At 41.9% G+C, this 57,671-nt stretch carries 53 protein-coding genes, 2 pseudogenes and 1 riboswitch (1 of these 56 running past the window's edge); of the genes and pseudogenes, 15 read left to right on the top strand and 40 right to left on the bottom strand.

Annotated features, from left to right (window positions below):
* Positions 1-537 precede the first annotated feature (537 nt).
* Both L2D08_RS18665 and L2D08_RS18670 read right to left on the bottom strand, forming a co-directional pair.
* The gene (locus L2D08_RS18665; protein ID WP_242236087.1) at positions 538-1,929 is read right to left on the bottom strand and encodes an amino acid permease; all 1,392 of its coding nucleotides are present in this window, start codon (positions 1,927-1,929) and stop codon (positions 538-540) included.
* 443 nt (positions 1,930-2,372) lie between these two features.
* A complete protein-coding gene (locus L2D08_RS18670; protein WP_255822038.1) occupies positions 2,373-3,527 on the bottom strand; it encodes a glucose-1-phosphate adenylyltransferase in 1,155 nt (384 codons plus the stop codon).
* Positions 3,528-4,024: 497 nt separating this feature from the next.
* Here L2D08_RS18670 and L2D08_RS18675 point away from each other — a divergent pair, with 497 nt between their 5' ends.
* Complete coding sequence (locus tag L2D08_RS18675) at positions 4,025-4,807, top strand: arylamine N-acetyltransferase family protein (RefSeq protein WP_242236089.1); 783 nt, start codon at positions 4,025-4,027, stop codon at positions 4,805-4,807.
* A gap of 279 nt (positions 4,808-5,086) precedes the next feature.
* A riboswitch (cyclic di-GMP riboswitch) is annotated at positions 5,087-5,180 on the top strand.
* Positions 5,181-5,197: 17 nt separating this feature from the next.
* Positions 5,198-5,350 (top strand): anti-repressor SinI family protein, encoded by a 153-nt coding sequence (locus tag L2D08_RS18680; protein ID WP_242236091.1) that lies wholly within the window; start codon positions 5,198-5,200, stop codon positions 5,348-5,350.
* 131 nt (positions 5,351-5,481) lie between these two features.
* Here the strand turns inward: L2D08_RS18680 and L2D08_RS18685 are convergent, their stop codons facing one another.
* A complete protein-coding gene (locus L2D08_RS18685; protein WP_242236092.1) occupies positions 5,482-6,069 on the bottom strand; it encodes a TetR/AcrR family transcriptional regulator in 588 nt (195 codons plus the stop codon).
* Between the two features lie 270 nt (positions 6,070-6,339).
* Here L2D08_RS18685 and L2D08_RS18690 point away from each other — a divergent pair, with 270 nt between their 5' ends.
* Positions 6,340-7,569: an MFS transporter gene (locus L2D08_RS18690; protein ID WP_242236094.1), complete on the top strand. Its 1,230-nt coding sequence runs from the start codon at positions 6,340-6,342 to the stop codon at positions 7,567-7,569.
* An 81-nt stretch (positions 7,570-7,650) separates the two neighbouring features.
* Here the strand turns inward: L2D08_RS18690 and L2D08_RS18695 are convergent, their stop codons facing one another.
* The 10 genes from L2D08_RS18695 to L2D08_RS18735 all read right to left on the bottom strand — a co-directional run bounded on the left by L2D08_RS18695 (position 7,651) and on the right by L2D08_RS18735 (position 17,300).
* Positions 7,651-9,021, bottom strand: coding sequence for an MFS transporter (locus L2D08_RS18695; RefSeq protein ID WP_242236096.1), 1,371 nt, complete (start codon positions 9,019-9,021; stop codon positions 7,651-7,653).
* A gap of 77 nt (positions 9,022-9,098) precedes the next feature.
* Positions 9,099-10,121: a quercetin 2,3-dioxygenase gene (locus L2D08_RS18700; protein ID WP_242236098.1), complete on the bottom strand. Its 1,023-nt coding sequence runs from the start codon at positions 10,119-10,121 to the stop codon at positions 9,099-9,101.
* A 94-nt stretch (positions 10,122-10,215) separates the two neighbouring features.
* Positions 10,216-10,791: a TetR/AcrR family transcriptional regulator gene (locus L2D08_RS18705; protein WP_242236100.1), complete on the bottom strand. Its 576-nt coding sequence runs from the start codon at positions 10,789-10,791 to the stop codon at positions 10,216-10,218.
* 298 nt (positions 10,792-11,089) lie between these two features.
* Entirely contained in the window at positions 11,090-11,461 is a 372-nt protein-coding gene (locus L2D08_RS18710) for a DUF192 domain-containing protein (RefSeq protein WP_242236101.1), read from the bottom strand.
* A gap of 370 nt (positions 11,462-11,831) precedes the next feature.
* Positions 11,832-12,269 (bottom strand): cell wall hydrolase, encoded by a 438-nt coding sequence (locus L2D08_RS18715; RefSeq protein WP_242236104.1) that lies wholly within the window; start codon positions 12,267-12,269, stop codon positions 11,832-11,834.
* A gap of 338 nt (positions 12,270-12,607) precedes the next feature.
* Positions 12,608-12,736 (bottom strand): hypothetical protein, encoded by a 129-nt coding sequence (locus L2D08_RS24095; RefSeq protein ID WP_255822039.1) that lies wholly within the window; start codon positions 12,734-12,736, stop codon positions 12,608-12,610.
* The gene (locus tag L2D08_RS18720) at positions 12,723-12,986 is read right to left on the bottom strand and encodes a heavy-metal-associated domain-containing protein (protein WP_242236106.1); all 264 of its coding nucleotides are present in this window, start codon (positions 12,984-12,986) and stop codon (positions 12,723-12,725) included. Before L2D08_RS18720 ends, L2D08_RS24095 begins: the two co-directional genes overlap by 14 nt.
* A 5-nt stretch (positions 12,987-12,991) precedes the next feature.
* Positions 12,992-13,501: a helical membrane plugin domain-containing protein gene (locus tag L2D08_RS18725; protein ID WP_242236108.1), complete on the bottom strand. Its 510-nt coding sequence runs from the start codon at positions 13,499-13,501 to the stop codon at positions 12,992-12,994.
* Positions 13,461-16,454, bottom strand: a complete 2,994-nt coding sequence (fdhF, locus tag L2D08_RS18730; RefSeq protein WP_242236110.1) for a formate dehydrogenase subunit alpha — start codon at positions 16,452-16,454, stop codon at positions 13,461-13,463. Before fdhF ends, L2D08_RS18725 begins: the two co-directional genes overlap by 41 nt.
* A gap of 36 nt (positions 16,455-16,490) precedes the next feature.
* Positions 16,491-17,300, bottom strand: a complete 810-nt coding sequence (locus L2D08_RS18735; protein ID WP_242236112.1) for a formate/nitrite transporter family protein — start codon at positions 17,298-17,300, stop codon at positions 16,491-16,493.
* Between the two features lie 55 nt (positions 17,301-17,355).
* On the opposite strand from L2D08_RS18735, the gene L2D08_RS18740 reads away from it, so the two are divergent.
* Positions 17,356-17,613: a helix-turn-helix domain-containing protein gene (locus L2D08_RS18740; RefSeq protein ID WP_242236114.1), complete on the top strand. Its 258-nt coding sequence runs from the start codon at positions 17,356-17,358 to the stop codon at positions 17,611-17,613.
* A gap of 185 nt (positions 17,614-17,798) precedes the next feature.
* Here L2D08_RS18740 and L2D08_RS18745 read toward each other — a convergent pair whose 3' ends face one another.
* Positions 17,799-19,220: an aminotransferase-like domain-containing protein gene (locus L2D08_RS18745; protein WP_242236116.1), complete on the bottom strand. Its 1,422-nt coding sequence runs from the start codon at positions 19,218-19,220 to the stop codon at positions 17,799-17,801.
* Between the two features lie 113 nt (positions 19,221-19,333).
* On the opposite strand from L2D08_RS18745, the gene L2D08_RS18750 reads away from it, so the two are divergent.
* Entirely contained in the window at positions 19,334-20,245 is a 912-nt protein-coding gene (locus tag L2D08_RS18750; protein ID WP_242236118.1) for a DMT family transporter, read from the top strand.
* A 10-nt stretch (positions 20,246-20,255) separates the two neighbouring features.
* Here the strand turns inward: L2D08_RS18750 and L2D08_RS18755 are convergent, their stop codons facing one another.
* Positions 20,256-21,845 (bottom strand): sensor domain-containing diguanylate cyclase, encoded by a 1,590-nt coding sequence (locus tag L2D08_RS18755; RefSeq protein WP_242236120.1) that lies wholly within the window; start codon positions 21,843-21,845, stop codon positions 20,256-20,258.
* 245 nt (positions 21,846-22,090) lie between these two features.
* On the opposite strand from L2D08_RS18755, the gene L2D08_RS18760 reads away from it, so the two are divergent.
* A complete protein-coding gene (locus tag L2D08_RS18760) occupies positions 22,091-22,975 on the top strand; it encodes a DMT family transporter (protein WP_242236122.1) in 885 nt (294 codons plus the stop codon).
* Positions 22,976-23,118: 143 nt separating this feature from the next.
* On the opposite strand, the gene L2D08_RS18765 is transcribed toward L2D08_RS18760, so the two are convergent.
* The 3 genes from L2D08_RS18765 to L2D08_RS18775 form a co-directional block, all read right to left on the bottom strand.
* Positions 23,119-23,451 carry a GNAT family N-acetyltransferase gene (locus L2D08_RS18765; RefSeq protein WP_242236124.1) on the bottom strand — a complete coding sequence of 111 codons (333 nt, stop codon included), beginning with the start codon at positions 23,449-23,451 and terminating at the stop codon, positions 23,119-23,121.
* Positions 23,452-23,528: 77 nt separating this feature from the next.
* Positions 23,529-23,705: a hypothetical protein gene (locus L2D08_RS18770; RefSeq protein ID WP_242236125.1), complete on the bottom strand. Its 177-nt coding sequence runs from the start codon at positions 23,703-23,705 to the stop codon at positions 23,529-23,531.
* Between the two features lie 456 nt (positions 23,706-24,161).
* Positions 24,162-24,722, bottom strand: coding sequence for a DUF2238 domain-containing protein (locus L2D08_RS18775; RefSeq protein WP_242236127.1), 561 nt, complete (start codon positions 24,720-24,722; stop codon positions 24,162-24,164).
* A 223-nt stretch (positions 24,723-24,945) separates the two neighbouring features.
* Between L2D08_RS18775 and L2D08_RS18780 the strand changes: the two genes are divergently transcribed.
* Positions 24,946-25,473 (top strand): spore coat protein, encoded by a 528-nt coding sequence (locus L2D08_RS18780; protein ID WP_242236129.1) that lies wholly within the window; start codon positions 24,946-24,948, stop codon positions 25,471-25,473.
* A gap of 280 nt (positions 25,474-25,753) precedes the next feature.
* Here L2D08_RS18780 and L2D08_RS18785 read toward each other — a convergent pair.
* Together L2D08_RS18785 and L2D08_RS18790 are read right to left on the bottom strand one after the other, a co-directional pair.
* Positions 25,754-26,390, bottom strand: a pseudogene (locus L2D08_RS18785) (DUF3885 domain-containing protein).
* Positions 26,391-26,460: 70 nt separating this feature from the next.
* A complete protein-coding gene (locus tag L2D08_RS18790; protein ID WP_242236131.1) occupies positions 26,461-26,931 on the bottom strand; it encodes a hypothetical protein in 471 nt (156 codons plus the stop codon).
* A gap of 480 nt (positions 26,932-27,411) precedes the next feature.
* On the opposite strand from L2D08_RS18790, the gene L2D08_RS18795 reads away from it, so the two are divergent.
* Positions 27,412-27,828, top strand: a complete 417-nt coding sequence (locus L2D08_RS18795) for a DUF1284 domain-containing protein (protein WP_242236133.1) — start codon at positions 27,412-27,414, stop codon at positions 27,826-27,828.
* Positions 27,829-28,131: 303 nt separating this feature from the next.
* On the opposite strand, the gene L2D08_RS18800 is transcribed toward L2D08_RS18795, so the two are convergent.
* Genes L2D08_RS18800 through L2D08_RS18810 form a run of 3 tightly spaced genes read right to left on the bottom strand, consistent with a single transcriptional unit; the run spans position 28,132 to position 29,566 of the window.
* Positions 28,132-28,836: a DUF4386 domain-containing protein gene (locus L2D08_RS18800; RefSeq protein ID WP_242236134.1), complete on the bottom strand. Its 705-nt coding sequence runs from the start codon at positions 28,834-28,836 to the stop codon at positions 28,132-28,134.
* Between the two features lie 57 nt (positions 28,837-28,893).
* A complete protein-coding gene (locus L2D08_RS18805; RefSeq protein ID WP_242236137.1) occupies positions 28,894-29,118 on the bottom strand; it encodes a helix-turn-helix transcriptional regulator in 225 nt (74 codons plus the stop codon).
* A 1-nt stretch (position 29,119) separates the two neighbouring features.
* Positions 29,120-29,566 carry a hypothetical protein gene (locus tag L2D08_RS18810; RefSeq protein ID WP_242236138.1) on the bottom strand — a complete coding sequence of 149 codons (447 nt, stop codon included), beginning with the start codon at positions 29,564-29,566 and terminating at the stop codon, positions 29,120-29,122.
* A 1,529-nt stretch (positions 29,567-31,095) separates the two neighbouring features.
* On the opposite strand from L2D08_RS18810, the gene L2D08_RS18815 reads away from it, so the two are divergent.
* The gene (locus L2D08_RS18815) at positions 31,096-31,257 is read left to right on the top strand and encodes a hypothetical protein (protein ID WP_242236140.1); all 162 of its coding nucleotides are present in this window, start codon (positions 31,096-31,098) and stop codon (positions 31,255-31,257) included.
* Between the two features lie 116 nt (positions 31,258-31,373).
* On the opposite strand, the gene L2D08_RS18820 is transcribed toward L2D08_RS18815, so the two are convergent.
* Together L2D08_RS18820 and L2D08_RS18825 are read right to left on the bottom strand one after the other, a co-directional pair.
* Positions 31,374-31,643 (bottom strand): hypothetical protein, encoded by a 270-nt coding sequence (locus tag L2D08_RS18820; RefSeq protein ID WP_242236142.1) that lies wholly within the window; start codon positions 31,641-31,643, stop codon positions 31,374-31,376.
* Positions 31,631-32,011, bottom strand: a complete 381-nt coding sequence (locus L2D08_RS18825) for an enolase-like domain-containing protein (RefSeq protein ID WP_242236144.1) — start codon at positions 32,009-32,011, stop codon at positions 31,631-31,633. Before L2D08_RS18825 ends, L2D08_RS18820 begins: the two co-directional genes overlap by 13 nt.
* 457 nt (positions 32,012-32,468) lie before the next feature.
* On the opposite strand from L2D08_RS18825, the gene L2D08_RS18830 reads away from it, so the two are divergent.
* Positions 32,469-34,472: a YjhG/YagF family D-xylonate dehydratase gene (locus tag L2D08_RS18830; protein WP_242236146.1), complete on the top strand. Its 2,004-nt coding sequence runs from the start codon at positions 32,469-32,471 to the stop codon at positions 34,470-34,472.
* Positions 34,473-35,431: 959 nt separating this feature from the next.
* On the opposite strand, the gene L2D08_RS18835 is transcribed toward L2D08_RS18830, so the two are convergent.
* Positions 35,432-36,112, bottom strand: a complete 681-nt coding sequence (locus tag L2D08_RS18835; RefSeq protein ID WP_242236148.1) for a PspA/IM30 family protein — start codon at positions 36,110-36,112, stop codon at positions 35,432-35,434.
* Between the two features lies 1 nt (position 36,113).
* Positions 36,114-36,527, bottom strand: a complete 414-nt coding sequence (locus L2D08_RS18840) for a hypothetical protein (protein ID WP_242236150.1) — start codon at positions 36,525-36,527, stop codon at positions 36,114-36,116.
* Between the two features lie 518 nt (positions 36,528-37,045).
* On the opposite strand from L2D08_RS18840, the gene L2D08_RS18845 reads away from it, so the two are divergent.
* Positions 37,046-37,147 carry a YjcZ family sporulation protein gene (locus L2D08_RS18845; protein ID WP_242236151.1) on the top strand — a complete coding sequence of 34 codons (102 nt, stop codon included), beginning with the start codon at positions 37,046-37,048 and terminating at the stop codon, positions 37,145-37,147.
* 730 nt (positions 37,148-37,877) lie between these two features.
* Here the strand turns inward: L2D08_RS18845 and L2D08_RS18850 are convergent.
* From L2D08_RS18850 to L2D08_RS18860, 3 genes are all read right to left on the bottom strand, one after another.
* Positions 37,878-38,216, bottom strand: coding sequence for a hypothetical protein (locus tag L2D08_RS18850; RefSeq protein WP_242236152.1), 339 nt, complete (start codon positions 38,214-38,216; stop codon positions 37,878-37,880).
* 596 nt (positions 38,217-38,812) lie between these two features.
* A complete protein-coding gene (locus tag L2D08_RS18855) occupies positions 38,813-40,852 on the bottom strand; it encodes a molybdopterin-containing oxidoreductase family protein (RefSeq protein WP_242236153.1) in 2,040 nt (679 codons plus the stop codon).
* A gap of 108 nt (positions 40,853-40,960) precedes the next feature.
* On the bottom strand, positions 40,961-41,212 hold the full coding sequence (locus L2D08_RS18860) for a GNAT family N-acetyltransferase (protein WP_375337615.1): 252 nt from the start codon (positions 41,210-41,212) through the stop codon (positions 40,961-40,963).
* A gap of 158 nt (positions 41,213-41,370) precedes the next feature.
* Here L2D08_RS18860 and L2D08_RS18865 point away from each other — a divergent pair.
* Positions 41,371-41,577, top strand: a pseudogene (locus L2D08_RS18865) (KGG domain-containing protein); the annotation flags it as partial.
* A gap of 113 nt (positions 41,578-41,690) precedes the next feature.
* Here L2D08_RS18865 and L2D08_RS18870 read toward each other — a convergent pair.
* The 9 genes from L2D08_RS18870 to L2D08_RS18910 all read right to left on the bottom strand — a co-directional run bounded on the left by L2D08_RS18870 (position 41,691) and on the right by L2D08_RS18910 (position 53,939).
* The gene (locus L2D08_RS18870) at positions 41,691-43,376 is read right to left on the bottom strand and encodes a methyl-accepting chemotaxis protein (RefSeq protein WP_242236157.1); all 1,686 of its coding nucleotides are present in this window, start codon (positions 43,374-43,376) and stop codon (positions 41,691-41,693) included.
* A 528-nt stretch (positions 43,377-43,904) separates the two neighbouring features.
* A complete protein-coding gene (locus tag L2D08_RS18875) occupies positions 43,905-45,377 on the bottom strand; it encodes an alanine/glycine:cation symporter family protein (RefSeq protein ID WP_242236159.1) in 1,473 nt (490 codons plus the stop codon).
* Between the two features lie 85 nt (positions 45,378-45,462).
* A complete protein-coding gene (gene hutH, locus L2D08_RS18880; RefSeq protein WP_242236160.1) occupies positions 45,463-46,989 on the bottom strand; it encodes a histidine ammonia-lyase in 1,527 nt (508 codons plus the stop codon).
* A 236-nt stretch (positions 46,990-47,225) separates the two neighbouring features.
* Positions 47,226-47,684, bottom strand: a complete 459-nt coding sequence (gene hutP, locus L2D08_RS18885) for a histidine utilization transcription antiterminator HutP (protein WP_242236162.1) — start codon at positions 47,682-47,684, stop codon at positions 47,226-47,228.
* A 188-nt stretch (positions 47,685-47,872) separates the two neighbouring features.
* On the bottom strand, positions 47,873-48,853 hold the full coding sequence (locus L2D08_RS18890; RefSeq protein ID WP_242236164.1) for an agmatinase family protein: 981 nt from the start codon (positions 48,851-48,853) through the stop codon (positions 47,873-47,875).
* Positions 48,850-50,106 (bottom strand): imidazolonepropionase, encoded by a 1,257-nt coding sequence (gene hutI, locus L2D08_RS18895; protein ID WP_242236166.1) that lies wholly within the window; start codon positions 50,104-50,106, stop codon positions 48,850-48,852. Before hutI ends, L2D08_RS18890 begins: the two co-directional genes overlap by 4 nt.
* The gene (gene hutU / locus L2D08_RS18900) at positions 50,103-51,782 is read right to left on the bottom strand and encodes a urocanate hydratase (protein ID WP_242236168.1); all 1,680 of its coding nucleotides are present in this window, start codon (positions 51,780-51,782) and stop codon (positions 50,103-50,105) included. Before hutU ends, hutI begins: the two co-directional genes overlap by 4 nt.
* Positions 51,783-51,935: 153 nt before the next feature.
* On the bottom strand, positions 51,936-53,384 hold the full coding sequence (locus tag L2D08_RS18905; protein WP_242236170.1) for a helix-turn-helix transcriptional regulator: 1,449 nt from the start codon (positions 53,382-53,384) through the stop codon (positions 51,936-51,938).
* Positions 53,385-53,630: 246 nt separating this feature from the next.
* Positions 53,631-53,939: a hypothetical protein gene (locus tag L2D08_RS18910; protein WP_242236171.1), complete on the bottom strand. Its 309-nt coding sequence runs from the start codon at positions 53,937-53,939 to the stop codon at positions 53,631-53,633.
* A gap of 871 nt (positions 53,940-54,810) precedes the next feature.
* On the opposite strand from L2D08_RS18910, the gene L2D08_RS18915 reads away from it, so the two are divergent.
* The 3 genes from L2D08_RS18915 to L2D08_RS18925 all read left to right on the top strand — a co-directional run bounded on the left by L2D08_RS18915 (position 54,811) and on the right by L2D08_RS18925 (position 57,315).
* Positions 54,811-55,758 (top strand): magnesium transporter CorA family protein, encoded by a 948-nt coding sequence (locus tag L2D08_RS18915; protein WP_242236207.1) that lies wholly within the window; start codon positions 54,811-54,813, stop codon positions 55,756-55,758.
* Between the two features lie 123 nt (positions 55,759-55,881).
* On the top strand, positions 55,882-56,862 hold the full coding sequence (locus tag L2D08_RS18920) for a cation diffusion facilitator family transporter (protein ID WP_242236173.1): 981 nt from the start codon (positions 55,882-55,884) through the stop codon (positions 56,860-56,862).
* A 285-nt stretch (positions 56,863-57,147) separates the two neighbouring features.
* Complete coding sequence (locus tag L2D08_RS18925) at positions 57,148-57,315, top strand: aspartyl-phosphate phosphatase Spo0E family protein (RefSeq protein WP_242236175.1); 168 nt, start codon at positions 57,148-57,150, stop codon at positions 57,313-57,315.
* A 242-nt stretch (positions 57,316-57,557) separates the two neighbouring features.
* Here the strand turns inward: L2D08_RS18925 and L2D08_RS18930 are convergent, their stop codons facing one another.
* Positions 57,558-57,671 carry the 3' end of a hypothetical protein gene (locus L2D08_RS18930; protein ID WP_242236177.1) on the bottom strand. 243 nt of this gene lie beyond the right edge of the window, so the window shows 114 of its 357 coding nt (coding positions 244-357); the start codon falls outside the window, past its right edge; its stop codon occupies positions 57,558-57,560.

Genomic DNA, 57,671 nt, shown 5'->3' on the forward strand with positions numbered 1-57,671 from the left:
CGGGGTGTTTTTAATGGAAGATAAAAATTTAAAACGTTGACGTTTTTATTGATTTTGTTCAGTTTTCAATGTTCAATGTTTATTACTGTCTTTCGTGACAGCTAAATTAATATATCATTTACCCGAATGAGAGTCAACACTTTCTCAAAAGTTTTTTAAAAAATGCTTAACAAGTGTAATCCCAAGTATATTCTCAATTTCAGAATGTCAGCTCTCAATTTAATAACACAGTTTATTACTATTTCAACCGTTAGGTAAGTGAGCGGTAGTTCAAGAATCATTCTGTCTTCCCTTCAAAAAAGGCCTGCTTGCACCGGCAATCTCTGGCATTCATCCTGCCGCTTCGCCCTGGTAAAGGATGAAAGCAAAAGTACCCAATCCGCAAAAACCTGACAGGAAGAGGCTTTTCTCTATTTATGACAGCCTCCTTGTACGCTAAGTATTTATAATAAGAAATAAAAAAACGCATATTCTGTTCGAATATGCGTCAATCTCATTATAGATTCTATCTTTTATATGGGCCTGCTCAAAACCGGCTTACTTGCTGATTATATTGTCTTTTTCTTGAACATCCAGTGGTGCACGCTTACCAATACCAAAAGCGAAAAAGCTGACCACAACTAGTACAAGGAATACGATTCCGGCTACAAGCGACATACGCGTGTCATCATTAAACCACATACCAACCAATACAGTCAGTAAGAAAGCGATCGTTACATAATTCGTTACAGGTGCAAACGGCATTTTAAAAGGATGATTTGCCATTTGGGCCTCGTTTCTTTTCCGGAATTGAATCTGGCTGATTAAAATTACAAACCATGGCACCATTCCGGGAAGAACGCTGGCACTGTATACATAAACGAATAAGTTTTCTGGTGCGATGTAGCTTAATACAACTCCGACAGCCAATCCGATCATAACACCTAATGTACTGAAGATAGGCACTCCGTTACGGGAAAGTTTTGCAAAGAACTTTGGTGCTTGCCCGTTCATCGCCAGTGTATAAAGCATACGGCCGGCGCTGTAAATCCCACTATTGCAGCCGGACATCGCCGCAGTGATTACAACAAAGTTAATCAGTCCGGCAGCCGCTGTAATTCCTACTTTTGCAAATGTCGCCACGAATGGACTGCCCATAGAGCTTAGCTGATCCCATGGATAAACAGTCACAATAACAAAAATAGCCCCTATATAGAAAATTAAAATACGCCAAATAATGCTTTGGATCGCTTTTGTTAAGGTATTTTTCGGATCCTTCGCTTCTCCAGCCGTAATCCCGATCAGCTCCACTCCTTGATATGCCCCAATGACAAGGGACAGCGCAAAGAAAAACCCGGACCAGCCGCCCGTAAAGAAGCCGCCATGGCTCCAAAGATTTGAAATTCCAATGGCATCTCCTCCGTTGCCAAGCCCAAAGAAAATCAAGCCAAACCCAGCAATAATCATTAAAATAATAGTCACAATTTTGATGAGTGCAAACCAAAATTCAAACTCGCCAAATGATTTAACCGAAACTAAATTTGCAGCACCAAGAATTGCCATTGCTACAATGCCGGGAACCCAGGCAGGCAGATCCGGGAACCAGTACTGCATGTAAGCTCCCACTGCGATAATTTCCGACATTCCCACAATCACCCACTGGAACCAGTTGCTCCAGGCAGTCATGTATCCCGCTAATGGATGAATGTATTTGTGGCCAAAAGTCGCAAATGACCCTGTGCTTGGCTCTAAATAAAGCATTTCTCCCATTGCACGCATAATAAAAAAGATAAAAACGCCAGTGATTGCATAAGCAAGCATAACAGAAGGACCTGTCCATTGAATCGTGCTGGCAGAGCCCATGAACAGTCCGACACCAATAGTGCCGCCTAAAGCAATCATTTGAATATGACGGGACTCAAGGCCTCTATTCAATTCTTTGTTTGCCACTTTCTTTTTCCTCCTTTGACACGATAAATAGCAGAACGCCGGGAAAGTCCACCCTGTCTTCTTTTATTCACCAGTGAAATAGTGAAGGAGGCATTGTGCTTCTCATTTTTCACCTGCAAGCATGATGCAGCTAGAAAGGTTCGTTATTTATCGTAATTGAATTACCTATTCTATAATAATAAACTTCTTTTAAAAATACAATTGTATCTCCTGGAAAAACACTAATAACCCTACTTGTACTAACATTTAGAATAGTTTAATTTTTCGTAATGGTCCAACGATTAATTATCCTAAAATAGAAAATCTCGTTCCCCTAGTGTAAATATAGTTTCCGCTTGAAAAAGGAGGCTTTATACCTCTTTCCTTCACTTAGCCTTTTTCTCCACAAAAAGACCCTTTAAAGCAATGATCATATTGCTTTAAAGGGTCTTATAAAGAAGTATTTACGCTTTTACGCCTTCTTGACTGTGGGCAGCAAGAAACGCTTCTGTAATCAGTAAGATCTCATCAGAATTATTATAAATCACCGTATTTTCGGGAATTTCAATATCCTCCATGACAATAGCCCGTTCAATGTATGCACCACGACCAATTCGCGCATTCGGCATAATAACGCAGTCTTTTACAAATGCATCACTTTCGATCTGTACACCTTGGGAAATGACTGAATGTTCCAGCTCGCCATTGATGACAGACCCTTCATTTAAAAGAGAATGTTTAACAGAGGCATTACGCCCCATTACCTGCGGCGGATGATTAGCATTAATGGAGTAAATGCGCCATTCCGGATCGTACAAATCCAACTCTTTGCCCTGGTCGAGCAAGTCCATATTGGCTTCCCACAAGCTTTTTACTGTACCAACGTCTTTCCAATATCCTTTAAATGGATAAGCCGTTAATTTTAAATTGTCTGCAAGCATAGCCGGTATCACATCTTTACCAAAATCGTTGGATGAATCCGGATTTCGCTCATCAAGCTCCAGATATTCTTTTAAAACAGACCATTTAAAAATGTAGATGCCCATTGAAGCAAGGTTGCTTTCAGGGTGTTCCGGCTTTTCATCAAAACGGGTAACATTATAAGATTCATCTGTATTCATAATACCGAAGCGGCTTGCTTCTTCCCATGGAACTTCAATAACAGAAATGGTCGCATCTGCACCCTGCTCTACGTGATAATCGAGCATTGCTTCGTAGTCCATTTTATAAATATGATCACCCGATAAAATCAGCACATGCTCTGGATTATGCTGCTGAATATAATGGAAGTTTTGGTAAATGGCACTTGCTGTACCGGAATACCAATTTACTTTTGATGACTCTGCGTACGGCGGAAGAACAGTTACTCCGCCATCCCGGCGGTCTAAGTCCCATGCACTTCCAATCCCAATGTATGAATTTAAAGCCAGCGGCTGATACTGTGTTAAAACACCTACAGTATGGATACCGGAGTTTGCACAGTTAGAAAGCGGAAAATCGATGATACGGTACTTTCCGCCAAATGGTACAGCAGGCTTGGCTAGCGTTTCGGTTAATTCCTTTAAACGGCTTCCTTTTCCTCCAGCAAGAATCATTGCAATACATTTTTGTCTTTTCATGATGTCATTCTCCTTTTCTTTCTCCTGTATGTTTTTTATCTATTAAATGAAGCATTAAGTATGTGAATTTACGCGGACGAAAAGTGCCACAACCTTTGTATACCCCGTTCGCCGGGTATTAATCCTCCATTCTAAAATTTTTTAAATTCTTGTTTTTTGAAAAATAACCTTAAATCGGGAAAATGAGATGATATTTACTGAAAAAGAGGAGAAAACTGAAGAAATTTAAGTGAACAATAAAAAAACAACAGGGAAAGCTACATACGACAAAAAGCTTTTTTATTGCAAATGATCGAGAGCCTAATTAGTATAAAGAACTAGAAAAACTTTATACACGAAGAGAAAAGATTTTTCCCGGCCCTTTCTTTAAGAGGAAAGAAATAACAAATGTAAAGTGTAACCATATTTCTGATTCTGCAGAAAGTCTGGGGAAGCCGACAAGTATTTCCGCAATATTATTTAATGCCCTGGCCAAACCTAAGAAAGGAGACGGATGAATGGGAGAATTAAATATAGCTTTCCGTAAAAGGATTGGCTTTTTTGAACACGAACCGATTACATTTGCGAATTTAGAAATGGTTTTGAGCCGAACAGCCCAAGCCCTTCCTTTTGAGAACCTTTCTATTCTTTCTGGGAAAACAAAAGAGATAAGCGAGAAAAATCTGATTCGAAAAATAATCCTACATAATGAAGGCGGTCTTTGCTATGAGCTGAACGGCCTTCTTTACCTTTTCTTAATTGAGAATGGCTTTAAGGCCGTTTTGGTACGGGGCGTTGTATATAGCGAGCCGGACCAGGATTGGAGCCGTACAGGCCAGACACATGCAGCTGTGCTTCTTTTTCACCAAGGGGAAAAGTACTTGCTTGATACAGGATTTGGCGGCAATCTGCCTTTAGTTCCTGTTCCGTTAACAGGAGAAGCGGTTTCTTCTCCTAACGGCACATTCCGTATTAAACGCGAAAAGACTCCCTATGGTGATTACCTGCTTGAAATGAAAATAAAACACAAGCATACATACTGGAAAAAAGGGTACACATTTGATTCAAAGTTGGAAATAACGAATGTGTCTGAATTAAATCCTATGCAGGAAACGATTGTTCAACATCCCGACTCTGCTTTCAACAAAAAACCATTGGTTACCCGCTTAACGGAGCAAGGAAACATTACTTTAACAAGCACCTCATTGACTGAATGGATAGACGGGAAAGAAAACAAACAAAAAATATCAAAAGAAACATTCGGCCAATCGTTAAAAAAGTATTTTAATTTAGAAATATAAAACTAAGGCTGCATATGCACCGAGAAGTTTAGGAACTGTAGTTCACCAAGTCCCCCTTCAATTATGAAGGTTTTTTAAAAACTGTATAAAATCAAAGCCGGAACCAAAGAATATATGCTTTGGTTCCGGCTTTATTCAATGTTCTTGATTTTCAACTGGCATCTTATAGGCTTTTGAAAAAACTTTTTTGCCGGTTCAGGGTTCGACAAAATATTTTCCAACCTTTTGTTACAATGTGGAAGTAAGGACAAAAAATTCATATTATACAAAAAACAAAAAAGGAACAAAAGGTAAACTAGCCGAAAGGCTGGGACACAAAGCTACAGATCTAAGGTTCTTTTTATAAGAAGACTATGATGGCTGAGCTGCTTCGTCACAGGAGGGTATTCAATGCTGGATCAATATCTTGATCAGGAGATTGTAGAAGAAGTATTGGACACTGAATGGATAGCACTAATGAAAGCTGCAAAAAGCCTCGGTCTGTCAATTGAAGAAATTAGAGAATTTTTAGCTGACAACAAAGTACAAAACTCTGCTTCATAATAGTGAAAGCAGAGCAGCTTACCTTTTCCGTTTGAGCCAACTTTGATCTCAGCTCTTGTCCTGACTGTTTGTAAGACAGGAGCTTTTCCCCTCTTTGTTCTTAAATCACCCGAGTGCTCTTATGTCTATGCTTATTTTGATCGAATTCCCCTTAAAAGACCTTCTACTAAATGTGTAATATATGCTTGATCAATCTCCTGCTTGTAAATCGCTGCTTTTAAATACACAGCGCCAAACAGCATATCGAGGGAAGCGTCTATATCACTTTCTTCGCAAATGTGGCCGTTTTGAATTCCCTGCTTTAAAATGTTTTTTGTTGTATTTCTTCTTGGATATAAAAAGGAAGAAGAAAATTGTTCGGAAATCTCATGATTTTCAATCACCACAGAAAGCAATGCTTTGCCTAAAGAGCTTTTCAGCACTTTCGAAAGCTCCTCTAATTGCTTTTTTAAATTTTCTTCCAGCTTTAGTGAAGGAATATAACCGAATTTGGCTTCTGTCATTTCTAAGAATGCACTTATTAAAAGCGTCTCTTTGTTTTTCCACCAGCGGTAAATCGTTGCTTTGCTGACGTTTGCTTCTACCGCTACCCGTTCAATTGAAAGAGCTGAAAACCCTTTTTGTTCAACCATTTCTATAACGGTGCAAATAATGGCTTTTCTGGCTTCTTCACTTCGCGGCCGTCCGGCTGTCCTGCTTTGACCTTTGTCCGTTTTCATTTTAAAAAGCACCTGTCTTTCAAAAAATCCCTGCTTTCTTATCTACGTTTTCATTTATATATACTTTCTTCATTTAAAGAATTCCTTTTTATTTTAACAGGTGTAACTCCCGCTGCGCTACTCTCTCAGAGATCGATAAAAGAAAGAGACTGCTTCTCCTCTCCTTGCCAAATAAAAGACAAGATAGTATATTATAGTTTGCACAAAAACGAAACGGTTCGTATCGTTTTTAAATGGACTACACTTAGAAAGAAAGGAGATTCTTTATTGTTGAATCCATTATCAAATTCTGCGCCTCGCAGTGAGAACCATTCTTTTATCACCCTTTTATTGTTTTGGTGCGGGCTGGTTCTGTTAAGCAGTATGTATGTTACCCTCCCCTTGACCACCTTGTTTATGGACTCGTTTGGAATTACCAGTGCTCAGACAGCTTGGATTGGAAGTTCTTTTTCACTTTGTTATGCGCTGGGCTGTCTGCTGTATGGCCCGTTTTCCGATAAATATGGCCGAAAGGTCTTTTTAGCTGGCAGCATTTCTCTTTTATCCGTTATCACAATCAGTATTGGTTTTGTCGAAAGCTTTCATGTCCTTCTTGTTCTGCGGGGCTTGCAGGGATTGGTTGCAGCAGCATTCGCGCCTATTTCCCTTGTATATGCAGGAGAATTATTTCCTCCTCATAAACGCTTAACGGCCATTGGATTTATCAGCTCTGGATTTCTCATGGCTAGTATTATCGGGCAGGTGTTCAGCGGTATGGTTAGTGAAGCGTTCGGCTGGCAGGCTATCTTTTCTATTCTGGGTGCTGTCTATCTTATTACGGCCATAGCTGTTATATTTCGCCTCCCTAAAGAACAAACGCCTAATTCAGCGGAAAGCATTCTTCGTAAATTCGGCAATATGACCGGGCTTTTAAGAAATAGACAGCTTTTGCTCGCTTTTTCGATTACCTTTGTCCTGCTTCTTTCACTCGTTGGCATGTATACGGTATTAGGCAGTTACCTGAGTTCCGCCCGGTTCGGCCTCCAATCTGGAGAAATATTGGCCGTCCGCGGAGCCGGCATACTGGGCATGCTTTTTTCTCCATTCGCCGGTCAAATTGCCCAAAAAATCGGACGGGGTGCTGTCTTAAAAGGCGGCTTAGCTATAGCAGCAGCCGGGCTTTTAGCTATTGGATTAAGCCCCATGCTTCCAATCCTTGTTATATCAACGGTTGTATTTGTAGCCGGTATTGCCCTGGTCACGCCTGTTGTGATTTCACTGGTCAGCCAGCTGGCCGGAAATGCCCGTGGAAGTGCCGTATCGTTTAACGCCTTTATTCTTTTCCTCGGTGCAAGCGCAGGTCCAGGGCTCGTAATGGGTTTTTCAAAATCCGGGCAATATGTGCTGGCGCTCGACTTGTTAAGTGCCGTTATGGTCATCGCCCTGCTCGTTTCCCTGTTTATTAAAACTGAAGCGAAAGCGTCTATTGAGGCAGCAGCGAAGCAGCAAATCAGCCGATAATCCCTGTTAACTCAAACAAGCGAAACGCATTTTTAGCGTTTCGCTTGTTTTGTTTAATAGACTTTTAAAAAGCAATGCTTTTTAAACAGATTGTTTTTTAAAGATACTTGAGTAGATAACAGCCACTGCAGCAATTAAAAGAGCCAAGACCGCATAAATATTGCTGTAATTAATGCTTTCCTGGTTGTGAAGAAGCGGATTCAGCTGAATCGCCGTATGGTGAATCTCTAACGCTTTACTGATGAATGTAATAGATGTAGCACCGGCAATGAAGTTTGTCATCATAAAAACGCCCATCCCTACTCCTGCATGCTCTTTTGGAAGAGATTGTGATACGGTGTTGCCGAGGGCAATTTGAATAAATGTCTGCCCAATGCAGGCAAGAAGCAAAACGGCCATGACGATCAAAGGAGACAATCCGGCAATCAGGGCCAGAAAGCCATAACCAAGGAAAAAGCTTAAGAGGGCCGTATAAGCCAGAAAGTGGTTTCCTTTTTGGTCTGCTAATAATCCCGCTTTTTTCCCTAGAACTGCCGCTACCAGCGCACCTGGAAACATAATAAGCCCGCTCATTAGAGGGGATAATCCATTGACGGTTTGCAGCAGAAGCGGAGTCAAATAAGGAATACCAAACCCGATGCCGGAACTTAAGGCAGAAACAAGGATACCAATAGAGTAATGCTTATTACTAAAAAGAGAAAGGCGGATAAACGGATCATTCGCCTTATTCATTCTCCACAAAAAGAAAACAAACAAAACTGCTCCGGCTGCAGCAAGAAGCGGCTCAGACTTCGTAACTGCCAGCAGAAGCAGTGCCAGTGTGCCAGCGAGAAAAGCAGCCCCTGCCAGGTCAATAGTTGTTTTTTGCTTTTCCGCTTCATCATTCAAATACTTTCGGAAAAATGGCAGTGTTACCAACACTAGGAGGGATACGATAAAAAGATAGTGCCAGCTGATAAAACTGGTCACAAATCCAGCGACGATCGGTCCGATCGCTGTTCCCAGCGCCATCCCTGCAGAAGTAATGCCGAGCGCCCTTCCCCTTGTTTCAGGAGTAAAATAACGGGAGGGAATGATCATGGATGTAGCAGGCATAACGGAAGCCCCAGCCGCCTGAAGAAGCCGGCCGGCTACAATCATCCAAAAGTTAGCTGCGGTAAAGCCAATCATCGATCCAATAGCAAAAATCAAAAGACCTGCAGTCAATAGTGTTTTCAGTTTGTATTGGTCTGCCAGCTTTCCGTACATCACAGAGCCGATCGCATACACAATAATGTAACCGGTGACAATCCAGCCGGCTTGGGAAGGCTTCAGCCCAAATTCATCCGTAATAGCCGGAATGGCTATGTTAAACATGGTTGAATTCATGACGGAAATCACAAGAGCAAAAGCCAGAATAAAGATTAGTCTTTCCCTTCGCTTTTCCTCTAGTTGTGAAATAGATTCACTCATTCTTTTTCCTTCTTTCTTTGTGTAAATAGAAAGGGAGCTTTTCTCCCTTTCTGTTTACACACCTATATAGACTCTTTTTAAGCGTTCACTTTATGGGCTATTTTTAAATCGAGTTTCTCTATGTTTTGAATAACCCGGTCAAAACGAAGTGCCTGCGGATGAGCTGGAAAAATATGATGTTCATATGGATCGCCCAGCGTACGGAAGAACGGCTCAAATATACCGGAAACGAGCAGCCCTGCGATTTTTGTATAAGGTGAATCCAAACGGTAAGAATGCACTGTATGGGCTGGAACGTGCAGGAAATCTCCCGGATTTAAATGAATTTCTTCTCCGTTTGCCCACATTGTCATCTGTCCTTCGAGGCAGAAAAAGGTTTCCGTATGCTGTTCATGGTAATGGTCTACAATTCGGTCTCCTTTTGGACCTTCAGATGAAACGATAATAAACTGGCCATCCGTCGTATCCTGAGTCGCTATAATTCTGTGGAGCTGGTCACCTGTTAAAAGCCGGTCTCCCTCTCCTGATTCAAGTACATACGGGACCATCTTATCCGGCAAAACAGTATTTTTAACCAGCTTCGCTTCTCCAATCCGGTCACCATCCTTATAAAAGATCACATCAGCACAAGCGGCTGCTTTTGAGAACCGATAACGGCTTACTTCTTCAACAGCATAAGGTGGATGCTCGATCTTGTTATACGATTCTCCCAGAATGGAATAGAGTTGAGCTGTATTTCCGCCCATTGTATAGGATACGAATCTCGTTCGATGACTTCCCATTTTGTATCCATGAAGCGTTCCAGCCGGGATATGAGCATAATCTCCAGGGAGCAGCAAGTGCTTCTCCCCATTAAGCGTAAGTTCTAGTTTTCCGTCTAAGATTAGAATTCCTTCCTGGCTTTTTTCATGAAGGTGTAACGGAAAAGAATCACCTTTCCCTCCTGATAGCAGCACCATTTCAAAAAGATCGCCTGTGCTTTTGGCATCCGCCATTACCGTTGCTACCTGCCGGCCAAAAAGGTAACGCTCTCCTTCTCCACTGCGAAGCAAGTAAGGTATTTTTTCTTTTGGTAAAGTATTTGTCGATAGCTGAGTCATGGTCATCCCCCTTAAATATAGACCGGTCATTATAATCATATTTAAAAATAAATAGACCGTTCTATATAAAAATAACATAAAGGATGCAGAAGTGCTATCCTTTTCTCGGTATTAAACTTGGTATGATGTCAGACAGCAGTAAAAGCGGGGTTTTGTCTTTGTCTGTCAATGAGCGCATTACACTTCCCCCAACCATAGAACTGATGAGCACTCCTAATTTCTCTGCTTCTTCTTGCTCCATCCCGCTTTGTACAAGTTTTTGAGCAAAAAGAGATTCCCATTTTGTAAATGCTTCAACACAAGCTATCCGCAAAGGCTCACTGATCAAAGCCGTTTCTGCTGCCAGCAAACCGACAGGCACACCCTGTATGCTTTCCGGATGATCAAACTGGCTTGCCGTTTGGGCAATAAATAACTGAACCGCCTTTACAGGATCATCTGTTTTTTCCATATTCTCCTGTATAATTCCCCCGATATATTGGCTTGTATAACGAACAGCCTCAACAGCTAACTCTTCTTTCCCATTTGGGAAATAGTAATAAAGAGAGCCTTTCGGTGCTCCACTTTCTTTTAAGATCTGATTTAACCCCGTTGCATGGTACCCTTGAAGCTGAAAAAGACGTGAAGCGGTTTGAAGAATTTTTTCGCGTGAGTCTGGTTTGTTTTTCATAAAGAACGTACCCCCTGTTAGTAGAAAACGCCTTATACCAATATAAAAAACATTATGCTTCATGTCAAAAAGCGCTAAAACCCTTTAAATCTGCGATAAACCATGCTCTTCATGAATATACCATGGTTTTCTTTTGTGATTTATCTCTTTTAATTAAAGAGCTATTTAAAAAGCAAAAAAGCTAAATAACACTATTAAATTAAAGTTTCTTAGGGATTTGATTTAATTTGTGCTTTTGAATTTCTTCTACTCTCCCTATTGTTTTTAAAGAACTTGCAGGGAAAATTTGAACAAAAGCCTAATCTGAGAATACATAATCCCCTTCTTTGATTTGATTTCTCTCAAACCATCCAAGATTTACTTCAAGTGCATAACGATAAGGAAGTTCGGGATCATACATACGGCATTCTTCCTCTTTACATGGCTCCATATCCATTATTTTAAGAATTTTTCCATCTGAATCAAGAAAAGCAATAGATAAAGGAATTAAGGTGTTTTTCATCCAAAAACCACCATATATTTTTCCCCCGTACATAAATAACATTCCCTCGTTCTCGGGTAATTTTTCAACGAACATTAAGCCCTTTTCTATTTTTTCTTGAGTATTTGCAATTTGGACGGTTAATTTCGTTTCCCTTCCTCCACTGATTATTTTTATCTTTCTTTTCACTGGATTCCCTCACCTTCGAGAATGATTGTAAATAGATTTCAAAAGAAGTTTATGACCTTTGAATTTCCATTTTTCAAAAGATTGCCTTTTCCCCTTAACGCTGCTCAACGAACCCGCGCCGTTCGTTCAATCAGAAATCGACACCAGTCTTTATATACATATGATCGTTCTTGCTTTATGAGCCAAAACAGTCATCTGATAATAGTTTATATGTAAATAAGCAGAGCCTGTAAATATCGATGTGTGAGATAACCTAAATAAGTACTACCAAAGCTGTTAAACTTTAATTATTAATTTTTAGCCAAAGAAAAAAGACCGAAAAAATTCGGCCTTTTTTAGATTTTATTAAATTGACGCACCCGTCCATTCATTAAGTATAAACAGGATCACACGTTCCAGGTCTTGGTTCATAAAAACAGTGATTTTTATATTGACCAGCGAAAGGCTGACCATACCATGTTGGAGGGCATGGAGCATATGGATTAAAATACCAAAGGGCATATTTCCCTGGGTGTTGTCTCCAGTAATTCAAAGCCTGTCTGGCTAATCTTCTTTCAGCTTCTCTTGGCTTTTGATAAAATAAAGTACCTTTTTGAACAGCTTCAAAGGCATAATTGTTTCCTTGTATTTGGTAAATAACATGGGGAACGGTTCTTAAATTTTGAAAGTCTAAACAATTTGCTTTAAGACGGTTAACAATTACATTTCCAACATACAACATCCCCTGATTTCCTTCGGCTTCGGCTTCTGCTCTCATCATCCTTGCCATTAAGTCAACATCCGAACTTCGGTAACTTACTCTTGGCATTTTTTCACCCCCAACATATAGTATAAAAAAAAGCCTGCATTGGTGTAGGCTATTAGAATGCAGACAAATCCCCTTTTTAAAAAAACTTTTGCAAATGGTGTTTTTGCCTCTTTATTTTGGCTTATTTAATGGCTTTCTGATGGAAGCAAGCATTATTAATTTAGCACTAAAGATGGCTCTCCACTTTGCCGACAACCTGCAAGCCTGCATTGACGCCGGCTTTTTTGAATAAAATCACCTTTCATTCTGCATCCAAATGTATTTAGGTTAACTATAAAAAAAGGATAATTAGCCATTAAAATGGACTAGTTACCCTCTAAATGAATATCTACATTCAATTATTCAAATACCGTTTTTCTCTCTTCTCTGCACTGTTCACAAATATGCAGTACTCTAGAAGGATTGTTTTCTGTGTCTGCTTCTTGATTGGGTTCTTCAACCGCACCACAGATTTCACAAATTTTCATGTGACTCATTTATCTCCTTCACATTTAGTTTATTCTCATCATCTGAGTAAATCGTAAAACCAGAATCAATAATCGCCTGCTCAAAGTCATGTGAAGACGCCATTTGTTCATCATACGTAAAGACGGCTTCATTCTTTTCCAAATTAATTTCCGCCTGCCCGATGCCCCAAACCGAAAGAAGGGCATCTAAAACCGTATCTGCATCTTTCATGCTGTGCATATCTTTCACCATAATTGAACCTGACTGCATTTGTTTCACCCTTTCTTGTTCTGTTCATGGTGGGAAGGCTGAACAAAAGCCGTCCCCATCCCTTCCATAAAAGCTGCCACGGCCGCGATCGACGCTTTTATTTCCGGGCTTTTTAGTTTTTTCCGCATCTTCCATAAGCTTTGAGGTTCTTCCTGCTGGCCTGCCTCAGCCATTTTTTGAAGTCCGAGGCCGACTCCTTTCATCATCTTATCGGTCTGTTCTGGCGAAAGTGAGCCAAGGAATTTAGCGCCGTTCATGCCATTTTTAATTACGTTGTGCATGAAGGGCTGGTTGATCTGCTGAATCGCAATAGCACCGACTTCTGTACGGTTCTCCAGCATCCCTCTCAGCGCATCATAAATCCCCATTTCCTGAAGGCCTTTCATTAATTGAATCATGCCAAGTACAGCTTCTTTGTTTTCCGTAAGCTCCCGCATAATCTCGGCTGCAGCCTGTGCTTGTTCTTCCTGCTGGTCAGGAACTCTTTTGCTGATTTTCCGGATAGCCTGTGCCATGGTCATCCCCCTTAATAATCATCTCATTAATTGGTGTAAAGTCTGTCCGATTCCACTTCTCTTCCACTTTTACGCTGATCTGCGGCACCCTGTTTCCATACCGGTGGTTGTGTTTCGGCAGCGGCGGCTCGCCTTTTTGTTCAAGCACCTGCATTTTTACACCCATTTCCTTGTAAGCCGGTGTATGCGTAATATAATCATGGTAGCTGCTCGTTAAATAGTTAACAGCTTCGTTATCTTCGCGTGTATTCATTGGCAGATACAGTTCATTGCCTTTCACACGGTCAGTCACTATCACCCTTACTTCTACATACCCATACGGAGAAGTAAGGCCGACTAACGTGCCGTCCTCAAGATTCCGTTCTTTCGCCAGTTCTGGGGAAACCTCAAGCCATACATCTGGTACCTTGTGGTTCAGCCCTTTGCTCCGGTGCGTCATGTTTCCTTCATGGAAATGCTCCAGAATACGGCCGTTATTTAAATGCAGATCGAAGTCTGCACCTGCTTGGAATGGCGGTGTCCAGTCAACGGGAACAAGTCTTGCTTTTCCATCTGGAAATGCAAAGTTTTCCGTATAGAGAAGAGGTGTATCTGTTCCGTCCGCTGCAACAGGCCATACAAGAGACTTGAACCCTTCCAGGCGTTCGTAATTAACACCTGCAAAAATAGGAGCGAGAGAAGCAGCTTCATCCATAATTTCACTTGGATGTTTGTAATTCCATTTAGCACCGAACCGGTTAGCCACCAGCTGAAAAATTTCCCAGTCAGGCTTCGAATCTCCAAGCGGCTCCATCACTTTATAAAAACGCTGAATTCTTCTTTCTGTATTTACAAACGTCCCGTCTTTTTCAAGGCTTGGCGCAGCCGGCAGGATAACGTCAGCAAACTGGGCCGTTTTGCTGAAGAAAATGTCCTGCACAACGAAAAACTCCAGTTTTTCAAAAGCATTTTGTACAAAATTAGCGTTCGCATCGACGAGTGCCATTTCTTCACCAAATAAATACAATGCTTTCAAACGGTCGTCCTGCATCGCTTCTACCATATGATGGTTATCATGCCCAGGTTCTGTTGGAAGCGGCGTACCCCATGCTTTTTCATACCGCTCACGCACACTCGCATCCTGTACAGGCTCATAGCCTGGGAACCAAGCTGGCATTGTGCCGAAATCACAAGCTCCCTGCACATTATTATGCCCGCGAAGCGGATAAGCTCCTGTACCTGTGCGCCCGTAATTTCCTGTAATCAAAAGAAGATTGGAAATCGCTGTACTCGCATCTGTGGCTCCTTTATGCTGAGTGATGCCCATCGCCCACAGAGCGCAAACAGATTTGGCTTCGTGAATCATGGTGGCAATCTGTATCATCGTCTCCTGCGATAGCCCGGTTTGTTCTTCAGCATAAGCCAGTGTAAATTTATCAAGCGATTTTACGTACTCATCGAGGCCGTTGACTCTGTTTTGAAGAAATTCTTTGGCTTCCCAGCCCATATCCAGAATGTACTTCGTAACCGCACTAATCCAGATAATATCGGTGCTTGGCTTTGGATGTACAAGGAGATCAGCCCGCTGTGCGAGCTCATGCTCCCGTATGTCGGCCACAAGCAATTTCTGCCCATGGAGCTTATGAGCTCGTTTAATACGAGTAGCCAGAACAGGGTGGGATTCAGCAGGATTCGCGCCAATGACTATGATCAGCTCCGCTGAAGAAATATCATGAATCGTCCCTGCATCTCCTCCGCGCCCAACTGTCCGAAGCAGCCCGGCTGTGGCAGGAGACTGACAGTAACGCGAGCAGTTATCGACATTATTGGTTCCCATTACACTGCGGGCAAACTTTTGAAACAAATAATTTTCTTCGTTGGAGCATTTGGAGGAAGCAATATATCCAATGGAATCAGGCCCGTACTGCTCTTTCACGTAGCCAAGCTTTTCCTGGATTAAGTCAAGCGCTTCTTCCCATGTAGCTTCAACAAATTCATCTCCTTGACGAATTAACGGCTTTGTCAACCTCTCCTCGCTGTTTACAAAATCCCATCCCCACTTGCCTTTTACACAGGTAGAGATTCCATTAACAGGCGCTTCTTCAAGCGGCTCAATTTTTAAAATATCCCGGTCTTTTGTCCATACTTCAAAACTGCATCCGACTCCGCAATACGTACAGACGGTTTTAGTTCTCTTAATGCGCGATTTTCTCATCGCTGCTTCCACTTCGGATATGGCGAAAATCTCTTTATAGCCCGGTTCTACTTCCTTCGTCATGTCAATCATCGGTCCAAGAATTTTAGGCGGGATAGCCGTTAAGTAGCCGGCTTCTCCTAGCATCGATTTTTCCATCAAAGCGTTACAAGGGCATACATTTACACAGTGTCCGCATGACACGCAGGATGACTGGTCAATAGGCACATCATTGTCCCAAATGACCCGCGGTACTTCACGGCTCCAGTCAATCGTCAGCGTTTCATTTACCTGCAAATCCTGACAGGCCTCTACACACCGGCCGCACAAAATGCACTGGTCCGGTTCATAGCGGTAAAAAGGATGGGAATTGTCCGGCGGGTATGGTTTCGCTTTGAATGGATACTTTTGATGGGAAAGCCCCATATGCTCAACCGTGTTATGTACGGTGCAGTTTCCATTGTTATTGTCACATACCGTGCAGTACAGCTCGTGGTTTTTTAAAATTCTGGACATACCCTCATACTGCGCTTCCTGTACAAGAACCGATTCTGTATCCACCACCATTCCAGGCTCTGCTTTCGTTACACAGGATCGAACCAGAGCGCCATTTACACTTACATAGCATGTATCACACGTCTGGATACTGCCAAGCGCAGGCGTATAGCAGATACTGGGCACAAACATGTTTTCCTCTCTCACAACCTCGAGGACGGTTTGCCCTGGCTTTGCCGGGTACGATTTGCCGTTGATTTCGATTGAAAAATCCGGTTTATTCATTCGTCTTCCTCCGTTACGTTTCATTGAACTTGTCAATCATGCTTTATAGGTCTCTTTTTTATCAGAGAGCGTTGTTGGGTCAGCTTTTAAATAAGCCAGCCAGTAAATCAGGGCCACAAACAGGGCGCCGCCAGCCGCATTTCCAAGGAAGACAGGAACGAAGTTTTGTATGTAGTCTCCCCAGTCAGCGTGACCAGCAAAAATGGCGGCTGGAATAATGAACATGTTGGCTACAACGTGCTGAAAACCAATCGCTACAAATCCCATAATGGGAAACCAGACGGCCAGTATTTTTCCACTTATGTCTTCGGCGCCATATGACTGCCAAACCGCCAGCCCTACGAGCCAGTTACAGCCAATCGCGGAAAAAAAGCTTTGCCAGAATCCGGTTTCTATTTTCGCCGCGGCTGTGTGGACAGTTTTGTCTAAAAAAGGGCCCGTTTCGGTTAGTCCAACTAGATGACCAAACACGTAGGCGACAAACAGCGCACCGACAAAGTTACTGATTGTAATCCAAAACCAGTTGGAAAACAACTGGCCGGCAGTGATCTTTTTATGCAAACATGCAATCGTGACTGCCACCATATTGCCGGTTAACAATTCGCCTCCTGCCACAATGATTAACACAAGGCCAAGCGGAAAAACGGCTGCTCCTAAAAATTGTCCAAATGATCCCCATTCTGCCGGCAAATCACCGGTGACCCGAATGTAAAGAAGATAGCCGATTGCAATAAACGCTCCTCCTAAAAAACCTAATAGAAGCATGCTTTGGAGCGGAAGCTCTGCTTTTGTTTTGCCTGTTTCAACAGCAATTTGTGCAATTTTTTTCGGGGGCTGAAATCCCATTGGAAAATCCTCCTAATCTTTACAAGCAATATTGTTTGCTGATTTAGGAGAAATTATGAGTGTTTTTAATTTATTAAAGAAAGAAGGAATGAAAATGGATAAAGGAGTTTTATTGCAGCGCGTGCAGGCAATGATTGTTTCATCCACGAAAAAGCCAAAGCAGATGATTCTGTCTACAGTCAAAATGGCAGATTTATTAGGTGTTTCGCCGGAAGAAATCAGTCAGGGACTAAATGAGCTTGTAAAGGAAGGGCGTTTAAAGCAGTCGAAACTCAAAGAGGCGCCTCATCATGAGGTTTATTTCCTGCCTTAATCATGCGCGTGTTAGAGGAAAATAATACGGAAGCAGAGGAAGATGTGGAAGTTAACGTTTAGGCAGTATGGGATGCAAGTGGCATTCTCTTTTGGAATAGATAGATCACGATAAGAGTTCAGCCAAAGAGTTCTGCCACTTGGCCATACAATATTACATTCAATTGGTGCGGCACCAAAGCTTTCTCACGTTTTCTCATTCAGGGACCGGCTTATATGGACAAGCTGCCTAATCCCTTCTCTGATTTTTGTTTCATTCATATAGGAATAAGTTAACCGAATTCTTGAGCGGTCCTGGCCATATGGGTCAAAATAAACGCCTGGCACAAAAGAAACCGACTGCTCGATGGTCCTTTTCAACAAACAGCTGCCGTCTATATGGTCAGGGAGTTCTACCCACAGATTCAGTCCTCCTTTAGGGCTTTCCCACTTCCAGTTAGTCTCGGATAGTTCTTCTTCCATAATTTCCTTCCGGATTTGCAAAGCAATTCTCAGCTTGCTGAAGTGCTGCTGCATTCGTTCAGAGTGAAAAAAGTGTAGGAATATCTTTTGATTCAGCAGCGGGGATCCGTTGTCTGCCAGTGATTTGACGGTGATTAATGACTGTCTTAAGGCCGGCGGGCAGAGCATCGCCGCAACCCGGAGACCGGGTGATACATATTTACAGAAACTTCGAACATAAATAACAGATCCTGCCGTATCAAATGTGTAAACAGGCGGTGCTGCCTGATTTTGGAAATAAATATCCGGATAAGCATCGTCTTCCACAAGCAGGCAGTGATACTGTTCGGCAAGCTCTACCAGTCTTTTCCGCTGAAAAACTGGTACTACATAGCCGGTCGGATTATGAAATGTCGGATTTATATAAAAAAGTCTTGGCTTATAGGTTTTCATACAGTACTCGATCCGATCGAGGTCATATCCGTTTTCTGTTATATTGACCGCTATAATATTGGCCCCATGGTTTTTAAACGTGTCAATGGCAGCACTATAGGTGGGCCGCTCAAACAGTACTGTATCTCTTGGTTTGACAAAAGCCTGGGCAATCAAATGAATCGCCTGCTGAGAACCGGTTGTAATGAGAACATTTTCGGGTGTCACGTATGTTTTATGTATGCTTATAAAGTAATGCGCCAGTGATTCACGCAATTCGGGGTCTCCTTCTACAGTAGCGTAGGTAGCCAGCACCTTCGGATACAGGTCAAATACTCTTTTTACGTAATGAGATAAGTAATGGTTTGGCAGCAAATTAGGGTCGATAAGTGCCTGTGAAAATTGGTAATCAACAGAAGCAGCATGAAGAGCAGCAAGCTGGTTTTCTTTTCGGTACGCCGGCACAATAGGCATATCTGCTTCTTCCTGTCTAAAGCTTCCAGTCTTTACGTAGTAGCCTTTTTTATCGACTACATACACCTTGTTTTGTTCTTTTAGCAGCTGAAACGCTTTAAAAACCGTGAGCCGGTGGACATTCATTTCCAGGGACAGCTGGCGGATGGACGGAAGTTTCTCATGTTCCTTCCATTCTCCTCTTTCAATCCGCTGCAGGATAAAATCATATACCTGCTCAAAAAGAAAGCCGTTCTCGTTTTTTCTTTTGACTTTACTCACACTCCACGCCCCCTTCTATCCCTAGTGTACCACGCAGTTTTTTCGTTCTGTTCTGTTTCTTCCAAACTGTTCTATTGATGCAGGTTTATGATGGGAGCAAGGAGGTTGTAAAGATGATTCTTTTGTTCTATGTATGGATGTGCCTCATTTTCGGTACTACTTTTTTAGCGATTAAACTGGGCGTAGATGCTGGCGCGTCCCCGTTTTTTTCAGCTGGACTCCGCTTTTTTGGTGCTGGTGCGCTTTTGTTTTTCCTTATACGCATCAAAGAAAGGGCTCCCTTTGCCCTGCTGATCAGCCGGGATCTTTTTCTGATTGGAACCGGCCTTACATTTGGCACGTTTGCTACGCTGTATTGGGCGGAACAGTTCGTGTCCTCGGGCACGGCGGCCGTTTTGTCTGCCACTGCGCCTATGATAATTTTAGGTATGCAGACATTCGGTTTGAAACAAAAAATGCAGCCGTCTGCGATGATGGGCTGCGCGGCGGGAATTATAGGTGTGTTTCTGCTAATTCTGCCTAACCTTTCTTTATCCATGAATGCTTACTGGCTGTCCGGCTGTTTCGCTATTATACTTGGCCAGGTATTTTACGCCGGCGGAACGCTTTACGCAAGGCGATCAAAAGAAACGGCGGTGTCGCCAATCGCTTTGAACGCCGTCCAAATGATGCATGGCGGGCTGCTGCTGTTTGTGCTGTCATTCTTTACAGAAAACGGTCAGCTGTCTTCTTTAAACCAGCCGGTTTTTCTGCTCTCACTGCTCTATCTTACCGTTGTCGGCTCTATGATCGGCCACACCCTGTATTATTATTTAGTCATAAAAACCAATCCAGTATTCCCGTCTACCTGGCTTTATATTTCGCCATTGATTGCTGTTATGGCAGGCTTTTTGTTTTACGGCGAAGAGCTGTCCCGGATGACGTTAATCTCATCCATCACAATCATTGCCGGTACGATACTGGTGAATGCAGAAGCATTAAAGTCACTGGCGAGAAAAAGAAGTTTGGTTCGAAAGCCATCTTAAAAAGTGGAGGTTATCCCTCCACTTTTTGATATGAAATAGTCGTTCCATTTCTTCCTTCAGATTTGGATTGATACAAAGCTCTATCAGCAAACTGAAAAAGTTCTGGCAGTGAACTTGTCTGCCGCGGAAACTCAGAGATGCCAAGAGAGATGGTGACAGACCTTTCCTTTATTTTTATCTGGTTTTCTACAGCTATTCTTATTTTTTCTGCGATACTATAGGCTTCTAACGCATTAGTATGCGGAAATAAAATAACGAACTCTTCTCCGCCATACCGAAAATAAAGGTCGGTTTTCCGGACAACAGAACGAATGGTAGCCACCAGCTTTTTTAATGTTTCATCTCCCATATGATGCCCATACGTGTCATTTATTTGTTTGAAGTAATCAACATCTATGACGACAAGAGAAAATGGCCGCCTTTGCGCCGCCCAGCTTTCCATCACCTCATCTAAATCTCTGCGATTCGGAATACCAGTCAATGGGTCCGTCCTGGCCGCTCGATTCAGCTGCTGATTATTTTCCTGTACTGCTTTTACCGCAATCATCACACTCTTAGTCAGAAAGTCTGCTTCACGGTTCCAATGAGATTGTTCCTTGGGAACCTCTGCCGGCTTGCCTGATGCAAGCTGATTCATTAGACCAGCCAAATAAATAAAAGGAGCGGCAAGCTTTCTGGCAATCATAATCGCTAATGTCAGCAGGAGAAGAAATGGGGGCAGCATTCTCACGGCTAATTCCTTCATGTGGTTAAGCAAAACATCCTGAACATATGAAACAGGAGTCTGCTGGATAACGCCCCACCCGATGTCAGGTACCACATTATAAGCGGCAAGCATAGGCACGCCTGCTAAATTTGTAATTCTTTCAGTCCCGCTTTGTCCCTGCATTACCTTGTGGACAACTGGGTTTGATTTGTGATCCAGTCCGATACGCTGTTGTACAGGATGAAATAAAACCGTGCCATCGGACCCTACCACATAGTAATAGGAACCGTTTTCATCAATTGCTCCATTACCTAGTATTTCATTTAAAACATTTGCTTCATGAAGGTAGATACTGCCGCCAATCATCCCTTTGTATTGCCCCTTTTTATCATACAGCGGCTGACTCATTAAGACGATTAGACGTCCTGAAGGGCCAATATAAGGTTCTGTTAGAGCCGGCTTCTTGGCATCAAGAACTTTTTTAGTCTCCCCTGTCGTAATGACTTGCCCTCTAAGTCCAATTTTTGAAGGAGCAATACCGCGCACACATCCTGTTTCATCGATCCATGAAAGAGAGTTAAAGTAGCGGCTGCTGCTTTGTAAAAGTTCCAGCTGCTTTTGAATTTCCTCATCGCTTAAAACATCTTTCTCCTGCAGAAATGCAGCCGTTCCTTCAAGACTTAATCGCATCGAGCCAAACAATGAATCAACAGACTGGCTGATTTTGCTTGATTTAGAATAGTTAGCAGAAAGATAGGTTTCTGTGAGTGTTTCCTTCTCAGATTGATAAGATGAAATCATTATAATAAGAACCATTAATATAACAGAGATGCTTACAAGACCAGTGAACAAGGTGGCCAAACTTACCTTATGATTAGTAAACAATTGCTTCATGGGTGTCTCCTTAATTCTGAAAAAGAATAATCATTTATCCACTAGCCATCCCTTTATTATAAAACATACACGTTAAAATATATAGCCTTTCGGGGCAACTATAGGGGATAATAAGCCTTTATCTGCAGGAATTTTTATTGAGAAGCTCTTTCGGCTATTCTACCTATTAAGAAGGACAAAGTTTCTTTTTTTATCTACATAGATAAAAGGGTTACGTTATACTAAACATTGAGGAGGAACATATTATGCAGGCTATAATTATGTTTGCCATCTCAATGGCAATCTTCGGTTCAATCGGCCTTTTTTCAGAGAAAACGGCCCTGCCATCGATTGAACTGGTTTTTGTGCGCTGCCTTTGCGCCACTGTATTATTAGGAGCAATTTTAATCTTCCAGCTCGTAAAAAACACTGAATCCCCCGTTTCTAAAGTACCGCGCCGGGAGTACGGGCTTGCTTTGCTGTGCGGGGTTTTTCTTGTTACCAACTGGGTGTTTTTCTTTCGTTCTATTGAAGTCATGCCGATTACAGTAGCGGTGTCTATTTATCATCTTGCTCCCGTGATGGTACTTGTACTCGGTTCTTTTCTTTTTAAAGAAAAATTGACCATTTTAGGAGCGGTATTTTTCTTTGTTTGCTTTTTCGGCACTCTGCTCGTTGGAGGCATCCACCAGCATACAAGCTTCACTGCGTTTTTATCAACGGGTGTAATGTGGGCTTTCCTGGCTGCTCTTTTCTACGCGCTGACGTCTCTGACTGGAAAAGGAATTCAAGCCCTTAATCCGTTGTCTACTACCGTTATTCAAACGAGTCTTGGCATTTTATTGCTCGCTCCTTTCGTCGATTGGACGAACTTTACCGCGCTTACGTTAGAAAATTGGATCTACATTCTGATCACCGGATTTATTCATACAGGCTTAGTCTTTTATTTGTTTTTCCGCAGCCTGCGCCAACTACCGGCTCAAACGATCGCACTGCTTGTTTTTATTGATCCGATTGTAGCAATTTTGCTGGATGTATCGGTTCTCCATTACCGGCCTGATCTTTATCAAATTCTCGGCATCATCCTCGTTTTCGTCGGTATCAGCTACTCCCCCCAAAAAGAAAAACGAATGAAAAAACAAGCTGCGTGAACACCATATTGTTCGCGCAGCTTGTTTTAATTAAATATTCGGATAGTCGTTTAACGAGCTTTCAATAAATTTGCCTTATACCAATTTTATACCTGTTTTTTAACTTCTCTTATTGCCATTCAATTTGTATGTTCCTTGCTTGCTCATACTTTTATTGTTCCGGAAAAATCTCTTTCATCAGCCGGCCATTCGCTTGCAATAATACTGGAAAACACCGAATGACGATATGACCCGTCTCCTCGAATCATATGGTTGCGAAGTATCCCTTCTTTTCCTGCACCGAGCCGTTCAATCGCTTTTTGTGACCTGATATTTCGATGATCTGTTTTTAATTGGATACGGATGATACCTAACTCATGAAAGCAATAACGGAGCAGCAAATGCTTGCACTCTTTGTTTACAGGTGTGCCCCATACAGATGGATGAAACCATGTCCAGCCAACCTTCGGGCTTTTATGCGCTGGCGAAATCGCCAAAAACGTGCTGTGCCAATGATCTTTCCTGTTTTCCGCTCAATTACAACAAATAGATATTCAACACCTGTTTCTTTTGCCTATAATGCATCCTCTACAAGTTGAGACATCTCTTGAGGCATTTTATTTAATGCACTCTGGCAGGTGGGTCGAGATATCTTCATGGCCCCTGCTTCCCATAGCCCTTTTGTATGCCGCCTTTCCATTGGAACAATTTGAACATGATTCCCTGTTAACTCTTTGATTGAATAATTCATTTACCCCTCCTCTTCTACAGATGTACAGCATATTTGGTACTCGTCCCTTACTGATTCCTTTTATCTCCTTATTTTTGCTTTTAAAGAAAGTACTTCTTTATATTGTCAATGCATAGACACCCATCATTTCCATTATATCCAGTTTCGGCTTCCTTGCAGAGAAGGACCGACCAATTTTTTACTCATCGAGCCTGTAGAAATCGTAGCGAGCATAACATTTTCAAAGCTAAATACTTGCTTTTGGCTTTTTTTATTTTGTTTGTATAAAATAGCTGGAACGAGACCATACTGTTTTATGTAAGGCAGTCCTATTCTCTTGAGTTTATATCCCTGTTACCACCGGCAGCCAGAGCCCCCTCTGGCTGTTTTTTTTTGCCTCTATCCGTATTTGTATACTTGTCTTTTCCAATAAAAATACCACCCACTTGAACCGTAAGTGGGTGGCGGCAGTTCCATTCAGACAGCTTTTTTTCGAAGCGCAGCATAACAAGCTACAACAATCGCTCCGGCTAGACCCGTCAGCATATCCGTCATTGTATCTTTATTATCGTCTTCTTCCATGAAACCCATAACGGCCCCGAGAAATTCAGCACTTTCCCACAGAGCACTGACCGTCACTGCGAATGTTAAAACAAACAAAAAAATCATCCATTTCGAAATTCCTTTTTCTACACTGTTTGGCAGAAGAAGCTTATAAATAGCTATGCCCACAAAACCCGCAAAAACACTCCCAAAGAAATGAAGCATTGTATCCCACCAGCGAAAGCGGTCATAAAACTTCAAGATGGCTCCCAAAAAAAATGTGCAAAATAAAAAAAGATAGTAGCTGATGATCAAAGGCAGGTTAAAAGGGATCTTTTTTAAAAACAAAAGTAAAACGGGCAGTAAGCTGAACAAAACCCTGCCAATTGCATCCGGCCAGGTAGAGAAGTTTCCATTTGAAATGTCTCGAATAAACACAGCGGCCATTACAACAACAAACGTTATGCTTAAAAACAAAATGACTTTCTTTTTCATGTCATCACCATCTAAAAAAGTTTTTATTAGTATGCCCAGTAAATGCCATCTCAACCCGTTGATGAAAGTGCCCTTATCTGCATTTTCCTGATTCTCATACTTCTCCACTCATATTCCATTAACTCCAAAGAAAATTTCGTAGGGAAAATACCTATATGGGACAACATTCCATTCAAAAAACAGAGCATATACTTATGTCATGAACAGAATGGAGGGATCCCTATTGGCCGACAAATCAAGAGTACACCAGCACTTGGCCTGGCATGAGACGCTTGAACTGCATGAAATAGCAGCTACGACAGCCCATTATCTGACTGAATTCAAATTGCAGCTTGCGAATGTACAGGACCCGACGCTGCGAGGCCTGTATATGGAGGCGATCCGGAACCTTGAGCAAAATACGCTTGAGTTGCTTCCTTTTTATGAAAAAGCACCCATTCCGATGATGCTCAAAGACAGCCTTGAAACGTTCAGTCCCAAGCCGATGGGAGTAAACTTGACCGCCTTCTACGGAAGAAAACTGCTTATATTTGCAAAAAATGCCGTACGAAATTATGCGGTTGCCATTACGGAAACTGCCACTCCCGCTCTGCGTGTCATCTTTCAAAAACAATTACAAAAAGCGATCGAATTGCACGCCAAGACGTTCGATTTTATGCTGCAGAGAAGCTATTACCCGGCGTATGATTTAGAGAAGCTGCTTGCTGAAGATTTGAAAAATGCCAAAACCGCTTTGTCCGTAAGACGCTGATATAGTATGATTCCCTCTTCAGCTATCCCGTTTTGTTAGTACGCTAAAAAAGTGCTATATTTTTTATGTGAGTTAAGGATTGTAAAAACAAAAAAGCCTTTGATTTTCTCCTTCAAAAGGAAAAAATCAGAGGCTTTTATATTTTATGAACGGGCTCCTATTTTGCCTTAAAAGATCGCTGGACGAATGCTTTTAAATTGGTCCAGATCTCGTCTGTCACAACATAAATATGTAAGTAAAATGCGTCGTGTTGCATAGTAGTGAAAAAGTGACTTTACCTTTACTTAAATACTTTGCCAACCTCTTCTCTATCGTACTTCAGTATCCAATGGTTATATTTTTTATACACCTCTTTTATTGTTTCAGCTGACTTAGCCAATAAATCACAGCCTCTATCATCATAGACATGAAAAATGGTCTCTTTTTTAACATTAATAAAAAAAATATCGTGAAAAATGCTTGGCTTTATTCCCATGTCCTGGTTGCAAATAGCTTTTAACAGCGGAATATATTTAATGTCTGATGTTTTACACTTAAGAGTGAATCTGTGCGTTTTGTACTTGCCGTCTTCATCGTCTTCAGAGAAAACATAACTCCGTGTGCTTTAACTTGTACAATACAGCTTTATCCTTTACATACAGAGAAAAAATGTTTATTCTGTGCTTGAACGTACCATTGTCTCCGAAATCATTTACATTTGCTACTACAAAAATCTCTTCTTCTGGAGAATGTAAGGATCTAAATAAGGTGATGACCCTTTCATAAACTCCTTTAAGATAAAAACTTTCTTCAGCACAATCCTCTTTTATCCAATTCGCACCCAGTTCGAAGCGAATCCCAACATCCCAGCTATAAAATAAAGGAGGCTTAAGAGATAAGTTTGGAAAATTGACTTTCATATAATGTTTGAATTCCATATGGTTAACTCCTATCATTTTAACAATCCTTTTCTTGAGTGATCCTGTCCTGTTAATTTAACAAGAATCATTACTTACCGCTTTTTCTCAATTGGTTCTTGGCTTCTTTCACGATAGTTACATTTAAGGCTGCCTTGCTTAAATTTGAATGATTGTCTCCATACCAAAAATCATCTATCATATCACTAATGTAGCACCATTCTTCTAGGTCCTCAGGATAGTCAAGGTCACGAACCACTTCATATATTTGATAAGCTATATCCAGGGCATTTTCTTCATCTTCTAATATCTTTTTTGATAAATGCCGAATGTAATAGGCAGAACACTCTTCATATGATGGCTTCTGCAAATCCAACTCACTTAAAGCTCTTCTAAAATAATCTTCTGACTCAAAAATATTAAGTGGTTCTCTTAGAGTAGAGAGGATATTCAAGGAAAATGATGAACAATCGTTTTCTAACATTTTCAAAGCCCAATTAATATAATCAATAGACTTAACATCACCTTTGTACTGTTTATAAAACAAAAGGAAAGTATCCATTTCCCTGCCCCTTGAAAGTTTTTTCGCTTATTATATCAAACGCTGGAACTTAAGTGACGGTCTGGTGCTTTTTCAACTGACCTGTTCTATTTGTTCAACAAGAAAATCAATAATATTTTTAACAGGCTTTTCTTTTAAGACGGTTCCCAAAAAGCCTTTTAGTCAACAAATTCGGGCGACTCCTGTCTAGCTAAGATTAGTGCTGCTTATCTGTCTAAGTGAACTGTTAAACAACAATTTCAATTATTATGCTTTTAATGGTTAGACCCAGCTAAACCACCAAATTGATATTTTTTTAATGTAAAAGTGGACCCATTTTTTGCTCTTTTCTTTATTCCCTTTTTAACCAAAGCTTCGATTAATAAAATAAAAATCCCGAACCAAACAGATGTGATATGGTATTCTGAATAATGTATGTTAACAAATAATATATTTAGGTTGACTATTAACTTTAATTGAACCTGTAAATGAGGGAGAACTATGTATAAGCTGCGAGGTCATCACCTTTTCTGTCTTCTGGGCTACCGGGGAATGGGCTATTCCGAAGAATACGTCGAAAATATGACACGTTTGCACCAAACATTAAGAGATTACCCTAATACGCTCATTCATCTTGTAAATGGCCCTGATCAGTTGTGTGAAAAATACCCCAATTCAGGTGTATACCATTGCCAGGACAACAGTATTTATGAACGGGATGCCGCTATTTTAGAGAAAATGGGGCTTAAAATCGGACAAATTTTAAGCTGGAAGGATATTGAGTCGTATATCCAAAAGTTTGTGGTCCCCTCTGATGTTCAGGTTATATGTGAAACCTGTGCCTGGCGGTCATATGGAGTTTGTGAAGAAGGTATTCAAGAGATTCATGAAGGAAAAAGACTAAGGAAAATTCAATAATTCCCTTCTTCCCTTTTATTACTCCTTCCGTTTTGAGGGAAACTTCTTCTGTGCAGTCATGGTGAACCAGCATTTCTTGAGGGACAAGACTATTCACTAAAGAAAAACACAAAAGCATTTGGTATACAATTCCATTGAAATAAGGAAGGAGATTTATCACTGAAGGCTGCATTCTTTCTTCTGGACCATGCATTTAATATTTAGCATTAAAAAACCAGGCTCCATTCCTTGTGAGAGGAGGGATAGCGCCTGGTTTTTCTGTTGGTTTAAGTAATCCGTCCTAATAGATGTATGCATACCAACCTACTTCTTTTTTGCGGACATGGCGGCAATTGCAGATTCATTGAATCCTTTAGCGATCAGCCAGACGGCCAAAATCATTTCATTAGCTGCTACCGGCAGTGCCAAAACAGCACCCCAAACCGAAACTTGTTCAATAACACCGAACATAACTAACAGGGCACAAAGGAAAACAAGGGCTGCCCCCGTCATTCCCAGGATGGGTATGAATCTCGGTACCAGCTTGGATTTATAAAAGATATAACTGTACATCACGGTATTGATACCGAGCATAAAATTGGGGCCAAGCAGGAATGTCCAGTCATGTATTGCTTTTAATATGGTGCCCGAAGTTTGAAAAGATACGGTATCCGGAGCTCCTGCCGCTACAAATTCCCGGCTTAAGGTCAACAGCGACAGCACACTGATGACACCAACAGTAATGACAACTGCTTCAAGAAACCGGAAGCAGACATGCCAAAGAGCGATCGTTTCATTATACCTTCTTAAAATTGGAAACATGGTGGTTGCCGTACCAACCGCTGAAACGACAAGAATTAATTCCATCAACGCCCCCGTTATCACCTGGTCGGCATGTTCAGCACCTTTAATCAGGTAATCAGGACTGTTTAGGATAGGATCATATAAAATAACACCAATTATCGCTGTAACAGCGGCAAGTATAAACAGTACACCGACAATTTTTGCTGCTTTTTTGTTTGAATTCATTTCTATCTCCTTCTTTCCACAAATTCTCAAACGGTAAAGCAGAAACAATCATCGGCCTTACAGCTTCGAGTTGTCCCCATAAAAGAATACTTCTTCAAGCGGCAGGTTAAAGGCGCGAGCAATGCGAAAAGCCAGTTCCAAAGAGGGGGAGTAATTTCCCTTTTCAAGAGCTACGATAGTCTGTCTTGTTACGCCTGCCTTGTCAGCCAGTTGCTGCTGGGTCATTTCATTATTGCTAAATCGTAATTTTCGAATGTGATTGCCGACAAGATGTTTGCCCATCTTAAATTCCTTTCCGATAATGATAAAGTTTCGTAATGGAGCCGGTCACATCGGAAAGAAATCCTGAAGCGATCAGGATCATAAACATCGCCTGTGACGGCTGATAAATGACCAGCGATCCCATTGCAAAAAGAAAGCCGAGGATAAATACAAAAAAAGAGTTTCGATGTGCTTTCAATTCGATAAACTTATCCAGTTCATCCGCAAATGCTGGTTCCTTTTCTCTGGTCGTTATTCTAAAGAGGATGTTAAAAATAATGCTGATTACGATGTGTGCGACTATGGAAACCAAAGTTAAAACAAGGACAAAGGACCCCCAATAGCGAAATGTTTCGGTCGACTGAAGCCCTCCCCTGGGATGCTGCGGATACATATATAAACAAAAAAATCCGAAAATGAGAATAACACTGATCAACGATACAATACTTTTCTTTTCTTGATAAGTCATGACTTCCCTCCTTGTACGTTCGCTTTTACATGATGTAAAGTATGTTTTACACGATGTAATATAGACTATGCACAAAGTCAATTAAAGATGACATCTAATCAATATGATAAGACTTTTTTTCTTTGAAAACGCAAAAAAGCCGATCTTCACCTTAGGACGTAAGCACAAAAAGGTACATGAATTTAAAAAAACCCTGATTCCTTTAATAACAAGGTTTCAGGGTTTTTTGTGTCCTTTGATGACGAATGGAGAATGCTAATAATTCCCTAACTTCCCAAATCTTCAAGACATACTTCTTCTATCGTACATAGCTACTGCGTGCTGCAAAACCAGCAGTCATAGAACGGACGATTAAAGCTTAATGACGGTTCTAACTGTATAAAAGATAGGGTAACGATCGGGTTTGCTGATTGATTTATCGTGAATGAAAAACAGTTTTTATAAATATTAATATAAGCCCCTTACGTTCTTCGTTCCTTCTCACTATAATAAATGGAAAAGGCAGGCTTTGATTGGTAATAAGGTTAAAATTATTCATTACAATGTTTGCGGCTTTTGCATTGTTTTTAACTCATACTATTCAGATGAAGCAGCAAATCCGCTCGAGCCGAGCCAAAGCCGGGTGAGCTATTCACTTAAGGATGCAAATGGTGTAGCATACAAGGTCTATTTTGCTGGCGTAAGGGAGAAGAAGGATATGCATTTTATGATAAGTGGCCTTATGTCTGGGCAGGAGCCAACAAGGGGGATCTTGTTTGCAAAGGAAACTACACTTTTTACACCCATAAAGTGGGCACAAGTCATATCAAAAAGTTACGTTTTTTTTTTAAAGATGACGAATTGAATTCCACTCACAGGATGGTTCATGTTTACCTATCTAAATACAAAGGGCAGCTAGATATTTTGCCGTTGCCGAAACAGACCATTCGAATTTAGAAATTGCGCAATGGTACTATATGAAAGAAGGCGTACTAACAAAAGTGATCGATGTAGGGTATACTAAACGCGCCAAGCGTATTGCTATAAATACATTTCAAATAGCAGGATACGACAATAGTACTGGCAGTTGGCACTTTAGTGATTTAGTCTTCAATCCTAAGAAAAACAGATATAGTACGGTTAATGTAAAACCCAAGAACCCAGGCCAGGTAATCAAAAAATGGCCAAAACACTGGCAATAAAAAAGACCCGTCTACTCGTTATGAGCAGGCGGGTTAATTCATTACGTTTTTATAAAATTTCTTCAAAGGTCACCTTTACTCTTTATTTTGGAGTTTTTCCGCTAGCTTGTAGAAATCGAGGCAATGCTTTAAAAATTCTTCATTGATTTCTTTGTATAATTTTGTTGACTCATCTAATACGTTATTTAAACAATCATAAATATAATATCTGTTCGCACCTATTCCGTAGCGTTTATATATAATTTCATACTTCTTACCATTATAAACGCCATTAAAATATGCAAAGTTACCTATTTCCTTCGAGAAAACAAAAGACAAATTTACTCTACCTCCCCCCTTAATACCTAAATGTATGCTGAACTGAAACGAAAAGAAGAAAAAGAAGCGCCCCCTCTTTATCTAGATGAACAGGCGCTGAATGTGGAGGATTCTTTTGCGGAAGAGCGCCCTGCTCTGTGGGAGATTCAAATGATGGGTGTTATGTATAGCAAGTCCTCTTCTCTTTTATGATGAGGAGTTTACTTTAAACTTCAACGGAAATTTCAAAAGCAAAAAAGACCTTATAGTACTTTTGATAAAAGTATCTTTGCAAGGTCCTTTTTGGTGGCTGCATGCATATCCTTGGCTTAATGGTCGTCCCCCTGCTCAAGCCGACCGTCTTGCTGTCCCGCTAATTCCATTTCATGAAAAAGCGAGAGTTCAGAAAGGTCAGTATGATCGTCAGGGCCGACTTTGTTGGTCAGATAGCTTTCATAGCGCGGGTCCATCATGCCGATAAACCCTTCTGGTTTGTCTAAAACAGTCTGGCCGGTTAATTCATAAGCAGGCAGCGCAGTTTGAACAAAACGCATTTTTTCGTGATGGGTAAAGTTGTCCCAATCCGTCACGGAAAACACAAGTGGCGCTGTGCTTCTTTAACTCCTTCTTGAAGATAATCTTTTCCTTGTAATCTGTAAAAACCCGTTGCGTAAGGCTGAACTTCCGTACGAAAAGCTCCACCCAGCAGTTTATGTATTGGTTTATTCAAAGAACGGCCGATTACATCCCACAAGGCAATATCCACCCCGCTGATTGCATTAATTGCTGCCCCGTGCTGTCCAAATGGACGAGTTTGGTTATACATCTCTTCCCAAAGTACTTCAACATCGAACGGATCACGACTGATGAGCATTGGTTTTAAGCAGAACTGGACAAATGAGGCAGCGATTTCCGGCGGCTGAAGTCCATGACACAATGATTCCCCCCCAGCCGGTAATTCCTTCATCTGTTACAATCTCCACAATCATTGAACTACGTTTCTCCACCCACCCTTGAGAGAAAGCAAATGGTTCAGATAAAGGGGTTGACAATACATGTGGGATAACATCGATAATTTTCATTTCCAGTGTTCCTCTCCTTTATCAAAATTTATTTCGGAAGACTTTTATGCCAAAAGATGAAGTTTTCATCAGCTTAAACGGGTATATTTTCATCGCTTTCAGTTAATTGTTTAATACAATGTCATCTTAATGTTCAAAAAGAAATTTTTAAATCAATTCCAATATTTTAAAGGTATGCAGGGTGTTGCTTCATTAGTTTTTGTTTTATAATATAAAACTTTGTTTTATAGTATTGACATTATTTTAAAACGGAATTATATTCATGTAAAGTTGTTTTCACCAAAAAATGAAAGCGCTTAAAAATATGTCTATTTCTGAACTAATTTTTAAAAGGAGGAAATGATGTACAACTCACTGAATGAACTTTTAAAGGAAAAAAACGAAGATACATTTATTATCCAAACGAAATCAGCAGGTCCTTCAGGATCCCTGCCCCTTACTGATAAAATGCTTCGGGAAGCGCCAAGCGGAAATTTATTTGGATTGTCCCAAAACGTAGGAATGGGATGGGAGCCCGGCAAATTAAACGGGAAGCAAATCTTATTATTAAGCACACAAGGAGGTATGCGCGGCGAGGATGGAAAGCCGATCGCGCTTGGTTATCATACAGGCCACTGGGAAGTTGGCCTCCTTATGAAAGCAGCAGCAGAAGAAATCAGTCGAAATGGCGGCATCCCCTTTGCAGGTTATGTAAGCGATCCATGTGATGGACGTTCTCAAGGTACGACAGGTATGTTTGATTCTTTTCCTTATCGAAATGATGCAGCCATGGTCTATCGGAGATTAATTCGTTCTCTTCCGACAAGAAAAGCGGTTATCGGGATTGCGACGTGTGATAAAGGCCATCCTGCTATGTTAATTGCGCTGTCCAGCATGCATGATCTTCCTACAATTGCTGTTCCTGGGGGAGTAACTCTTCCACCATTGCATGGCGAAGATGCAGGAAAAGTGCAAACAATTGGTGCCCGCTATGCGAATGATGAATTATCACTGCAAGAAGCAGCTGATTTAGGCTGCCGTGCGTGCGCAACACCGGGAGGCGGCTGCCAATTTCTTGGAACAGCCGCTACTTCGCAGGTAGTTGGAGAAGCTCTTGGCCTTTCAGTCCCCCACTCGGCTCTCGCGCCATCTGGACAGTCCGTCTGGTTGGAAATGGCGCAGCAGTCTGCGCAAGCCGTCATGAAAATGGAAGAACAAAAGATTACCACAAAAGATATCTTAACGGATGGAGCGATTCGTAATGCGATGGTGGTTCACGCTGCATTCGGCGGTTCTACAAATCTTTTACTTCATATCCCTGCCATTGCTCATGCTGCAGGACTTTATGTTCCTACCGTACAAGACTGGAACGACGTAAACAGACAAGTGCCTCGAATCGTCAGTGTCCTTCCAAACGGACCCGTACATCATCCGACTGTAAGAGCGTACCTTGCAGGAGGTGTTCCTGAAGTCATGCTTCAACTTCGGCCCCTTGGCGTTCTAGATGAAACTGTCATGACGGTTACTGGTGAAACATTAGGCAGCGTGCTGGATTGGTGGGAACAATCTGAAAGACGCCAAAAAATGAAAAAACGTTTAAAAGAAGCGGATTCGATCGATGCGAGCGATGTTATTATGACTCCTGCCAAAGCGAAAGAAAAGGGGTTAACGTCAACTGTTACGTTTCCAACAGGCAACATTGCTCCCGAAGGCGCGGTGATCAAGTCAACATCCATCGACCCCTCTATGCTTGATGAAAATGGTGTGTACAGCCATCGTGGAGCAGCTAAAGTGTTCACTAGCGAAAGGGAGGCAATCCGCGCCATAAAAAACGGAGAGATTAATAAAGGAGATATAATGGCTGTGATTGGCCGCGGCCCTCTGGGCACAGGTATGGAAGAAACGTATCAGCTTACATCTGCTTTAAAACATTTATCCTATGGAAAGTATGTCACCCTCCTTACAGATGCACGCTTTTCCGGCGTTTCTACAGGAGCCTGCATTGGTCATATCGGCCCCGAAGGTCTCGCCGGCGGTCCAATTGGAAAACTTCGTACCGGGGATATCATAGACGTGCGAATTGATACGAAAAAGCTGGAAGGTCATTTGAATATGATTGGTTCTTCCAATGGAGGCAACAGCCCGGAAGACGGGAAAGCTATTCTAGAGATGCGTGAAGCCCATCCGGAAATGAAGCCCGATCCGGACCTACCTGACGATACACGCTTGTGGGCAGCATTACAATCCGTAAGCGGAGGCACTTGGAAGGGCAGCGTCTACGATGTAAACCGCATTATTGAGGTGCTAAAAGCGGGAGAAGAAGCATTATCGCAATTAAAAAAAGAGAAACATTCTATGGAAATATAACTAAATAATCTGGTTAAGGAAAGACACGCTCTAATGAACAAACCTATTCGTAAAATGATTAAATAACTTAAAGTGCTGCAAGCCAAAATGTAAAGTTTGCAGCGCTATTTTACTGAGTAGAAATTATCAAACAATCAATTATACCGAAATAGTTGATTTTCCAACTTTACTTGGTATGAAGAGCGTGAATACATGTTTAATTTTGATTTAAAGAAACCGTAACCCCAGATAGAAAACTAAGTCTTATTGTTAAGAACAATACGATTTAATTCTTGGATTACGCCGATAATTTGCTCTAATAAATGCCCGCGCTTCTTCTGCAGACTCAAGCGATGTGAACACTCCTGTGTAAAAAATCCCCTGTTGATTTTCTTGTTAAAGTAACGAGGCAGCTCAGTTGAAGAGAAGTGTTAAATTTTTATTGAACAAACAGGCCAGGTGGCGGAAGAAAAGCGGGGATTTTTGTGAGCAAAACACACGTTGGCAAACAAAACCGAACTGTAAAATAGCTGTCCCGAAAAACCTCTGCAATGACCCGGCGCCATAGACCATATTTTAGTCACCCAGTGGTAAATAGTTTTCAGCAGAATCGTATAACCATTTTCCATTTTTAAAAAGCAGAAATTCATGATTATCTATGTTTTCACCGATTTCCATAGTAATCGAAATCGTCCTAACGCTATACACCATGTATATTTTATCTTCGTGAATATGTTTTACTTTAAACAAAATATCCTCACTTCCTTATCATTTCTAATTTCGAAAAATAATATGTCTCAACTTTTTAATGTAGAACCATAGAAAATCAAAAAAACAGCTTCCAATAAGAAGCTGGTTTGGCAGGGATTAATTACATTACATAACTAATTCAATTATAGTTGTTCCCTGCTACCCATACTCAATGAGCGATAAAAAAGGTATAAGGAAGCACGGAAATAAGGATTTTTTATCTTAAAAGATTAACGGGCAACTTCTATTGACTTGACCTCTTTTTTCACTACTTGCAACACCTGTTCCAATTCATATTCTAAACTTGGGTCAATATATCCTCTGATAGGCGTGCTTAAACTTCCTGTAAACTGCCTACTCGCCTGTGCTTCAGCTTCCATCATTAAGATACGGTCTTCTACGCGGGATATTCCATTAGCGATCGTTTCGGAATGAAAGGTAACATTCGTTTTTTGAATCCGTTTGATCGACTGAGCGATATTGGCTCTCGAAATGAGTATTAATCTTTTTTGTTGAAACTCATGATGGGTTCTTTTTAGTTCATTTAATTCTTCATTGAGTGTCTCGGTCTGGCCCTCAAGTATATTCAAATGCTCAGTATAAAGAGTGAGCTGCTGCTGGTGAATCAGTTTTTCCTGCAAGGCTAGTTTTGCGATAAAGTCCTCTCCTTGCTCCACCGCCAGCCTTGCCTGCCTGTCCCTTTTTGCAATTAGGCTTTCCGTTTCACCGACTAATGCTTTTTGTTTGTTTTCGAGGTAAATTTGCTGGGCTAATGCCTGTTCCCCTTTTTTGAGCTCCCCTTCCATTTCTCTCATATACTCGTTTAACATCGTAATCGGATTTTCCAGGCTATCGAGCACGCCGTTTATTCCAGCACTGCCCATCGTTTTTAATCGTTTAAAAATCCCCATATTACTCATTCTCCTTCTCAAGTTTTTGTTCTTTCTCCCAGCTGTCTAAAATATCAGCATTACTCTGATTTATTGGAGGGCGTGTTTTTGAAGCAGGGACATTCGTAACAAATTGCTGAAACGCATCAGCTTTGCTTTTTTTCTTGTACCACCTATAGGCGAATATCGCAGCAGTCCCAGCTGCAGTAAGGAAGAGCACCATTCCAAGCCAAGAAAAGTCACCGCCATGGTGCGGTCCATGCGTGTCTGCATGGAATGCTGGCCCTCCTCCATGGCCTCTCCCCATTTGGTGGGCATACCCATATCGCTCATGACTTTCAGACCTTTCGAAAAGATTTAGAAAAAAGTTGATTCCAGCAAGTCCTGAAACGCTTATAGCTCCCCAGAGAAGCACTTGCTTTATTTTTTCATTCACTTGTTTATCTCCCCTTTCTATTGCGTGATGTATTGATTGTAGTTGTAAAAAGTGAAAATTCAGTGAAAACAGATAAGTTTTCGGCAAAATTAAGATATATCGCTACTATTTGGTACAAGTAACTTTCAGCCTCATCAAACTTTATATAGAATTCCTTTCTGAGTCTGTCCACGTCTGTCTCAAAGAAGAAGGTCCGAGTCCATAAAAGGAAGAGCCCAGAATGTAAAGCCCATTCTCTTTTTAAGTTATGGATCCAAACAAAAAAGCCCCATTTTTATATTAATGGGCCTTCCATACAATAGTTATTCGCACTCACACAGGGTTGGACTTATATCCCCTTCCCAATTTCATCGATGAGATGAAGCAATCTACCATTCTATTCTGCAAAAAAGTTTAACAATGGAGACAAATGTTTAATCCAATATGCTTCTTTACTCATATCCTAATAATATAAATCGATGACAAACATTGATTTATAGAACTGCTTCACTACCTTTCTGTAAAGGAGGTGAAATGGTATGGGTGGTTATGGTTACAATGGCGGCTTTGCGTTGATTGTAGTTCTGTTCATTCTTTTAATCATCATTGGTGCTTCATTCAAAGGCGGCTACGGCTATTGATTTAAATGGCTGAACGACATTTCAAAGATTCTTTCGGGGTTCTTAACTGCTTAAAAATGGCACTCTGTTCAAGTTGCTATTACTGTTTCGGTGTCACTTCTATACTTTCCCTTTGCCAACATAAAATACATTTCCTGCTAGCTAATACAGCTTATTTGGGTGAACATGGTTTATATGTCACCGTAGCAGGTAAATGATTAAAGACATGGTCTTTCATTGACCACTCGCCCTAGTTTCTTATACCGCGGAGTTTCCCCGCGGCTTTTTTCATGCTTTTCCTTATACTTTCGCAAGTACACTCGCTGTTCTCTCAATTAAAGCCATTCAGCATCGACGATTTACTCAATAGTATTAGTCTTCCTGTATTCGATTTGGCTATTAGCAGCTAAAAAAAGCGGGCTTCATTCCTTAATGCCCAAGGATGAAGCCTGCTCTTTAGTTTATTTACGAATGCAACATAACATCTGTTATGCTACATTCGTATTTTTGAATTACCAAGTACCATTCTATTTAACATATCTCTAATCTTTAACAGGCTTATTTGTGTTCAAAATATTTATTTTTAGTTGTTTTTCTTATGGAGAGACCAAATATCAGGCAGAAACTCACTATACTGAGTAGAATAATGAGAACAAGGTTACAATTATTGTTAAGGATATGACAATCCTGTTATTAAGACCAACAAACGTGTTATCCTTCAGCGGAATATGGAATGGGTGTAAATTCAAGGTCACTTCTTTTTGTTATCTTTGTCTTTCTTATCTTTGTCTTTCTTGTCTTTGTCTTTCCCATCTTTGTCTTTCTTATCTTTGTCTTTCTTGTCTTTGTCTTTCCCATCTTTGTCTTTCTTGTCTTTGTCTTTCCCATCTTTGTCTTTTTTGTCTTTGTCTTTCCCATCTTTGTCTTTTTTGTCTTTGTCTTTCCCATCTTTGTCTTTTTTGTCTTTGTCTTTCTTGTCTTTTTCTTTCTCGTCTTTTTCTTTCTTATCTTTGTCTTTCCAGTCTTTCTCTTTTTCGCCTTCTTCTTTCCAGTCTTTTCCTTTGCGATCTTCTTTTTTGTGTTTAGGCATGTTACATCTCCCTCCTTTCACATTAAATTTTTTGAGGTAATTATGAGGTAGAGATGAGAAATAGCTACCTGATTAAAATTATCCTCATACTACTCTATGTAACAAATGGAAATTTTGGCTGCACAATAGTCTATTTTTAAAGATATATATTATCTTGTATCTAGCCAATGGCTTATATAATTCGAATATTCTTTATGATCAATCACCATTGGGGCTTGTGGTTACGATTATTTTTGTTTTATTCTGCAGACAGACAAAGGGAGGGGGTAATAATTAGATCTTATATACTTTTTGAGAATACATCGAAACAAGTTCTACCATTCGATAGTGCTTTAAAAACCATTGTGTTTTGCCGGTTGGCCGGAAAAATAAGTTAGGGTTAAGCTGTATAAATAAAAAACCCTTGATAATCAAGGGTTTTTACGTATTTTATCTGTTAAATACTAGACAGATTATCTTCCCCTTCCTAAAATACATGTTTCGGAACACCCTTCTTCGTTGTAAAGCCTGCTTTCTCGTGTAACTATCAACTGTCTTTGTACCACAAACAGCATTTGACATGAATTATTTTTAAAGCTCAAATTCGCTTTAATACTTTATTCTTTTACTACATTCACACGACCGGAAAAAAAGACTGCTCCCCCGCCCATATCCGACAAGCGGTCTGGTGTAAGAGAGTTGACGAGCTGGTTGGTTCCCGGTGCATCTGCCCACAGCCCCTGAGAAATGACCGCACCCGGCAGCACCCCGATGCCAACCGAAACAGTAAGGCGGCATTCTCCGCGCGAATTCCAAACGCGTACTTGGTCTCCGTCTTCAATACCGGCCGCTTTGGCATCTTCCACATTCATATATAACCGAGCTTCTTTTTCAAGCTGAACATGCTTTTCGTTATTGGAAAACGTCGAATTTAAAAAGTTATGATTTGGCGCCGGAATGAATACATAGGGAAGCTTTTCATCTTGCTTAATCGACACATAAGTAGGCAATGGTGGATAGCCATCCTGCTTCATTTTTTCAGAATACAATTCGATTTTCCCGCTTGGTGTCAGCAGTTTTCCTGGAAGAATTGGTTTCACATCTGCTCTTATAAACTGCTTTTCCGTCAGGGATGTATAATCGATGTGTTTCATAAATGGATTCTCCGGATAATCAAGCGCACGGTCAATCATTTCTTCGTCTGTTTCCCGGAACTCCGGCTCTTCATATCCCATTTTTTGAGCCAGCAAGCGGAACACATCAACATTCGATTTAGACTCCCCATATGGCCCAATAACCGGCTGCTGAATTTGAACAAAATGGTGCCAGTACGATGTAAAAAAGTCAGTGTTTTCATACGAAGATGAAGCCGGCAGGACAATATCCGCGTACTTGGCTGTTTCAGTTAAAAACAAATCATGAACGACAAGAAACAAATCCTCACGCTCCAGCCCTTTTCTCACCTTGTTTCCTTCCGGAGCCACCACCGCTGGATTTGTGCTGTACACAAACATGGATTTAACCGGCTGTTTAAGCTCCGTCAAGGCTCGGCCGATCTGGTTCATGTTAATACGGCGTGTGTGTTTGTTTTGAAGAAAATCCGGACGCTGCAGTGCATCGGAATTAAAAGCCAGGTACCCTGCGTTTCCTTTAATGGCTCCGCCGCCCCGCTTTAGCCACTGTCCGGTTAAAGCAGGCAGGCAGGCAATCGTGCGGATGCACATGCCGCCGTTGTCATGGTGCTGCAGGCCATTTCCAATGCGGATAAAAGAAGGTGAGGTTGTCCCGTATAAACGGGCAAGCGTATAGAGATCATCGACTGAAACGCCTGTAATCTGCGCAACCGTTTCCGGATCATACTGAACCACATGATCCCGCAGCTCTTCAAAGCCCACTGTGTATTCTCTTAAAAAGTCTTCGTCCACTAAATGTTCCGTAAATAAAATATGCATAATTCCAAGCGCGAGCGCTGCATCAGTACCCGGCTTAATCGGGATAAACCAGTCCGCCATCTTTCCAGTCTGGTTTTGATGTACATCAATCACCACAATTTTGGCACCATTTTTTCGTGCTTTTTGCGCGAGTATAACCTGGTGCATATTGGTGCTGACGGCATTGACACCCCAGAAAATGATCAGCTTGGCGTGAACAGTATCCTCGGGATTTGTCCCTTTGCTGTCTCCCATTGTGTACCGGTAACCCGCTTCACCAGCCGACTGGCAGATTTTTCGCTCCAACTGTGATGCACCGAGCCTGTAGAAAAAGCGCCGGTCCATACTTTCGGAATTGAGTACACCCATGTTGCCATAATAGCTGTATGGCAGGATGCTCTCCGGCCCATCCGCTTCGATAAGCTCTTTCCAGCGGGACGTAATCGCCTCAAGCGCTTCTTCCCACGTAATCCGTTCAAACCGGCCTTCTCCTTTTTTTCCGACACGCTTCATTGGGTATGCCAGCCGTTTTTCGTCATAAAGCCGTTCTTTTATGTTGCGAACTTTATTGCAGATACTTCCTTTTGTAACAGGATGGTCCGGGTCACCTTCTACCTTTACGATTCTGCCGTTCTTTTTGTGGACCAGCAGGCCGCACTGGTCCGGACAGTCAAGTGAGCAGACCGAAGGAAACACGCCATCCGGCTGGTCTTTGTAAGCATACATCCCCATTCTCCTAACCTTCTAAAATAGATATTTGTTATTTCATCATAGCGCAGGCAAAAAAAACTGACAATAGAGCGGCTTTAGTCCTGCTTTTCCCCCGTATTTCTTTTAAGTTAACGATTTTAAATAAGAGTAAAATTTGGTGTCTCTTTGCATGCCGACTTTTTCATACAGCGTCTGTACAGTTATGTTATCTCTAGCTGTCTGAAGGGTGACAAATTTGGCTCCTTCACCCTCGCAAAATTGAAAAGCAGTGTGCATCAGCGCTTTATCGGTTCCTTCTTTCCGGCAATCGGGATGAACAAATAAATCATTCAAGATGCAGGCCGACTGATGTAAACGTTGGATACAGCTGAACAAATCCGCTTAGGTGTTCAACTGCTCAAAGAAACTTGGACATAGAGCTTTCATGCGGTGTTTTCGCTTAGATCTTAAAAAAGTTGTTTAAGAGAGGAATAGGCGGGTATCATTAACACTGTACCACCAGAAATTCTAAGAGAACTGAGGAGGAACTTTGAATGGCTAACAACAATAACGATAAAATGAGTCGTGAAGAAGCAGGCCGCAAAGGCGGAGAAGCAACAGCAAAGAACCATGACAAGGAATTCTATCAGGAAATTGGAAAAAAAGGTGGAGAAGCCACTGCCGAGAATCATGATAAAGAATTTTATCAGGAAATCGGAGAAAAGGGCGGAGAAGCCCGCGCTAAACAACGCGATAATGATTAATGCCGGTTAAATACCGAAGATCATGGCGAAAGTTAAATCGCCATTGATCAAATCAAAAACGAGCATGCTTTGCTGTTCTAGCATGCTCGTTTTTGTGTGCTTATGGCATCTTATACCTTAAATTTACTGATTGTTTCTCTTAACTCTTGAGCCATCCGGCTTAATGCTTCTGCAGAAGCAGACACTTCTTCCATCGCTGCATTTTGCTCTTCAGCTGAGGCAGCTACATTTTGGATATTTCCAGCAGCCTGTTCGGAAATTTCACTCACTCCTTTGATCATTTTCGCAGTCGTTTGAGAGCTTGCGTTTACTTGTTCCACAATAGCCGATACCTGCTGAGATTCATCTGTTACCTGCTGAATGGACGCCGTGATATCCTGAAAAGCTTCCCCTGTCCGGGCAACTAGGCTGATCCCTTCTCCAACCACTTCTGTACCCGCATAAATAGACCGAACGGCTCTTTCTGCTTCTCTCTGAATTTCGGTGATTAATTCTCGAATGTCTCCTGCTGCGTTTGCTGATTGCTCCGCAAGTTTTCGGACCTCATCAGCTACCACCGCAAAACCTTTCCCCTGTTCTCCGGCACGCGCAGCTTCGATCGCCGCGTTTAAAGCAAGCAAATTTGTCTGACTCGCAATCTCGGTTATAAATTCTACAATTTGTCCAATTTCTTTCGACTTTTCTCCCAAAGCGTTTACCACCTCAGAAGATTGAGCAGTTGACTGCTGAACAAGGTTCATCTGTTCAACGGTTTGTGTCACTGCGGCATTTCCCATGGCTGCTTTTTCATTGGCCATTACGGTTAAATCAGCTACGGCTTGAATAGAAGCGGCTGCTTGATGCATGCCGGCAGATATCTCTTCTACTGCTTGAGCTGTCTCTGACGTACTGGCTGCTTGTTTTTCTGAACCTATCGCTACATCTTGGACAGCCATCGATATTTGTTCTGTCGCTTTGCTCGTTTCTTCTGCACTAGCAGATAGTTCTTCCGAGGTAGCCGCTACTTGTTCTGCATTGGCACTTACTTGCTGGATGACGCCTTGTAAACTGGCTTTCATTTGATTAAAAGAAGCTGTCAGCCTTCCTATTTCATCCCGGTAACGTACCTGAATATCCTCCCCGGTTAGGTCGCCTGATGCAATGCTTTCGGCGCCTCTGGCAAGTGCCGATATTGGCTTGGTAATCATACGAGTAATAAACGTACCAATCAAAAGAGCCAGGATAAAAGAGACGATGCTTAAAAGTAGAATTGTTTGACTAACTTCATTGACTAATGTTGTATTAGAACGGCTTCCCTCTTCCATAGATGCCGTTTGTTTTTCCTGCAATGTATTAGCGGTATTCCACATATTTTTGGCCAAGTCACTAAGCTCACCATCCGCAAGTGACCGGGCTGCTTCCCGGTCGGTTTCCATTAAAGCAATGGTTTTTTCGGACCTTGCTTTAAAAGTTTTGTTCATTTCATCAAGTTTATGCAACAGTTCTTTGTTTTCACTGCTTTGAACCATGCTTTGGGCTGTACTGATTTTTTGATCCAGTGCATCAGCGGACTTAGACAAGCTATCAGCCGCTTCCTCTTCATTGAGGAGCATCCCCCGCAGCGCATTCATTTCCAGCAGGACTTCTGTTTGAATGTCTTTTGCCGTCATTAGAATGGCTGCCCGCCGGTCAACGAGATCTGCATACGAATTGTCTACTTTTTTAAGATTATAGTAGGATATAAAACTAATTAAACCAAGAAGAACAGTAATAACAAGAAAACCGCCAAATAACTTTTTTGCAACTGAAATATTCACTATACTCCCCCATTCTGTTTCAACCAGACCTTTTATATGTAGTTCTTTTGGATGAATAGATTTTCTAACCCTAAGTCTTACAGCCTCCAATCTTATCTTCCCTAAAATAAATCTAATCAAAAATACCCACACGAACTATATATTCACTAAAATATCGTTTTTAAACATGATTCTTAAAAAATTTTAATTCTATTTACCTACAAAAAAGAAAATACCGCTGAAATATTGTTTCAGCGGCATTTTCTTTTAAATTATCCGTATAAAGACATTCTTTATCTTTTGCATTTCTTTATCAACCTGGCTATATACTCTGCTGCTCTTTTTGCAATAAAAATATGTGATTAGTTTTTTCATTATTCATGCTCATGCAAAGAAGGCGGCAGTTTTTTAAATCCGTTTGTTCTGGAGAATAAAAAAGAGATTCCGATTGCCAGCCACCCGGTTCCCAGTAGTAAAGCAAGTCCATCCATGCCGACCCAGATATAAGCAATGACTGAGCAGAACTCTATGTTTCCAACTTCGTTTTTCTCAATCTACTTTCTTATTACGGAAGTCCTCATCTTCTGTAATAAGATTTTTACTTTCCCAATAATCTGCATTTTTAATTTGGAGATCCCTCGGATTGAAAACAGGATCCAGGCCTTTCCTTTTTTGTTGCTCATAGTCTTTTAAAGCGGCGAGAGCCGGTTTTGCTAAAAAAACAATGGCGATCATATTAATCCATATAGTAATTCCAAGCCCAGCATCTCCAAGTGCCCAAGCAAGAGCGGCCTCGTTCACCGTTCCGTAAAAAACAGCAGCTAAAAAAACTACTTTTAATGCAACAAGTATATTACTCCTTCTCCGATTTTTTAGTAAGTAAATGGTATTCGTTTCTGCAATATAGTAGTAGGCCATTAAAGTTGTAAAAGCAAAGAAGAATAGCGCAGCAGCCACAAAAGCAGCGCCAAAGCCAGGAAATGCACTTTCAATAGCAGCCTGGGTAAATCCAGGGCCAGCTTCAACCCCACTGAGTTTATGAACGATAAAGCTTCCATCCGGCCGCTCAGTATTGTACATCCCTGTAATTAAGATCATAAAAGCCGTAGCAGAGCAAACAAAAAGTGTATCAATGTAAACAGAAAACGCTTGAACCAACCCCTGTTTTGCCGGATGAGTAACTTCAGCGGCCGCAGCTGCATGAGCTCCTGTTCCCTGTCCTGCTTCATTGGAATACATTCCCCGTTTTACACCCCAGGAAATGGCCATCCCGATTATCCCCCCAAAAGCAGAATCAACTGCAAACGCACTTCGGAAAATCAGTGCCAGAATAGATGGAAGTTCGGATATATTTATACAAATAATAAAAACAGCTAATAAAATATAACCGAGCGCCATAAATGGAACAACGACAACAGCCGTTTTTGCAATACGTTGTGTACCGCCAAAAATGATGGCAGCCAGCAAAGCAACGATCATGAATCCTGTTGGTACAGGAGAGATGTGAAAAGCCATCTCCACACTTTGGGCAATAGAATTGGATTGAACCCCGGGCATAAGCAGTGTCATCGCGAAAACCGCCGCTGCTGCATAAAGTGCAGCAAACCTTTTCCAGCCAAGCCCTTTTTCAATATAGTAGGCCGGACCGCCCCGGTACTGGTCATCTTGCTTTATTTTGTAAATTTGGGCAAGTGTCGATTCAATATAAGCACTGGCTGAACCAATAAAAGCAATAAGCCACATCCAAAAAACAGCTCCCGGGCCGCCAAATGCGATAGCAGTGGCAACCCCTGCGATGTTTCCAGTCCCTACCCGTCCTGAAAGTGCCATAGACAAAGCTTCAAAAGAGGAAATACCCGCAGTTGAACTTTTCCCTTGGAAAATTAAATAAAGCATTTCTTTAAAATGACGGACTTGCAAAAATCGGGTGCTGATCGTGAAAAAAAACCCTATTCCAAGAAGCAGGTAAATCACAGGGTCACTCCATAATATTCCGTTTAAGAATGTGATGATTTTCTCCATCGTATCGTCTCCCGTCACTTTTGTATACGCTTTCAAAATTAAGTGGATGAGAGCCGCCTGATCAATAAATCAAGCGGCCCGTTTGTTAGTTTTTGCCGATTTTTTCAGATTCTAGCACCTGCTTCAGCCATTGCTCTTTTTTCATTGCCTGCGCTATATTTTCAATATCTTTCGAAAATACCCGATCTTCTGTAATAATAGGCACAACAGAGCGGATATTAGCATGCAGCCGCTTTGAAAAAGGAGATAAGCGCTCTTTCCCGCGAATGTCAGCGGCCTGAGCGGCACATATCGCTTCAATCCCAAGCACTCGGCGCGAGTTTTGCACGATATCGTATGCGTGGCGTGCAGCCGTTGTCCCCATGCTGACATGGTCTTCTTGGTTCGCAGAGGATGGTATTGAATCGACACTGGACGGGTGTGCGAGTGTTTTATTTTCTGAAACGAGCGAAGCTGCCACATACTGCGTGATCATTAAGCCGGATTGAAGACCCGGATCCGGACTTAAAAAAGCGGGCAGGTCATTGAGCTGCGGATTGACAAGGCGCTCAATCCGCCGTTCGGAAATACTCGCGATTTCTGACACCGCGATTCCAAGAAAATCCATTGCAAATGCGATCGGCTGGCCATGAAAGTTTCCTCCGGATATGACATTTCCACTGTCCGCAAAAATAAGCGGATTATCGGTAGCCGAGTTGATTTCAATCAACAACTTTTCTTTTACATAATGAAGTACCTGCTGAATGGCACCATGTACTTGTGGAATGCAGCGGAGAGAATAAGCATCCTGTACGCGTATTTCCCCCTGGGTAGTGGTCAGCTGGCTCCCTTGCATGTAGGAGAGAATACGGCTGGCCACCTGCTGCTGTTCGGGGTATGGACGTACCAGGTGGGATTCCGGCTTGAATGCATCCACAATGCCTTGAAGTCCTTCCAGTGTGAGTGCTGCCACACCATCCGCTAAATCAGCGAGCTTTTGCGCTTCCATATAAGCGATCACTCCAACGGATGTCATCGCCTGAGTTCCATTAATCAGCGCCAGCCCTTCTTTTGCCTGCAAACGGACTGGTTGCAGGCCCGCTTGTTGAAGTGCTTTTTCTGCAGGCAGTGTGTTTCCTTTATAGAGGACTTCTCCTTCACCAATTAAGACGAGAGCTAAATGAGCGAGCGGAGCCAGGTCACCGCTTGCACCGAGCGAACCCTGGCTCGGCACGACGGGGTGAATGCCATGGTTTAAACAGTCAATAAGAAGCTGAAGCGTTTCTTTGCGGATGCCCGAGTATCCTTTTGCGAGGGCATTCGCACGAAGCAGCACCATCGTGCGGGCAACCGTATCAGAAAACGGCTTGCCTGCAGCGCACGCATGGCTTCTAATTAAATTGAGCTGCAGGTTTTCTACGTTTTCTTCAGAAATCGGTGTATCGCTAAATTTGCCAAATCCCGTATTGACTCCATACATAATCTTTCCTTCTGCCATCAGCCGCTCGACAGCTGTGCGGCTTTCATCGACTTTTTTCCACGCTGCTTCGCTCAATTCTACTGGTTTGGCATGATACACCACCTGCTTAATTTCCTCAAATGTTAATGTGCTCCCGTCTAATTGAATGGCCATGTGAACCGCTCCCCTCATCTGTTTTTCAAATATCGATTATATAAAAACAAAAAAGAGGGCTGCACAAAAAGAACACGCGTTCTTTTGTGCAGCCCCCTTTAAACTAAAAACCACTCTGGGCAATTTTATTCTATTCGCTTCTTTAAAAAGGTCTAGCTACTAGGTAAATCACTAAGTTAGGATTCTCACTTCATCCTATACTTTCATTTTATGCATGATTCCTAAAATTGTCAAGGTTAAATATGGTTAAACCCGAACCCCAGAGCATCATGTTCAAAGCCTTTTTTAGGCGCACCGATCGTCCCATAAATACAAATACTGATCCACTCACCTGAATAACCGGGACTGTTAATTTCTCCTCTGACGATGCTATAGGTCAGTCCGACAGTTCGAAGTATTTCTCCGAACTGTACCGTACCCCGTCCAACTCCTTGAACGGCTTCTAAAATACTATGGTAAAGGGCGTGCACTTCACGGTAAGATTCTCCGTCAATGATACTGTTGGATTTAGCATTTGTTTCAATGGAGGCAATCACTTTATTGAGATCCATCGCCCCAACGCGCCCAACCGTAAACCGATATCCTCTGTTTGTTAATTCTTTTTTGATTTCATGGCCCGCCGGACTTTTATGAAGCAATGCCAGCAGTGTTGTTAATTTTCCTAAAGGAAATTCTTTTTCGTCGTTGTAAGACATTCTTCTTCACTTTCCAATCTCCGTCATCTCTGACAAAATGCCGTGCTTTTCTAGCGCGGGTCAGGCTTTGAGGGCTTTCTTATATGGTAAAGCATATTACTTTTTGAGATAAAGCTTACACGAACCTCGAGCCAATTGAGAACTCTGTTTTATTCGACCATTTTAATGAGCTTGATTATCCGGTCTTCTTAAAAACCATTATTCTTTTTTTGGCTGACAAGGCCGCTTACAAATTGGAGCCAGGCATAAACACCGGTTTTTACCGTCTGCTCCACAGGTGAATCCTTAGATGGATCCAGACACACAAAGTCAATATGAGATACTTTGGGATTTCTGCCCACTTCCAGCAGCACGTCAAACAACTCCTCGGGTTTCATTCCGCCTGGTGTAGACGCTGGAACACCCGGTGCGTTTGAAATGTCGAGCACATCCATATCAACTGTCACATAAAGGCGATCCGTTCTTTCTGCTAAATACATAAGGGACTCTTGAACAGTTTGGATCATACCTTTTTTGCGTGCGCTGTTTAATGAAACCATTTGTATGCCCTGTTTTTTCGCATAGTCAATGAGCGGCTTCGCATTAAAATAGCCATGCAGGCCAATGTTGACAACATGTTTGCCTTTCACGGTCTCCCCCTCAATGAGCTGGCGGATCGGCGTGCCATTCGCCGGGCCAAGCTCTTTCGGATCCCGGACATCTAAATGCGTATCAAATTGCAAAACTCCTATTGTGTCTTCTGGATAAGCTTCTTTAATCCCTCTTACGGCACAGGCCGTTGTTGAGTGGTCACCGCCAATCATGCAGGTAGGCACATGCGGGAAAGCTTCAGCCAAATATTTTGTTGAAGCTTGAATACGGTCATGTGACAGGACAATATCCGTTGTATGCATCATCACATCCCCTGCATCTGCGACACGGTAAGGAGATAAATCAAGATCTTCATCCAAGTTATACGCTGCAAAGCTCTTCCACATGCGGCGAAATTCCTCCGGATACATGGAAGCACCCGATACACTGATTGATGAGCGTGAAATGGGCGCACCGTATATAATAAGGTCAGGCTGCTGTAAGCCCTCCAGCGGCTTTACCCACTGATGCACAAAATGCTCTTCACCACCGTCTGCCTTCCATGACCAGGCTGGTTTTTGAAGCCATGAGCCGCTCATAAGCCGCCCGCCACCTGTACACCTTTTTTCCAAACCGACCGGACATGGTTCACGCCGAACAGATACTGCAGCTCTTGATAGCTCTTTACGTTCCACAATACAAAATCAGCCTGCTTGCCTTTTTCAATGGAACCAATCGCGTCTTCACGGCGAATGGCACAAGCCGCATTGTATGTTGCCGCAGTCAGCGCTTCAGCTGGTGTTAATCTCATAGAAATACAGGCGAGGTTCATAACAAGCGGCATGGATGTAGTCGGCGAAGACCCGGGATTACAGTCGGTTGAAATAGCTACCGCTACACCACGGTCAATCATTTTCCGTCCTTGAGCCGCTTCTTCACGCAAATACAAAGCTGTAGCCGGAAGCAGGCAGGCGATTGTGCCGGCTTCCGCCATTGCCTCAATGCCTTCATCTGACGCTTTTAAAAGATGCTCTGCTGAGATTGCACCCACTTCGGCTGCCAGCTCTGCGCCTCCATAAGATACAATTTCATCCGCATGGATTTTTGGAACAAGCCCGTATGTTTTCCCTGCTTCCAGAATACGCCTGGACTGTTCGGGAGTAAAAACATTTTTTTCACAGAAAACATCATTAAACTCGGCTAATTTTTCTTTTGCAACTGCCGGCAGCATCTCCTCGATAATCAGGTCAACAAATTCATCTTCCCTTCCTTTAAACTCTGGAGGAACCGCATGGGCTCCCATAAAAGTTGAAACAATATCGATGGGATGCCGCTTCTGCAAAGCTTTCATTACCTGCAGCTGCTTGCGCTCCGTTTCCCAGTTCATGCCGTATCCGCTTTTGCTCTCAATGGTGGTTACACCGTGCGCTAAAAACGAATCCAGGCGTCTCCACGTTTGGCTGATCAGCTCTTCTTCCTCTGCTTCTCTGGTCATTCTTGCCGTTGCATGAATACCGCCGCCTGCATTCATAATGTCCATATACGAGGCACCTTCAAGACGCATCTCAAACTCTTTTTCTCTTGTACCGCCATACACAACGTGGGTGTGCGGATCAACAAGACCAGGTGTGACAAGACGGTAAGCAGCGTCAATAATCTCGGCTTCTTTCTGTCCATAAATCTTCTCTAGTTCAGCTGTTGTCCCAACTGCTTGAATGATGCCATCTTCAATCCAGACACTGCCATCTTCAATAAAGCCAATATCAGACATCGCTGCTTTCGTACGCGGCCCCTTTTGATTGGAATAAAGCGTCGCAAGTGCTGCGTGTTTAATCCATCTATATTTCGTCATGAGGAAGATGCTCCTTTGTCCAGCATCGGCATGTGGATGCCCTTTTCCCGGGCTGTTTTTTGAGCCAGTTCATATCCCGCGTCCGCATGGCGGACCACACCCATGCCAGGATCAGTTGTCAGCACCCGCTCGATGCGCTTGGCTGCTTCTTCTGTTCCATCTGCGACAATGACGACACCTGCATGAAGAGAATATCCCATCCCGACGCCGCCGCCATGATGAACGGATACCCATGTAGCGCCGCCTACGGCATTAATCATGGCGTTTAAAATTGGCCAGTCGGATACCGCATCAGATCCGTCTTTCATCGCTTCTGTTTCACGGTTTGGTGAAGCAACGGAACCGGAGTCAAGATGATCACGGCCAATCACAATCGGTGCTTTTAATTCACCGCTTGCCACCATATCGTTTAAAATTTTGCCAAAGCGGGCACGTTCTCCGTAACCAAGCCAGCAGATGCGCGATGGAAGCCCCTGGAATTGAATTTTCTTCTGCGCCATGCGGATCCAGTTGCATAAGTGCTCATTATCCGCAAACTCCCGCAAAATGGCTTCGTCTGTTTTGTAAATATCTTCTGGATCGCCAGACAAGGCCACCCAGCGAAACGGCCCTTTTCCTTCACAAAACTGCGGCCGGATATAAGCCGGTACGAAACCCGGGAAATCAAAAGCGTTTTCTACCCCTTCATCTTTAGCAACCTGGCGAATGTTATTGCCATAATCAAACGTAACGGCCCCTTTTTCCATCATTTCAAGCATCGCTTTAACATGTACAGCCATTGAAGCCTTTGAGCGCTTCACATATTCTCTAGAATCAGCCTGACGAAGATCTGCTGCTTCATGGAGAGTCATCCCTGCCGGCGTATACCCGTTTAGTGGATCATGAGCAGATGTCTGATCCGTTAATACATCCGGTATAAAGCCACGCTTTATCATGGCTGGCAGCACTTCCGCTGCATTGCCAATCAAGCCAATTGAAAGAGCCCTGCCTTCTTTTTTTGCTTCTTCTGCCCGCTGGATCGCCTCATCAAGCGAATCGGTTTTCACATCGGTATACCTTGTTTCGATGCGGCGGTCAATGCGGGTTTCATCTGTGTCAATGCCGATACAGACACCGCCATTCATTGTAACAGCAAGCGGCTGTGCGCCGCCCATACCGCCCAGACCGGCTGTGACGGTAATGGTCCCTTTTAACGAGCCGTTAAAATGCTGCTTGGCCAGTTCTGCAAATGTTTCATATGTCCCCTGGACAATGCCTTGGGACCCAATGTAAATCCAGCTTCCTGCTGTCATCTGGCCGTACATCATCAATCCTTTTTTATCAAGCTCATGGAAAGTATCCCAATTGGCATAAGCCGGTACGATATTAGAGTTGGCGAGAAGCACTCGCGGGGCATCCGAGTGCGTTTTAAACACAACGACCGGCTTCCCTGACTGGACGAGTAGGGTTTCATCATTTTCAAGATTCTTGATCGTCTTCACAATCGCGTCAAATGACTCCCAATTGCGTGCTGCTTTTCCAATGCCGCCGTAGACCACCAGTTGATCTGGATGCTCAGCCACATCCGGATCTAAATTGTTCATCAGCATGCGCAGTACTGCTTCCTGCTGCCACCCTTTCGTGTGAAGCGCTGTTCCTCTATACTGAATGACCTTTCTTCCTGATACCGTTTTCATTTGGACATTTCCTCCCTTGCTTTCTTTTATACATTGATAATAGCACGGAGAATATTCCTTTTCGGTTATGTAGTAATGATTATTTTATTATTGATTTCACCAAATTAAACTTTTTGCTTTTTTGTTATGAATTATCTCATAAACTTCAACAGGCTAGAAGCCGGAGCGATAATCTCGAGGGGTCCGGTGTTCGTATTGCTTAAATTTCGCATTAAACTGGGTCTGATGAGTATATCCGGTTAAACGGGCAATTTCCTGAAACGACAAATCCGTTTCTTTCAGCAGCCGCTTCGCTTCATCAAGCCGTACGCGGTGTAAGGTATCGCGGAATGTTCGTCCGGATTCAGCCGCAAACCGGCGGCTTAACGTGCTTTTATTTAAACGAAGTGCTTCTGCGCAGTCAGACAGGTTCCATTGACTGTTCCAGTAGTTCCCTTCAATTAAGCTGCGGGTTTTATCAACGAGCGACTGTGGAGTATCTTGAGAAGCCAATTGACTACCTGATGCAAGCAGCTTGCGAATAAATACTTGAAGCGCTTGAACAATTTTATACATAACCGGCTGTCTGATTATTTGATTGAATACATTATGATATTCATATTCTAAGTCGTTTCCTTCAATGTCATGCGATTTCATATAACGCCTTACCTGGGCCAGTACGCTTGTTAACGCAATCCGGACCATCTCTGGATCTGGATATGGAGGCTCCATTTTTAAATAATGCTGTTCCAGCCACTGCTGGATTTCTTTCATATTCCGGGTTTCCAGCATTTCGACCCATTCCCGCTGCTCGAGCGGCGTTAAAAAAGGGTCCATTTCCTGCACCCCATCCTCTTCACTCCCCTGCAAAATAACGTCATATCCTTCAAAAAATACACGAGCGGCCTGTCTTCTCAGTATTTGATAGGTTGATTTAAACGGAGCACCGCTTTTACCTTCTTGTATCACAATGGCAATTGGCTGACTGAGCCGCTTCTTACAAAAATGAAGGAAAGCTTGATAATCCTCTAAGTCAGCACGACTTACACTTTCCTGAACGGCTAAGACCATGTCTGTCAGCACGTATACATAGACTTCTTCCGCAAAAGGATATGCCAGCAACTCCTCATAAAGGTCTGACAACACAGTCTCATCTGGAGTTAAAAAAGCCGCCATCCTGTACGGATCTCCACTCAGCCTTTGACTGGAGATAAATAAGTCCTCATACTGGATAAACGATGGTTTCAATGAGTGAGAAACAGGTTGATTGCGCTTTTCAAAACGAGCCTGCTGAAGATGGCGGATCACCTCCATAGGCGCAAAAGGACGAAACAAAACATCTTCCGCTCGAAACCTAAGCGCTTTATAAGCTGTTTGAAAAATACGTTCTGAAGATAGGCCAAGCCAGCGGACATTGTACCTTTTTAGCAGTTTACCTATGTTCTCATGCTGCCACTGGTCCATATCCACAATGGCCATCAAGGGCCTTTCCCGCTCAAATGCTGCATCAAGTTCGGACAGACTATTTAATAAAGTTAAGTCCAGCGTCTGCAAATGGGATTTAATCATCCACTCAATCCCTTGTGCTTCAAGTTCGTCTTTTGCGAGTACATATACCTTCATTCGCACACCCCCATTCTGTCTTTTATTATTTTAACAGTTCATTACAAATTTAATAGAATAGATAAGTCATTTACTACTCCACTCTTCAGCCAGTCTTATTAACTTGACACCCCTCGATTCTTTTAAATGGTAAAAACGCAAAAAGCCAAACCCTAAAAAGGATTTGGCTTTTTAAACACTTTTATGCTCTATATGGATGTTTAATCTGCTTTACATTCTCTTATTCTCTGTATTACCCGTAACTTTTCACCAGCTGCCGTATCGTCTTTGTTTCGTTTGCTTAAGGCGCACCTGTCCATAAGAACGGGCAGTATAAAAACCTTTTTTAATTAAATCCAGCGTTTGAAAGAACATAAAAGACGTTATCGGCTTGATATTTCCATCTGCTAAATTAAATAAATAGTATTCACCATTTTCGTAGGTCATACTTTTTAATTGGCCTTTTTCGTCTGTAAAGCATACAAATGCTTTAATGAGGCCTTTTTGCTTTAAGCGTATAATAAATTGAGAGGCTTTTATGGATTGATTGTTTCTTGAATGTTTATGCAGAAGCACGAAAACTCCTCCTTTAAGTAGATCCGTCTCATTTATATGCTAAGAAACTGACTTTAAACAGAGTATTTTATACAAAACCATGGGCCGGTACAAATTCCGTTCTTTTTTTCATAAACCTTAGAGTATTGAACGTCCTTGCTCTTTTTGTTTTCTAATCTTTACCCACCTTCCCGAAACATAGACATCAAAATCAGAGATTCCGAAAAAAATCATTGGAAATTAGGCAAATTGATCAGTATGAACTATTGACGCTTGGGTCCAAATCCCTGCTTTCTCCATAAAAAAGACCTCTACCTCCCTCTTTCATTAACTTTTGATAAGATGCTTAAATTAAAAAAGCAGCTGAGTCATTCAAACGCAGCTGCTTTTCAATAGATTAAGCTTTTTTAATTACTCGATTAAACTTTCCGAGCGGGAAAGGTGTAAATTAAACCGGCTATGTTCAAGGGGTGAAACAAAAATATGAACTTTTCCTTTTTGCATACTAAAACAAGCTGTTTATCTTCGGGATCATGTTCATGACTCATTCCTATTCCGAGAATATTACTTAAATAAGCAAAAGACTGCCTAGTGAATTGCTCAATTTTTCAGGCATTTATCCTTAAAAGTGAAAACAAATGCCTTCTGTGTAAAACATTGTGATACATATATACCCTTACATATTTCCCCTTATTAGTTTTGTTATCGCCTGTTCGCCTGAGCTTCAGTCCTTCACTTCTTAAAAGTATTCGGTTACAAAGCGTCGTATCCGAGCAAGATCTTTAAAGTTGAAATCCTGATTCATATTATTGGCAGCCAATGGGAATACTGAGTAGAAAATTCTATAGCTTGCTGCAAATCCCTAATGGAAAAGGGCTTATCGAAAGGATTGATGAAAGTGGAGTATACTTTCCACTCTTCCCAATGGAAATGGTATGAACTTGATCTTCAAGATACTCACCTGATCGAAAAAAAAGTAAAAGAATCGCACGAGTATGAAAGATGGATCAAGCAGATAGAGAAAAACGATAATAATTCCATTAATATGTACACTGGAACGCCTGGCAAAGAAAATGTATGGGGTTCTCTTATTTATCAGCAAGACGTTGAAAAAAGGGAAGATAATGCGACCTTTCACTTTTACTTAACAAGAAAGGAACTGATCACGGCAAATTTTGATTTATCCAAATTAGATCATCACAATGCTAAAACCATGAAGGAAAAAATGCACCATTGTGAATCGCCCATGGAAGGTTTTTTGGTTCTGCTTAGTGAAATAATTGCTGACTTTTTAAAAAAAATCGATAAGTTTGAAGTAAAACTGCACACTCTGCTTTGGGAAATAAAAGAGAATAATCGTACGAAAATCTTGGATAGAGCTGCTGCTGTCGATCATGAACTTCTCGTTTGGAAGAATCTTCTTATTCCAATAGAAGAAACACAGATGGCTGTTGAAGAAGCCTTTGGAGAGCAAACGACACAAGGAGAACAGTTTAAACGGGCTACATGCCGGATTAATCGGGCTAAAACACTTTTAGACGCATATGAAGGTGAAATTAAATCGGTGCTAAACCTAGAAAATCTTATATCTACTCACCGGGGCAATGAAATTACAAAAACATTGACGGTCATTACAACGTTGTTCGCACCTGCTACGGCATTTGCTGCTATTTGGGGCATGAACTTTAAGCATATGCCCGAACTGGAATGGCAATTTGGTTATGCATTTTCAGGTATTTTAATCGTTATTGGCACAGTAGGCTTATACTTTTATTTAAAAAGTAAAGGCTGGATGGGCGACCTTTTAAACACTAAAAGTAAAAAATCTTTCTTTAAATAGAACATTTACATTTAAAGCAGCTAAACCGCTGTTTTTACAGGCTTCTGGCAAAAAAATATGTTACTTCTGCCTAATCTAAGGGAAAAGAAAGGGGATTAGAGAAAAGAGAAAGGAGTAAAAGGAATGAGAGAATCCTTCAAATTATTGAAGCTCGGCAGCAAATCCGCCCTTTGGGCCGCCATTGTAAATACCATTGTCGCGCTGATCAAGACCGCTGCTTACCTCATTACAGGAAACGTCGCGATGTTTGCTGAAATGATGCATAGTTTCGGGGATGCAGCCAACCAGCTTTTCGTTTTTATCGGATCGGCTTTAAGTAAAAAAGCGCCCACCGACCGTTTTCCGGCTGGTTTTGGACGCCTTGTCAACCTTGTGCTGCTTGGCGCTGTACTCGTTGTTGGCGTCCTCGCCTATGAAACGATTGTCGAAGGCATTCACCATATTTCGGATGCCACTCATTCAGATGACTGGTTTTGGCTGAACATTGGCGTCTTAGGGGCAGCGGCCGTGCTTGAAGCAACGGTACTGTATAAAGCCATGCAGGAAATTACGGAACATTTGCCGCGTGAAAAAGTAAAAGGATTAAAGGTCATCCCGGAAAGCTATAAGCATGTTCGGGACGCAAAGCCTGCTACAAAGCTGGTTTTCTTAGAAGACAATGTGGCTGTCGGCGGTGCAGTGCTAGCGCTGGTGGCGATCATCATTTCCACCTATACCCCGTTTCACAGCGCAACCGGTTATGCCTCTATCATTATCGGTGTCCTTCTTTTATTAGTAGTCGGCCGCATCTTTTTAGACAATGCCGCTGGGGCGCTTGGTGTGGCGGATGTGAAAATGCAGGCCAGAATTGGCTCTAAAGTTTTCGCCCATCCGCAAGTAAACGATATTCAAGATTTGGATGTTATTAAAGAAGGGGACAGCCTTCATGTTGAGCTTACACTCGAAGTAGATCCAAAAATGACGATTGAGCAAGCAGATGACATTAAAGATGATATTGAAAAGAAAATCAAAGAAAGCGTTGCGAATGTTACGGATGTGGTCATCGAATTTGATGAAGATGATGGCATTAACACTTGGGACAAGATCAAAAACGTAAAAGAATAACCACCCTCTAACAGGAAAAACTCTAAACGAAAACATGATTTTCGCTTAGAGTTTTTTTCTTTTTCATCAAAATCAAAAAGGTTTTTTGTGAGTATTGTAGAATTAAAGATTAAACAGATAGACAATAAAAATGGGTACAAAGACGAAAGCTGAAACAACTTCTTTTTTGAAGTATTTAATTAAAAATGCCAATAAGCCTTAAAATCGTTAGGTTCAAAAAGCGCTTTATTGTCCCTTCAAATGAATGGCTATCACCTCATCAAATGAAAAGGCTGGGAGAAAATCATGGAAACCCTCGAAGTAACCTACAACGATTTGCACTCTCAAATTGAAGAGCTTCGCTGTTTAATGGTTAATGCTGCCACGTTACACGGAATCAGCAGCTTGGATACATTAAGATACAGCGAGGAGCTGGATAAGCTGATTATGCAGGCACAGCTTCAAAATCCGTAATGTCCTTTGCTTAGTTTCACTTCATTCAGCGAGAATCTTTAACTGTAATTATCTGTTTTCTGCCCCGTTTATCCTTTCTATAATCCCATAGGCACAATTATAAGCGCTACTTTAACTCTTCTTTTACCTTCTCTTAGTCAATGTTCCATGACGGGTAGCGATTGACAGTATTCTTTGGTTAGAAACAAAAAGGAAAGCCCCCGCCTTTGCAGCTTAGGGCTTTCCGATAGCCGGTAATCGCTTTATATCATGAACAAGTAAAGAGCCGTTTTATTGTTCGTTTCTTCTTTTTTTCGCCGGGTGGCACATGTGCAGTTCATCCATTTCGCTTTGCTTAATCTTGTGTGTAGCTGATG

It is taken from the genome of Domibacillus sp. PGB-M46 (genome assembly GCF_022668875.1).
GTDB lineage: Bacteria > Bacillota > Bacilli > Bacillales > Domibacillaceae > Domibacillus.

Excerpts from the sequence above, each read along its gene's own strand:
- L2D08_RS18670 (WP_255822038.1), bottom strand. The coding sequence starts at position 3,527 with ATGAAAAGACAAAAATGTATTGCAATGATTCTTGCTGGAGGAAAAGGA.
- L2D08_RS18675 (WP_242236089.1), top strand. The coding sequence starts at position 4,025 with ATGGGAGAATTAAATATAGCTTTCCGTAAAAGGATTGGCTTTTTTGAA.
- L2D08_RS18680 (WP_242236091.1), top strand. The coding sequence starts at position 5,198 with ATGCTGGATCAATATCTTGATCAGGAGATTGTAGAAGAAGTATTGGAC.
- L2D08_RS18685 (WP_242236092.1), bottom strand. The coding sequence starts at position 6,069 with ATGAAAACGGACAAAGGTCAAAGCAGGACAGCCGGACGGCCGCGAAGT.
- L2D08_RS18695 (WP_242236096.1), bottom strand. The coding sequence starts at position 9,021 with ATGAGTGAATCTATTTCACAACTAGAGGAAAAGCGAAGGGAAAGACTA.
- L2D08_RS18700 (WP_242236098.1), bottom strand. The coding sequence starts at position 10,121 with ATGACTCAGCTATCGACAAATACTTTACCAAAAGAAAAAATACCTTAC.
- L2D08_RS18705 (WP_242236100.1), bottom strand. The coding sequence starts at position 10,791 with ATGAAAAACAAACCAGACTCACGCGAAAAAATTCTTCAAACCGCTTCA.
- L2D08_RS18715 (WP_242236104.1), bottom strand. The coding sequence starts at position 12,269 with ATGCCAAGAGTAAGTTACCGAAGTTCGGATGTTGACTTAATGGCAAGG.
- L2D08_RS24095 (WP_255822039.1), bottom strand. The coding sequence starts at position 12,736 with ATGAAAATTTGTGAAATCTGTGGTGCGGTTGAAGAACCCAATCAAGAA.
- L2D08_RS18720 (WP_242236106.1), bottom strand. The coding sequence starts at position 12,986 with ATGCAGTCAGGTTCAATTATGGTGAAAGATATGCACAGCATGAAAGAT.
- L2D08_RS18725 (WP_242236108.1), bottom strand. The coding sequence starts at position 13,501 with ATGGCACAGGCTATCCGGAAAATCAGCAAAAGAGTTCCTGACCAGCAG.
- fdhF (WP_242236110.1), bottom strand. The coding sequence starts at position 16,454 with ATGAATAAACCGGATTTTTCAATCGAAATCAACGGCAAATCGTACCCG.
- L2D08_RS18735 (WP_242236112.1), bottom strand. The coding sequence starts at position 17,300 with ATGGGATTTCAGCCCCCGAAAAAAATTGCACAAATTGCTGTTGAAACA.
- L2D08_RS18740 (WP_242236114.1), top strand. The coding sequence starts at position 17,356 with ATGAGTGTTTTTAATTTATTAAAGAAAGAAGGAATGAAAATGGATAAA.
- L2D08_RS18750 (WP_242236118.1), top strand. The coding sequence starts at position 19,334 with ATGATTCTTTTGTTCTATGTATGGATGTGCCTCATTTTCGGTACTACT.
- L2D08_RS18755 (WP_242236120.1), bottom strand. The coding sequence starts at position 21,845 with ATGAAGCAATTGTTTACTAATCATAAGGTAAGTTTGGCCACCTTGTTC.
- L2D08_RS18760 (WP_242236122.1), top strand. The coding sequence starts at position 22,091 with ATGCAGGCTATAATTATGTTTGCCATCTCAATGGCAATCTTCGGTTCA.
- L2D08_RS18770 (WP_242236125.1), bottom strand. The coding sequence starts at position 23,705 with ATGAATTATTCAATCAAAGAGTTAACAGGGAATCATGTTCAAATTGTT.
- L2D08_RS18775 (WP_242236127.1), bottom strand. The coding sequence starts at position 24,722 with ATGAAAAAGAAAGTCATTTTGTTTTTAAGCATAACGTTTGTTGTTGTA.
- L2D08_RS18790 (WP_242236131.1), bottom strand. The coding sequence starts at position 26,931 with ATGGATACTTTCCTTTTGTTTTATAAACAGTACAAAGGTGATGTTAAG.
- L2D08_RS18795 (WP_242236133.1), top strand. The coding sequence starts at position 27,412 with ATGTATAAGCTGCGAGGTCATCACCTTTTCTGTCTTCTGGGCTACCGG.
- L2D08_RS18800 (WP_242236134.1), bottom strand. The coding sequence starts at position 28,836 with ATGAATTCAAACAAAAAAGCAGCAAAAATTGTCGGTGTACTGTTTATA.
- L2D08_RS18805 (WP_242236137.1), bottom strand. The coding sequence starts at position 29,118 with ATGGGCAAACATCTTGTCGGCAATCACATTCGAAAATTACGATTTAGC.
- L2D08_RS18810 (WP_242236138.1), bottom strand. The coding sequence starts at position 29,566 with ATGACTTATCAAGAAAAGAAAAGTATTGTATCGTTGATCAGTGTTATT.
- L2D08_RS18815 (WP_242236140.1), top strand. The coding sequence starts at position 31,096 with ATGTATGCTGAACTGAAACGAAAAGAAGAAAAAGAAGCGCCCCCTCTT.
- L2D08_RS18825 (WP_242236144.1), bottom strand. The coding sequence starts at position 32,011 with ATGAAGGAATTACCGGCTGGGGGGGAATCATTGTGTCATGGACTTCAG.
- L2D08_RS18830 (WP_242236146.1), top strand. The coding sequence starts at position 32,469 with ATGTACAACTCACTGAATGAACTTTTAAAGGAAAAAAACGAAGATACA.
- L2D08_RS18835 (WP_242236148.1), bottom strand. The coding sequence starts at position 36,112 with ATGGGGATTTTTAAACGATTAAAAACGATGGGCAGTGCTGGAATAAAC.
- L2D08_RS18845 (WP_242236151.1), top strand. The coding sequence starts at position 37,046 with ATGGGTGGTTATGGTTACAATGGCGGCTTTGCGTTGATTGTAGTTCTG.
- L2D08_RS18850 (WP_242236152.1), bottom strand. The coding sequence starts at position 38,216 with ATGCCTAAACACAAAAAAGAAGATCGCAAAGGAAAAGACTGGAAAGAA.
- L2D08_RS18855 (WP_242236153.1), bottom strand. The coding sequence starts at position 40,852 with ATGTATGCTTACAAAGACCAGCCGGATGGCGTGTTTCCTTCGGTCTGC.
- L2D08_RS18875 (WP_242236159.1), bottom strand. The coding sequence starts at position 45,377 with ATGGAGAAAATCATCACATTCTTAAACGGAATATTATGGAGTGACCCT.
- hutH (WP_242236160.1), bottom strand. The coding sequence starts at position 46,989 with ATGGCCATTCAATTAGACGGGAGCACATTAACATTTGAGGAAATTAAG.
- hutP (WP_242236162.1), bottom strand. The coding sequence starts at position 47,684 with ATGTCTTACAACGACGAAAAAGAATTTCCTTTAGGAAAATTAACAACA.
- L2D08_RS18890 (WP_242236164.1), bottom strand. The coding sequence starts at position 48,853 with ATGAGCGGCTCATGGCTTCAAAAACCAGCCTGGTCATGGAAGGCAGAC.
- hutI (WP_242236166.1), bottom strand. The coding sequence starts at position 50,106 with ATGACGAAATATAGATGGATTAAACACGCAGCACTTGCGACGCTTTAT.
- hutU (WP_242236168.1), bottom strand. The coding sequence starts at position 51,782 with ATGAAAACGGTATCAGGAAGAAAGGTCATTCAGTATAGAGGAACAGCG.
- L2D08_RS18905 (WP_242236170.1), bottom strand. The coding sequence starts at position 53,384 with ATGAAGGTATATGTACTCGCAAAAGACGAACTTGAAGCACAAGGGATT.
- L2D08_RS18915 (WP_242236207.1), top strand. The coding sequence starts at position 54,811 with ATGAAAGTGGAGTATACTTTCCACTCTTCCCAATGGAAATGGTATGAA.
- L2D08_RS18920 (WP_242236173.1), top strand. The coding sequence starts at position 55,882 with ATGAGAGAATCCTTCAAATTATTGAAGCTCGGCAGCAAATCCGCCCTT.
- L2D08_RS18925 (WP_242236175.1), top strand. The coding sequence starts at position 57,148 with ATGGAAACCCTCGAAGTAACCTACAACGATTTGCACTCTCAAATTGAA.